General features: G+C 56.9%; 51 protein-coding genes, 1 tRNA gene, 1 pseudogene and 1 riboswitch. Of the genes and pseudogenes, 29 read left to right on the top strand and 24 right to left on the bottom strand.

The features are described from left to right. Positions 1-111: 111 nt before the first annotated feature. The gene (locus tag G6L28_RS08105) at positions 112-798 is read right to left on the bottom strand and encodes an HAD family hydrolase (RefSeq protein WP_174063280.1); all 687 of its coding nucleotides are present in this window, start codon (positions 796-798) and stop codon (positions 112-114) included. Positions 799-1,057: 259 nt separating this feature from the next. Here G6L28_RS08105 and rpiA point away from each other — a divergent pair, with 259 nt between their 5' ends. The 4 genes from rpiA to G6L28_RS08085 all read left to right on the top strand — a co-directional run bounded on the left by rpiA (position 1,058) and on the right by G6L28_RS08085 (position 5,479). Then, positions 1,058-1,756 (top strand): ribose-5-phosphate isomerase RpiA, encoded by a 699-nt coding sequence (gene rpiA, locus G6L28_RS08100; RefSeq protein ID WP_174063279.1) that lies wholly within the window; start codon positions 1,058-1,060, stop codon positions 1,754-1,756. A 17-nt stretch (positions 1,757-1,773) separates the two neighbouring features. After that, positions 1,774-2,355, top strand: a complete 582-nt coding sequence (locus G6L28_RS08095) for a DUF2059 domain-containing protein (protein ID WP_174063278.1) — start codon at positions 1,774-1,776, stop codon at positions 2,353-2,355. A 126-nt stretch (positions 2,356-2,481) separates the two neighbouring features. Next, on the top strand, positions 2,482-3,870 hold the full coding sequence (gene gor, locus G6L28_RS08090) for a glutathione-disulfide reductase (RefSeq protein ID WP_174063277.1): 1,389 nt from the start codon (positions 2,482-2,484) through the stop codon (positions 3,868-3,870). A gap of 232 nt (positions 3,871-4,102) precedes the next feature. Continuing rightward, a complete protein-coding gene (locus G6L28_RS08085; RefSeq protein ID WP_174063276.1) occupies positions 4,103-5,479 on the top strand; it encodes a class II 3-deoxy-7-phosphoheptulonate synthase in 1,377 nt (458 codons plus the stop codon). A 222-nt stretch (positions 5,480-5,701) separates the two neighbouring features. Here the strand turns inward: G6L28_RS08085 and G6L28_RS08080 are convergent, their stop codons facing one another. From G6L28_RS08080 to G6L28_RS08055, 6 genes are all read right to left on the bottom strand, one after another. Continuing rightward, on the bottom strand, positions 5,702-7,435 hold the full coding sequence (locus G6L28_RS08080; RefSeq protein WP_174063275.1) for a pilus assembly protein TadG-related protein: 1,734 nt from the start codon (positions 7,433-7,435) through the stop codon (positions 5,702-5,704). Position 7,436: 1 nt separating this feature from the next. Further along, positions 7,437-7,859, bottom strand: coding sequence for a TadE/TadG family type IV pilus assembly protein (locus G6L28_RS08075; protein ID WP_174063274.1), 423 nt, complete (start codon positions 7,857-7,859; stop codon positions 7,437-7,439). Positions 7,860-8,086: 227 nt separating this feature from the next. Next, positions 8,087-8,923, bottom strand: a complete 837-nt coding sequence (radC, locus tag G6L28_RS08070) for a RadC family protein (RefSeq protein ID WP_174063273.1) — start codon at positions 8,921-8,923, stop codon at positions 8,087-8,089. 18 nt (positions 8,924-8,941) lie between these two features. After that, the gene (gene map, locus G6L28_RS08065) at positions 8,942-9,772 is read right to left on the bottom strand and encodes a type I methionyl aminopeptidase (protein WP_174063272.1); all 831 of its coding nucleotides are present in this window, start codon (positions 9,770-9,772) and stop codon (positions 8,942-8,944) included. 28 nt (positions 9,773-9,800) lie between these two features. Next, positions 9,801-10,520: a DNA/RNA nuclease SfsA gene (sfsA, locus tag G6L28_RS08060; RefSeq protein ID WP_174063271.1), complete on the bottom strand. Its 720-nt coding sequence runs from the start codon at positions 10,518-10,520 to the stop codon at positions 9,801-9,803. Positions 10,521-10,547: 27 nt separating this feature from the next. Next, positions 10,548-12,398: a PHA/PHB synthase family protein gene (locus tag G6L28_RS08055; RefSeq protein WP_174063270.1), complete on the bottom strand. Its 1,851-nt coding sequence runs from the start codon at positions 12,396-12,398 to the stop codon at positions 10,548-10,550. A 128-nt stretch (positions 12,399-12,526) separates the two neighbouring features. On the opposite strand from G6L28_RS08055, the gene G6L28_RS08050 reads away from it, so the two are divergent. After that, positions 12,527-12,925 carry a hypothetical protein gene (locus G6L28_RS08050; RefSeq protein WP_174063269.1) on the top strand — a complete coding sequence of 133 codons (399 nt, stop codon included), beginning with the start codon at positions 12,527-12,529 and terminating at the stop codon, positions 12,923-12,925. A 522-nt stretch (positions 12,926-13,447) separates the two neighbouring features. Here G6L28_RS08050 and fnrN read toward each other — a convergent pair. After that, the gene (gene fnrN, locus G6L28_RS08045; protein ID WP_174063268.1) at positions 13,448-14,173 is read right to left on the bottom strand and encodes a transcriptional regulator FnrN; all 726 of its coding nucleotides are present in this window, start codon (positions 14,171-14,173) and stop codon (positions 13,448-13,450) included. 200 nt (positions 14,174-14,373) lie between these two features. Here fnrN and hemN point away from each other — a divergent pair, with 200 nt between their 5' ends. The 9 genes from hemN to G6L28_RS08000 all read left to right on the top strand — a co-directional run bounded on the left by hemN (position 14,374) and on the right by G6L28_RS08000 (position 23,891). Continuing rightward, a complete protein-coding gene (gene hemN, locus G6L28_RS08040; RefSeq protein ID WP_174063267.1) occupies positions 14,374-15,723 on the top strand; it encodes an oxygen-independent coproporphyrinogen III oxidase in 1,350 nt (449 codons plus the stop codon). A 134-nt stretch (positions 15,724-15,857) separates the two neighbouring features. Further along, entirely contained in the window at positions 15,858-16,136 is a 279-nt protein-coding gene (locus G6L28_RS08035; RefSeq protein ID WP_027675812.1) for an acyl carrier protein, read from the top strand. A 143-nt stretch (positions 16,137-16,279) separates the two neighbouring features. After that, on the top strand, positions 16,280-16,759 hold the full coding sequence (locus tag G6L28_RS08030) for a 3-hydroxyacyl-ACP dehydratase FabZ family protein (RefSeq protein WP_174063266.1): 480 nt from the start codon (positions 16,280-16,282) through the stop codon (positions 16,757-16,759). Between the two features lie 334 nt (positions 16,760-17,093). Continuing rightward, positions 17,094-18,290, top strand: a complete 1,197-nt coding sequence (locus G6L28_RS08025) for a beta-ketoacyl-ACP synthase (protein WP_174063265.1) — start codon at positions 17,094-17,096, stop codon at positions 18,288-18,290. 12 nt (positions 18,291-18,302) lie between these two features. Beyond that, positions 18,303-19,589, top strand: coding sequence for a beta-ketoacyl-ACP synthase (locus G6L28_RS08020; protein WP_174063264.1), 1,287 nt, complete (start codon positions 18,303-18,305; stop codon positions 19,587-19,589). 53 nt (positions 19,590-19,642) lie between these two features. Continuing rightward, complete coding sequence (locus G6L28_RS08015) at positions 19,643-20,671, top strand: zinc-binding dehydrogenase (protein ID WP_174063263.1); 1,029 nt, start codon at positions 19,643-19,645, stop codon at positions 20,669-20,671. A 3-nt stretch (positions 20,672-20,674) separates the two neighbouring features. Continuing rightward, complete coding sequence (locus G6L28_RS08010; RefSeq protein WP_174063262.1) at positions 20,675-21,616, top strand: lipid A biosynthesis lauroyl acyltransferase; 942 nt, start codon at positions 20,675-20,677, stop codon at positions 21,614-21,616. A gap of 246 nt (positions 21,617-21,862) precedes the next feature. Then, the gene (locus tag G6L28_RS08005; protein ID WP_174063261.1) at positions 21,863-22,543 is read left to right on the top strand and encodes a PAS domain-containing protein; all 681 of its coding nucleotides are present in this window, start codon (positions 21,863-21,865) and stop codon (positions 22,541-22,543) included. A 619-nt stretch (positions 22,544-23,162) separates the two neighbouring features. Beyond that, complete coding sequence (locus tag G6L28_RS08000; protein WP_174063260.1) at positions 23,163-23,891, top strand: PAS domain-containing protein; 729 nt, start codon at positions 23,163-23,165, stop codon at positions 23,889-23,891. Positions 23,892-23,952: 61 nt separating this feature from the next. Here the strand turns inward: G6L28_RS08000 and G6L28_RS07995 are convergent, their stop codons facing one another. Continuing rightward, positions 23,953-24,756, bottom strand: coding sequence for a TSUP family transporter (locus tag G6L28_RS07995; protein ID WP_174063259.1), 804 nt, complete (start codon positions 24,754-24,756; stop codon positions 23,953-23,955). A gap of 215 nt (positions 24,757-24,971) precedes the next feature. Here G6L28_RS07995 and G6L28_RS07990 point away from each other — a divergent pair, with 215 nt between their 5' ends. The 3 genes from G6L28_RS07990 to G6L28_RS07980 all read left to right on the top strand — a co-directional run bounded on the left by G6L28_RS07990 (position 24,972) and on the right by G6L28_RS07980 (position 28,821). Beyond that, a complete protein-coding gene (locus tag G6L28_RS07990) occupies positions 24,972-25,931 on the top strand; it encodes a nucleoside hydrolase (protein WP_174063258.1) in 960 nt (319 codons plus the stop codon). A gap of 292 nt (positions 25,932-26,223) precedes the next feature. Beyond that, positions 26,224-27,444, top strand: a complete 1,221-nt coding sequence (locus tag G6L28_RS07985) for an LL-diaminopimelate aminotransferase (protein WP_174063257.1) — start codon at positions 26,224-26,226, stop codon at positions 27,442-27,444. Between the two features lie 66 nt (positions 27,445-27,510). Beyond that, on the top strand, positions 27,511-28,821 hold the full coding sequence (locus tag G6L28_RS07980) for a homoserine dehydrogenase (RefSeq protein WP_174063256.1): 1,311 nt from the start codon (positions 27,511-27,513) through the stop codon (positions 28,819-28,821). Between the two features lie 71 nt (positions 28,822-28,892). On the opposite strand, the gene G6L28_RS07975 is transcribed toward G6L28_RS07980, so the two are convergent. Beyond that, positions 28,893-29,132, bottom strand: coding sequence for a hypothetical protein (locus G6L28_RS07975; RefSeq protein ID WP_234902501.1), 240 nt, complete (start codon positions 29,130-29,132; stop codon positions 28,893-28,895). Positions 29,133-29,374: 242 nt separating this feature from the next. On the opposite strand from G6L28_RS07975, the gene G6L28_RS07970 reads away from it, so the two are divergent. After that, a complete protein-coding gene (locus G6L28_RS07970) occupies positions 29,375-30,634 on the top strand; it encodes a glycerate kinase type-2 family protein (RefSeq protein ID WP_174063255.1) in 1,260 nt (419 codons plus the stop codon). A 112-nt stretch (positions 30,635-30,746) separates the two neighbouring features. Beyond that, positions 30,747-31,187, top strand: a complete 441-nt coding sequence (locus G6L28_RS07965) for a VTT domain-containing protein (protein WP_174063254.1) — start codon at positions 30,747-30,749, stop codon at positions 31,185-31,187. 656 nt (positions 31,188-31,843) lie between these two features. On the opposite strand, the gene G6L28_RS07960 is transcribed toward G6L28_RS07965, so the two are convergent. Continuing rightward, positions 31,844-32,032 carry a hypothetical protein gene (locus G6L28_RS07960; RefSeq protein ID WP_174063253.1) on the bottom strand — a complete coding sequence of 63 codons (189 nt, stop codon included), beginning with the start codon at positions 32,030-32,032 and terminating at the stop codon, positions 31,844-31,846. A 451-nt stretch (positions 32,033-32,483) separates the two neighbouring features. On the opposite strand from G6L28_RS07960, the gene G6L28_RS23050 reads away from it, so the two are divergent. Next, positions 32,484-32,612, top strand: a complete 129-nt coding sequence (locus G6L28_RS23050; protein WP_272955838.1) for a hypothetical protein — start codon at positions 32,484-32,486, stop codon at positions 32,610-32,612. A 125-nt stretch (positions 32,613-32,737) separates the two neighbouring features. After that, entirely contained in the window at positions 32,738-32,938 is a 201-nt protein-coding gene (locus G6L28_RS07955; protein ID WP_174063252.1) for a hypothetical protein, read from the top strand. 31 nt (positions 32,939-32,969) lie between these two features. On the opposite strand, the gene G6L28_RS07950 is transcribed toward G6L28_RS07955, so the two are convergent. The 6 genes from G6L28_RS07950 to G6L28_RS07925 form a co-directional block, all read right to left on the bottom strand. Then, positions 32,970-33,257: a helix-turn-helix domain-containing protein gene (locus G6L28_RS07950; protein WP_174063251.1), complete on the bottom strand. Its 288-nt coding sequence runs from the start codon at positions 33,255-33,257 to the stop codon at positions 32,970-32,972. A 34-nt stretch (positions 33,258-33,291) separates the two neighbouring features. Beyond that, on the bottom strand, positions 33,292-33,570 hold the full coding sequence (locus G6L28_RS07945; protein ID WP_174063250.1) for a BrnT family toxin: 279 nt from the start codon (positions 33,568-33,570) through the stop codon (positions 33,292-33,294). Positions 33,571-33,726: 156 nt separating this feature from the next. Continuing rightward, on the bottom strand, positions 33,727-33,915 hold the full coding sequence (locus G6L28_RS07940; protein ID WP_174063249.1) for a hypothetical protein: 189 nt from the start codon (positions 33,913-33,915) through the stop codon (positions 33,727-33,729). Positions 33,916-34,179: 264 nt separating this feature from the next. Then, positions 34,180-37,989 (bottom strand): vitamin B12-dependent ribonucleotide reductase, encoded by a 3,810-nt coding sequence (locus G6L28_RS07935; RefSeq protein WP_174063248.1) that lies wholly within the window; start codon positions 37,987-37,989, stop codon positions 34,180-34,182. 778 nt (positions 37,990-38,767) lie between these two features. Further along, a complete protein-coding gene (gene gpt / locus G6L28_RS07930) occupies positions 38,768-39,265 on the bottom strand; it encodes a xanthine phosphoribosyltransferase (protein WP_174063247.1) in 498 nt (165 codons plus the stop codon). Between the two features lie 154 nt (positions 39,266-39,419). Further along, positions 39,420-40,310 carry a GGDEF domain-containing protein gene (locus G6L28_RS07925; RefSeq protein ID WP_174063246.1) on the bottom strand — a complete coding sequence of 297 codons (891 nt, stop codon included), beginning with the start codon at positions 40,308-40,310 and terminating at the stop codon, positions 39,420-39,422. A gap of 444 nt (positions 40,311-40,754) precedes the next feature. Between G6L28_RS07925 and G6L28_RS07920 the strand changes: the two genes are divergently transcribed. Together G6L28_RS07920 and G6L28_RS23120 are read left to right on the top strand one after the other, a co-directional pair. Beyond that, positions 40,755-40,829, top strand: a tRNA-Glu gene (locus G6L28_RS07920). A gap of 139 nt (positions 40,830-40,968) precedes the next feature. Beyond that, positions 40,969-41,409 (top strand): annotated as a pseudogene (locus G6L28_RS23120) (VOC family protein). Here the strand turns inward: G6L28_RS23120 and G6L28_RS07910 are convergent. After that, positions 41,326-41,508 (bottom strand): hypothetical protein, encoded by a 183-nt coding sequence (locus G6L28_RS07910; protein WP_174063234.1) that lies wholly within the window; start codon positions 41,506-41,508, stop codon positions 41,326-41,328. The pseudogene G6L28_RS23120 and the gene G6L28_RS07910 sit on opposite strands and share 84 nt — an antisense overlap. Between G6L28_RS07910 and G6L28_RS07905 the strand changes: the two genes are divergently transcribed. Then, entirely contained in the window at positions 41,507-42,037 is a 531-nt protein-coding gene (locus G6L28_RS07905) for a lipocalin family protein (protein WP_174063245.1), read from the top strand. The two genes, G6L28_RS07910 and G6L28_RS07905, sit on opposite strands and share 2 nt — an antisense overlap. Before the next feature lie 935 nt (positions 42,038-42,972). After that, a complete protein-coding gene (locus tag G6L28_RS07900) occupies positions 42,973-43,626 on the top strand; it encodes a hypothetical protein (protein WP_174063244.1) in 654 nt (217 codons plus the stop codon). A gap of 80 nt (positions 43,627-43,706) precedes the next feature. Here G6L28_RS07900 and sthA read toward each other — a convergent pair whose 3' ends face one another. The 3 genes from sthA to G6L28_RS07885 form a co-directional block, all read right to left on the bottom strand. Beyond that, on the bottom strand, positions 43,707-45,152 hold the full coding sequence (gene sthA, locus G6L28_RS07895) for a Si-specific NAD(P)(+) transhydrogenase (RefSeq protein ID WP_174063243.1): 1,446 nt from the start codon (positions 45,150-45,152) through the stop codon (positions 43,707-43,709). A 233-nt stretch (positions 45,153-45,385) separates the two neighbouring features. Beyond that, a complete protein-coding gene (locus G6L28_RS07890) occupies positions 45,386-45,919 on the bottom strand; it encodes a DUF1003 domain-containing protein (RefSeq protein WP_174063242.1) in 534 nt (177 codons plus the stop codon). A gap of 77 nt (positions 45,920-45,996) precedes the next feature. After that, positions 45,997-47,931, bottom strand: coding sequence for an LTA synthase family protein (locus G6L28_RS07885; RefSeq protein ID WP_174063241.1), 1,935 nt, complete (start codon positions 47,929-47,931; stop codon positions 45,997-45,999). A gap of 387 nt (positions 47,932-48,318) precedes the next feature. Here G6L28_RS07885 and G6L28_RS07880 point away from each other — a divergent pair, with 387 nt between their 5' ends. Continuing rightward, entirely contained in the window at positions 48,319-49,998 is a 1,680-nt protein-coding gene (locus G6L28_RS07880) for an NAD+ synthase (protein WP_174063240.1), read from the top strand. Positions 49,999-50,037: 39 nt separating this feature from the next. Here G6L28_RS07880 and G6L28_RS07875 read toward each other — a convergent pair whose 3' ends face one another. Further along, on the bottom strand, positions 50,038-50,418 hold the full coding sequence (locus G6L28_RS07875; RefSeq protein WP_174063239.1) for a VOC family protein: 381 nt from the start codon (positions 50,416-50,418) through the stop codon (positions 50,038-50,040). A 182-nt stretch (positions 50,419-50,600) separates the two neighbouring features. Between G6L28_RS07875 and G6L28_RS07870 the strand changes: the two genes are divergently transcribed. Both G6L28_RS07870 and bluB read left to right on the top strand, forming a co-directional pair. Beyond that, on the top strand, positions 50,601-51,431 hold the full coding sequence (locus tag G6L28_RS07870) for a TolB family protein (protein WP_174063238.1): 831 nt from the start codon (positions 50,601-50,603) through the stop codon (positions 51,429-51,431). Between the two features lie 27 nt (positions 51,432-51,458). Then, positions 51,459-51,637, top strand: a riboswitch (cobalamin riboswitch). Between the two features lie 74 nt (positions 51,638-51,711). Continuing rightward, complete coding sequence (gene bluB, locus G6L28_RS07865; RefSeq protein WP_174063237.1) at positions 51,712-52,398, top strand: 5,6-dimethylbenzimidazole synthase; 687 nt, start codon at positions 51,712-51,714, stop codon at positions 52,396-52,398. Positions 52,399-52,688: 290 nt separating this feature from the next. Here the strand turns inward: bluB and G6L28_RS07860 are convergent, their stop codons facing one another. Further along, positions 52,689-53,804, bottom strand: coding sequence for a DUF2865 domain-containing protein (locus G6L28_RS07860; protein ID WP_234902499.1), 1,116 nt, complete (start codon positions 53,802-53,804; stop codon positions 52,689-52,691). A 169-nt stretch (positions 53,805-53,973) separates the two neighbouring features. After that, on the bottom strand, positions 53,974-56,289 hold the full coding sequence (locus G6L28_RS07855) for an NADP-dependent malic enzyme (protein WP_174063236.1): 2,316 nt from the start codon (positions 56,287-56,289) through the stop codon (positions 53,974-53,976). A gap of 228 nt (positions 56,290-56,517) precedes the next feature. Between G6L28_RS07855 and G6L28_RS07850 the strand changes: the two genes are divergently transcribed. After that, positions 56,518-57,348 carry a UDP-2,3-diacylglucosamine diphosphatase gene (locus tag G6L28_RS07850; RefSeq protein WP_174063288.1) on the top strand — a complete coding sequence of 277 codons (831 nt, stop codon included), beginning with the start codon at positions 56,518-56,520 and terminating at the stop codon, positions 57,346-57,348. Positions 57,349-57,671 lie beyond the last annotated feature (323 nt).

Below are 57,671 nucleotides of genomic sequence, written 5' to 3'. Positions count from 1 at the left end.
AACGAGTCATCTCCCCACCTGTGGGGGAGATGCCCGGCAGGGCAGAGGGGGTATTTACCCCACGCACTGCCGTCGCTTTATCACCAGAAAGCTGAAAAAACGGCTTACTTCTCAAGCCGCCGCCCGCTTGGACAGCAACGGCTCCAACAGCGCAACATCCAGCTCGTCATAGCCATGGATCACCACATCCGGCTCAAGTTCGGCCATCGGCACATCCGTATAGCCGAAGGTGACGCCGATGGAGGGGACGTTGGCGTTCTTTGCGGCCAGAATATCGTTGACGCTATCGCCAACCATGATACTGCGCGCCGGATCGCCGCCCGCTTTTTCGATAGTGCTTAGAATATGGCGGCCATCCGGCTTGCGCCATTCGAAGGTGTCGCCGCAGGTGATGGCTGCGAAACGGTCTTTCAAACCAAGCTTTTCCAAAAGCGGAATTGCCAGAACCGTCGTCTTGTTGGTGCAGACGGCAAGCGTGAAACCTGCCGCGGACAGTCTTTCCAGAGTATCGACTATGCCGGGGTAGGGTGTGCTTTCGCCGGGCATGTGTTCGATGTAATGGGCGATAAAGCGTTCATAAAGCGGCTCGATTTCCGCGTCAGGCAGTTCCCGTTCACGCAGCGCGAAGGCTCGCTTGATCATGATGCGTGCGCCCTGCCCGACAAGGTGGGTCAGATCGGCAAACGTCACGGGTTCGAGACCGGCGGCCTCTATGGTGAAGTTCAGGCTTTCGATAAGGTCAGGGGCCGTATCGACCAACGTTCCGTCAAGATCGAATATCACTAGGGGGGAAGTCAAATGGAAGCCTCGTATCTATGATGTGTTTGTTCGAGCCTAAGCAAAGGGTAGGGCATTTGCAACGAAACCCTTGAATGGCCCATTTCGAACCAGCAAAAACGCTTCCGTTTGGATGGTGAGCCGTGTAAACACTCGGCAGGCGCATGGGTTGGGAGACCTCTAGCAATTTCTCCGGGCCTTTGATGGCGCATGACAATTTTGGGGTTCGCTCTTGTCTATCGAAGCGAAACTCTCATGAATCGACTGGAGTTGCAGGCGTATGGATGCCCGCGAAATGAAGATCAAGGCTGCCGAAGCAGCGCTCTCCTATGTTGAAGACGGAATGCGTCTTGGCATAGGCACTGGTTCTACGGCGGAGGAATTCGTTCGCCTTCTTGCAGAAAAAGTTGCGAATGGTTTGAACGTGCAGGGCGTTCCGACATCCGAGCGCACGGCGCGGCTCTGCGTGGAGCTGGGCGTTCCGCTGAAGTCTCTGGATGAGTTGCCAGAACTGGACCTGACCATAGACGGTGCCGATGAAGTCGATTATTCGCTTCAGTTGGTAAAGGGCGGCGGTGGGGCGTTGCTACGTGAGAAGATCGTTGCTGCCGCATCGGGCCGCATGATCGTGATTGCGGACCAGAGCAAAGTCGTGGAGACGCTCGGCGCGTTTCCCCTGCCAATCGAAATCAATATTTTCGGTCAGGTCGCAACGCGCATCGCCATTGAAAAGCTGGCTTCAAAGCTCGGTCTTTCCGGTGAGATGAAGCTACGCTCGCATGATGGCGATGCCTTCAGGACAGACGGTGGACACCTCATTCTGGACGCATCTTTTGGCCGTATTCCTGATGCAGAAGCGCTGGCATGTGAGCTGAACACGATACCGGGCGTCGTAGAGCACGGACTTTTCATCAATTTGGCATCGCTTGCCATTATTGCCGGGCCGGAAGGCGCCCGTGTAATGCAGGCGAAAATATAACAGGAGCGAGAGATTTCATGATCAAACTGGCCGGACTAGGCAAAGCTGCCGCCGCTTCGATCCTTATTTCCGGTTTCGTGTTCGGCACCGCCGCACGTGCGCAGGAAATTTCGGAAGAGCATATCGCTGCAGCAAGACAGGCAATTGCCTCGCTTGGCGTAACGGATCGTTTCGACAACATCCTGCCGGGTCTTGCCGAGCGCCTGAAGGGTGAATTGATCCAGGCATCGCCGAATGTCGAAGACGCGATTACCGCGACTGTCGACGCCAAGGCTCTGGAACTGGCACCGCGCCGCGCCGATCTGGAGCGTGAAGCTGCGCTGACCTACGCGCGCGCGTTTTCCGTGGAAGAGTTGAAGGCCATTTCCGCATTTTACGGCAGCGAAGCCGGCAAGAAGCTGTTGAAGGACGGTCCTATCGCAACGCGTGAGCTGATGAAGGCCGCCGATATCTGGGCTGCTGGCATCAATCGTGACCTGAATACGTCTTCGATGACCGAACTTCAAAAGGTTGCCGGCGCGGACTTGCAGCCGCTGCCAGCCAACGAAGCGAATATCGGTGGCGCACCTGGCGCTGCGGCGCCTGCGCCAAAGCCCTGATTTCTCGCGATCGTTCAGTTTTTTTCAAAGCCCGGACCCACCTCCGGGCTTTTCTTTTTCCAGTGGTAGAACCTATATGAGGGCCAGTCCGGCGCGTATGACGCTGCCGTGAGACAGGGGTTTATGATGACATCTTATGACTATGATCTTTTCGTTATCGGTGGCGGTTCCGGCGGCGTGCGCAGCGCGCGTGTGGCGGCATCACTCGGCAAGCGCGTCGGCATTGCCGAAGAATACCGGTACGGCGGAACCTGCGTCATAAGAGGCTGCGTGCCGAAAAAGCTGTTCGTCTACGCTTCACAATATCCAGAGCACTTCGAAGATGCCGCAGGCTTCGGCTGGAGCGTGGGTGAGAGCAAATTCGACTGGAAGAAGCTGATCGCTGCCAAGGACAAGGAAATCGAGCGTCTCGAAGGCCTGTATCGCAAGGGTCTGGAGAACGCCAAAGCCGAAATTTTCGATAGCCGCGCAGAGCTTGTCGATGCACATACCGTAAAGCTGGTGAAGACCGGCCAGACCGTGACAGCGGAACGCATCGTCATTGCCGTTGGTGGCACGCCAAATCCTCACGTTGCACTGCCGGGCTATGAATTGACGATCTCGTCCAACGAAGCCTTTCATCTGGAAGAACTGCCGAAGTCTATCCTGATTGCAGGCGGCGGTTACATCGCTGTCGAATTCGCCAACATCTTCCATGGCCTTGGCGTCGAGACCACGCTGATCTATCGAGGCAAGAACATCCTCAACGGCTTCGATGGCGACATGCGCCAAGGGCTGCATGAAGCGATGGAAGCCAAGGGCATCCGTATCATTCTTGAAGATGTTATCGAGGAAGTCAGCAAGGATGGGGCAGGCGGCTTCATGGCCCGCACCAGCAAGGGCCAGTCGGTCCATGTCGGCCTCGTCATGCTGGCGCTGGGTCGTGACCCGAATACGCAAGGTCTCGGCCTTGACAAGGCTGGCGTCGAAACCAATGCGCGGGGTGCGATCGTCGTTGATGAATATTCCCGCACCAACGTGCCGCACATTTATGCGCTGGGCGATGTCACCGACAGGGTACAGCTTACTCCGGTGGCGATCCACGAAGCCATGTGCTTCATCGAAACCGAGTTCAAGAACAATCCGACGAAGCCGGATCATCATCTGATTGCGACCGCCGTATTCTCACAGCCGGAAATCGGCACGGTTGGTCTGTCCGAAGAGCAGGCCTCCGCAAAGTTCGAGGAAATTGAGGTCTACCGCGCGCAGTTCCGCCCGATGAAGGCGACCCTTTCTGGCCGTGGCGAGAAGACCATCATGAAACTCATCGTCAATGCGGCGGACCGCAAGGTCGTCGGCGCGCATATTCTCGGTCACGAGGCTGGTGAAATGGCTCAGCTGCTCGGCATCACACTAAAGGCCGGATGCACAAAGGATGACTTCGACGCCACCATGGCGGTGCACCCAACCGCTGCGGAAGAGCTGGTGACGATGTATTCTCCAAGCTACCGGGTCAGGAACGGCGAGCGCCTCTAGTCTCTGACCTTCTGACATAGGCTATTCTTGTCACCGCCTCGTAGCGCACGGGGCGGCGACGTTTTTAAATCGGTTAGATTCGCTTTTCTTTCCTAAAACCCTACAAAATAGGCCGAAACGGCGGCTGTCCTTGAACATCGACTTTGCAAAGCCTGTCCTTGAGGGTATAAGCCGCGCAAATTTCGAGATCGCCGCCATCTAGTTTAGTTGGCGAGAAAACCAGGTGAGTAAAATGGCACAGAATTGGACGCCCAGCAGCTGGAGACACAAGCCAATCCAGCAGGTTCCCCAGTACCCGGATGCGACAGCACTGGCTGCCACGGAAGCTCAGCTCGCAAGCTATCCACCGCTGGTTTTTGCCGGTGAAGCGCGCCGTTTGAAGAAGCAGCTGGCAAGCGTTGCCGAAGGCGAAGCGTTCCTGCTTCAGGGCGGCGATTGCGCCGAAAGCTTCCTGGAACACGGCGCGGACAATATCCGCGACTTCTTCCGCGCCTTCCTGCAGATGGCCGTGGTTCTGACCTATGGCGCACAGCTTCCTGTCGTCAAGGTCGGCCGCATCGCCGGTCAGTTCGCCAAGCCGCGCTCTTCGAATATCGAGGCGCAGAACGGCGTGGAGCTGCCGTCCTACCGTGGTGACATCATCAACGGCATCGAGTTCAACGAAGCCTCGCGTATCCCCAACCCGGAGCGCCAGCTGGACGCATATCGCCAGTCCGCTGCAACGCTGAACCTGCTGCGCGCTTTCGCCATGGGTGGTTATGCCAACCTTGAGAACGTGCACCAGTGGATGCTCGGCTTCATCAAGGACTCCCCCCAGGCAGATCGTTACCGCAAGCTCGCAAGCCGTATTTCTGAAACCATGGACTTCATGAAGGCCATCGGCATCACTGCGGAAAACAATCCGAGCCTGCGCGAGACCGATTTCTTCACCAGCCATGAAGCCCTGCTGCTCGGCTATGAAGAAGCGTTGACCCGCGTCGACTCGACCTCCGGCGACTGGTACGCCACCTCCGGCCATATGCTGTGGATCGGCGACCGTACCCGCCAGCTGGACCATGCGCACGTCGAGTATTTCCGCGGTATCAAGAACCCGATCGGTCTGAAGTGCGGCCCATCCTTGCAGCCGGACAACCTGATCGAGCTGATCGATGCGCTGAACCCGACCAACGAAGCTGGTCGCCTGACGCTGATCTGCCGTTTCGGCCACGACAGGGTTGCAGACAGCCTGCCAAAGCTTATTCGGGCTGTGGAAAAAGAAGGCCGCAAGGTCGTCTGGTCCTGTGATCCGATGCATGGCAACACAATCACGCTCAACCACTACAAGACGCGTCCGTTCGAGCGTATTCTGTCGGAAGTCGAAAGCTTCTTCCAGATCCACCGCGCCGAAGGCACCCATCCGGGCGGCATCCATATCGAAATGACTGGCAAGGACGTAACGGAATGCACCGGCGGCGCACGCGCCGTTACAGCCGACTCGCTGTCCGACCGTTACCACACCCATTGCGACCCACGCCTCAATGCGGATCAGGCTCTGGAACTGGCGTTCCTGTTGTCCGAGCGCATGAAGAGCGGCCGCGATGAGAAGCGTCTGGCTGTCGTGAACGGCTGAGTTTGGTAAAAGACAATAAGTGAGCCGCCGGAGCGATCCGGCGGCTTTTTTGTTTGAGAGGGAGACGAACTCTTTGGCTCTGTCGAGGCGCAACCTCTCCTCCGTCGTCCTCGGGCTCGACCCGAGGATCTGCGACGTCGCATCCGCAGAACCGTGATTAGATCCTAGGGACAAGCCTTAGGATGACGGAAATCTCCAGGTTTCCCCGATCGTCCAATCACATCACTGCACCAGCGCCGGATGCATGCACCGCACGTCAGTTACCCTGACATCGGCCTCGCCGATCTTCACACCCAGCAGCATCAGCGTGTTATAGAGCACGCTGTCGATCGGAACCGTCGCAACGCTCAGCGTTTCTGCAAGGGCCGCCTGAAGAGGCCCGGGGGAGCCGAGGCTGAGCAGGGGCAGATTGATACTCAGGTCCAGATTGGTCAGAAGCGATTTGACCAGCGAGGTCGTGACATCCTTGGTCGATACGTTCTTGACTAGACCCTGATTGATATCGGTCTGCTGGAAGGTCAGTTTGGTCTTGGTCAGATTGGCCGTGTCGATATGGGCCATGCCGGTGATCGTCACGAGGCTCAGCACGTTGACGAGGGTGGCTTTGGTGACTCGTGGGTCTTTGCCGAAATTGTTGAACGCACTGGTATCAACGTCGCCCAGGGCGATCTCGACGATGCCCGGAACCACCTCCACATCGACCGTGCCCATATTCCCGGCTGAACAGCGAATATCGGCAAGCTTGGCTTCCGCGTTAGCAACTTCTACATAAAGCGGAATATGGACGCCTGTGTTCAACAACGCCTTCAATCCATCCACCCTTACATCGACGGAAAGACGTGTCTGCGCGGTTCGGACGATGGTGCCGGGTGCGCCGGCGGCAAGTGGCGGCGTGCCGACAGGCGGCTCACCGATGGCGAGCGTGATTTTGGTGGAGGTAAGTCCCGGAACGGTGACGCCCGCATCGACGGCGATCTGTTTGCCGCCATTGGCGGCCGTCGCGGCGGCAGAGATGAGGTCGAAAACGCCCGCCTGAACTTTTAGATTCTCAGCCGCCCCGATGGGTTTATCCAGTATCGCATCGAGAGCAATGAGTTTGTTCAGCTTAAGTTTGACGTTGGTTTTGTTGACAGCATTTTCCAGCGTCTTCAGCGCGGCCGTCACGGTCGGCTTCAGCCCGGTCGTCTTGCCAAGCGCGTTGAGAAACTGGCCGTAGGTAATGTCCGTTTGAAGCACATCGCGGTAGGTGCCTGCGGTCAATTTAAGGTCAAGCGCCAGTGCGTCGATAATATGCAGGGCGTTCACATCGGCTGCGACGAGAGCATCATAGTCCATCAGGCTGAGATTGATCTTCGTTCCTAACAGACCGCCGAGCAGGTTGTTGAGCAAGCCGTTATTGATGCTTGCCACGCGCGACCCAACCGAAAACGAGGCCAGCCGCTGTGACGCAGCTGTGCCTACCGCAGACAGGGTCGGGGCTGTCGTGAATGTTCCTGCAAAGAAAATGCGGCCTTTCTCCACGATATTCACCTTCACCGCATTCGTCTGCGCACCGTTTTTAACGAAGCGCTGCCCTACCGGCACGTTGAGGTCCGGCTCGTAGTGGCCTTTGGTGATTTCGGCATAGCCATCGACTGTGGAAAAGACCGTTTCGGTATTGAAGGGTTTGACGCCTTTTTCCGTCAAGAGACCGGATGCGGTTTTGACGCCGAGATTTTTGCCATTCATCTGGAAATACTGCAGCACGGCGTTTTCGACGTTGGTTGCGGATGCGGCGGATAAAGCTGCAAGATCGGCGGTTTGCTGCAACTGCCGCTTTTGCAGGGTCAGGTAGCCATAGTCGACGCCGAGCGCGAGAATACCTGCGATCAGCGGCGCGGTGACCCCCGCCATGATGGCAATGTTGCCGGATCTGTCGCTATGGATCGTTTTCATGAGTGCATGAAACTTGCGCATGTCAGACCCCTCCGATCCGAATTGTCGAGAAGCGCTTGATGGTCTTTTCCGGAAGCGCATAGGTGTAGAGGCTCCAGATCGGCAGGTTGCGCGCATCATATTCCACCGTCACGGTGAACTGGTTGGCATTGCCCGGATCGCTGCCCACGCTCACATTCATGCGTTTCTTGTCCAGAAACGCATAGTCCAGTGCACTCTTGCTGACGAAGTTCCGCGCCAGTGTTTCGCGCTCGCTGGTGCTGAGGCCAGCAACGGCGGTGCGCGCAGCGTCTGCCGCCACCTGTTGCACGGCATAGGCAGCGGTAAGATAGATGCCGTAAGCAATCATCGTCAGTAGAACCATTATGAAGACAGGCGCAATGATTGCGAACTCGACGGCCGATGAGCCCGAGCGATTGCGGAGTATGTTGGCCAGTCGTGCCATGCTTTTCCCCCGAAATACGGATATTATTATTTTCGAAAAAACTAATTTAGAGATATTGATTTTTAATTAACGACATCACTTACGGTTGTGCCGACAACCGAACGATAAGCTTCGAAAACTTCGGGTAGATGTTTTGAAATGAAACGGTATGGCACTTGAGCGCTTCATTTCAAATGGAAGGGTTCCAACTCTTCCGGTCGGCAGGCCAGCGACATGCCGACACTGCTTTATATCAGCCGCAGTCCCTTGAAGCTGACATGCCCGTCCTTGCCGATGATGATGTGGTCATGCACGGCGATGCCCAGCGGCTTTGCCGTATCGATGATGGTCTTCGTCATCTCTATATCGGCGCGAGATGGGGTAGGGTCGCCGCTCGGATGATTGTGCACGAGGATGATGGCAGTTGAGGAAAGCTCCAATGCACGCCGCACCACTTCACGCGGATAAACCGGCGTATGGTCCACGGTGCCATGGCCCTGCACCTCATCGGCAATCAATACGTTGCGCTTGTCGAGAAACAGAATCCGGAACTGCTCGCGGGTTTCGTGCGCCATGGCGGCGTGGCAGTAATCGATGACGGATGACCAGGAGCCAAGCACCTGCTTGTTGCGAATTTCGCTTTTGAGCATGCGTTGTGAAACGGATGCGATCAACTTCAGGTCCAGCGCCACGGCTTCGCCCACGCCTTTCACTTCTTGGAGAAGCCCGACCGGTGCGCCCAAAACCCCGCCAAGTGTGCCGAAGCGGGCGATCAGCGCCTTGGCAATCGGCTTTGTGTCGCGTCTAGGAATAAGCCGGAAAAGCAACAGTTCCAGCAATTCATAGTCGGCCAATGCCACATCGCCGTTCTCTCGATATTTGGCGCGCAACCGTTCGCGATGGCCGTGATAATGCGCCATGTCTTCAACCGGAGACGCCACTTCCTCCGCCTTGGTTTTTCTCGACGCGGGACGCGGTTCAGCGAAGTAACCGCGCTCGTCCATCGGTTCGAACAGATCGTTGCCGCCGTTCTCTTCCTGAAACGACGTTGCTTTTTCGGTCGGAGAAGAGGGGCGTTTTGCCATGTGGCGATGACTTTCGAATTAAAGCGGCGGCAGGCCGGGGCGGTCGAAGCCACCCGGGGAAAGCGTGAAGATCTCGCAACCGGTGGCGGTCACGCCAACCGCATGTTCGTATTGCGCAGAAAGCGAACGGTCCCGTGTTACCGCCGTCCAGCCATCGGAAAGCACCTTCACGTGCGGCTTGCCGAGATTGATCATCGGCTCGATGGTGAAGATCATGCCTTCGCGGATTTCCGGCCCGTCGCTTTCCTTGCCGTAGTGGAGGATGTTCGGCGTGTCGTGGAAAAGGCGTCCCACGCCATGGCCGCAGAAATCCGTCACCACGGAGCAGCGTTCGGCCTCCGCATAGGTCTGAATGGCCGCGCCGATTGCGCCGGTCCGAGCGCCGGGTCTGACGGCGGCGATGCCACGCATCAGGCATTCATAGGTCACTTCCAGAAGCCGTTCCGCTGCCCGCTTGATCTGGCCGACGGGATACATGCGGCTCGAATCGCCATACCAGCCATCGAGAATATAGGTCACGTCGATATTGACGACATCTCCCTCGCGCAGTGGCTTGTCATCGGGAATACCGTGGCAGACCACATGATTGATGGAGGTGCAGACGGATTTCGTGTAACCGCGATAATTCAAGGTGGCGGGCAGGGCACCGTGATCCGCGCCGAATTCGAATACGAAGCGGTCGATGGCATTGGTGGTAACACCGGGCTTTACGATGCTCGCCAGTTCGTCCAAACAGCGCGCCGTCAGCTGGCTTGCCTTGCGCATGCCCTCGAAGTCTTCAGAATTATACAGGCGGATGACGCCCGTATTCTTCATGGGAGCCGATGCCGCATCGATATAAGTAACCATTGAACCGCTTTCTATTTTGCATCTGCGTTCATAAAGCAGCAGAGTGGCCGCCGTCTATTGCAACAATGGTTCTGGCCACAATTTCCAGTGAAGATACATGGCACCGGATGGCGTAGGCTTCAACACCACGCGCCATCGCCCGCTGAAATGCCGCTGCATAGACCGGATCGAGATCGCCGCAGATTCGCATCCTCCCGCAATCGTTCCGTTGTATCAGATAAAGCATCACCGCACGGTGACCGGCCTGCGCCGCATTGCCCAGCTCTTCCAGATGCTTTGCGCCGCGCAGGGTGGCCGTATCGGGAAATTCCGCCAGACCCTGCTCGCGCATGAAATGCACGTTCTTCACTTCGACATAGGCGTCCGGCCTACCGGGAGCGGATAGCAGGAAATCGATGCGGGAGTTGATGCCGTAACGCTGTTCACGCTTGATTGTCGTGTAGCCGCGAAGCGAAGGGATTCGCTCGTTGCGGATTGCCTCTTCTGTCAATCGGTTCGGCATTCCAGTATTGATACCAACGACCGTGCTATCCGCCTCCACCAGTTCCAGCATGTGGCGATATTTGCGGGTAGGGCTGTTATGCTCGGATATCCAAATGCGCGACCCAGGCGTCGTCAGCCCTCTCATGGAGCCGGTGTTGGGGCACGAGCCGGTGATGGCCGTGCCGTCTTCCAGAATGGCATCGAAGAGGAAGCGCTTGTACCGGGCAACCAGAGTGGCGGGAATGAGTGGAGAATCAAAGATCATGTCCACAGTGTCGTCGTGCGCTCACGCTTATTCAAGAACATAGGTGCCGGGCGCGTCGCAAAGCGGCGGCAGGGCTCCATCGCCGGGTATACGGGCGGCAACCTTGCGCTGCCTGCTCTGTTTTTCGAGCCAGCCTTGCCAATGCGGCCACCAGGAACCTTTGTGCGCTGTCGCTGCCTGCTGCCAGGCATCGAAATCACCGTTCGGTGATGTGCCTGTCCAGAATTGATACTTCTCGGCGTCGGGCGGATTGACGACGCCGGCTATGTGGCCGGACGCGCCCAGTACAAACTCCACCGGTCCACCAAAAAGCGAAGCACCGGTAAATACAGACTTTGCCGGTGCGATATGGTCCTCCCGCGTTGCCATGTCGTAGACGGGGATTTTGATATCCGCGAGATTGATCACCTTGCCATCCACCTTCATCCGGCCTTCGGCCAGATTGTTCTCCAGATAACAATTGCGCAGATAGAAAGAGTGGTTGGCTGCCGCGACGCGGGTGGAATCGGAATTCCAGTAGAGGAGATCGAAAGGCGGCGGTTGCGCGCCGCGCAGATAATTATCGACCACATAGGGCCAGATCAGGTCGGATGCCCTCAGCATATTGAAGACGCTGGCCATGATCGCGCCGTCCAGATAACCCACCGCTTTCATATGTGCATCGAGTGCCGCCAGTTGCGCCTCGTCGATGAAGATTTTCAGGTCGCCCGCGTGGGTGAAATCCGTTTGTGCTGCAAGGAAAGTTGCGGTGCTGATGCGCTTGTTCTTTTCCTGTACGTGAAGAGCCAGCGTCGATGCCAAAAGCGTGCCGCCAATGCAGTACCCTATGGCATTGACTTTGCTCTCGCCCGTTGCCTGCTCGATGGCGTCAAGCGCGAAGTCTATGCCCTCATGCGTGTAGCTCTCCCAACCTTTCTTCGCGTGGCGCGCATCCGGGTTGATCCAGGACACCATGAAGACGCTGTGACCTTGATCGACGCACCATTTGACGAAGGATTTTCGGGCGTTGAGGTCCAGAATGTAGAACTTGTTGATCCAGGGAGGGATGATCAGCAGGGGGCGCTTGAACACTTTCTCGGTGGAAGGGGCATACTGAATGATCTCGCATAGATCGCTGCGTGAAATCACCTTGCCGGGTGTGATCGCCACATTCTGCCCAATGACGAATTTGCTGTAATCCGTCTGCCGCAGTTTGAGGTTGCCCTTGCCCGCCGCCATGTCTTCGGCAAGCTGCGCCATACCCTTGACCAGATTGGCGCCGCTGGTGGCCACCGTCTCACGAAACACCTGCGGGTTGGTGAATGTGAAATTGGCAGGGGAGATGGCCTCTATCACTTGCCGTACATAGAAGCGTGCCTTCTCCCGGGTGCGCTCGTCCAGGCCATCAGCCTGCACGACCATGGTTTCCGCCCAGCTTGCAGTGGCAGAATGCAGTTTTTGCAAAAGATCGAAGAACGGATTGGCCTGCCAGTCGGCATCTGCAAAGCGCCTGTCCTGTTTCTTTTCCGATGGCTTCGGCGCTTCGCCCATCTGCTGGCTTGCGAACTGCGTCAGGGATTTCTGCCATATATCAAAATAGCTCGAAAGCAGATGCGTCTGCGCCTCGATGGAACGCTGCGGCTCGGCCATCCAGTATTCCGCGACATCCGACAACGTTTGAAACAGATCGCTCATCGGACTTGTGTTGGTCGGCGGAATTTCTCCGCTTTCACGCGGCGCAAGCCATTCCGATGCTGCTTTGCCGAGGTTTTCTACGGCGCGGGCAATGTTCATGGCGAAGGCTTGAGGATCGCGTAGAATATAGGCATCGGCGGATTTAGGGTCGAAGCCGGAAGGTTTTTCCTGGCTCCCATTCTCCCCGCCCTGTTTGCCTGCCATGCATTCGTCTCCGGCGCATTTTTGTGTTTGCACATTCTGCATGAAAACGAATACAAGTTCCAGCAGGATGGACGCCAGTATGACAGCGTCCGAAACACGCACGATTCTTGACAGGCGGGACAACGGAAATGGGCAAGACTTTGGGAAGCTTGAAGAAGGCGGCTGGACTGTCGGTTTGCGCTGGGCTTCCGCTTATGCTTGCGGCGTGCACCACGCCCAAGCCACTGGTCGATCCCGTTCACATGGAGCGCCCGAAGGCGCAGGTGGTCGGACCTCAACGCGTCAGCACCGCGCCGTCGCAAAAGCAGTCCACCGGAACCTTTCCCACGTTCGCCAAGCCAATCACCGCTGCCATGCCTCAAATGACGGACGACGAAGCGACGACGATGGAGCAGAACCTCTCCCATCTGGCCGTAGCACGCCGCAAGGGCAGCATTTCGGAGGCTGAATACAAGCGCCGCGTGGCAGAACTCCGCGCGCTGTCGGAAGCACAACAGCCGGTGGCAACGCCTGCTGCTTCTCAGTGAATTGTGGTGCCGCAGTGAGGCTGGGTTTATCTCTCCCCCTTGTGGGAGAGAAAGCGATTTCAACATCTTAAGCTCCACTTAAGTGTTAGAAATCCGCAAGTGAGGGGTCTGCTTGCCGCAAGCGTTGCCCAACCCCTCACCTAGAAAATCTACGACTTAGCTGAAGCTAAGATCGTGATTTTCTGTCCTCTCCCACACGGGGAGAGGTAACCCAGCCGCGTCCGCTTCAGCTACCCCAATCCTTAACAAAACCCTTTCCACACCCATCGCCTTCTACGCTTTCATTCAACCGCTGGCTTACCGCGTTCCTTAAGTCGATAGAGGCACTTCATCCGCTATAACTTTTCCCATGTGAGGCCACTCGATGGCAGGCGCTGGGGAGCGTGAAAAGATGAAATGCTTTTTTGTAATGATGTTGATTGCCGGTGCGATTTTCACGCCCGCAGAGGCCAAGGCGCCATTTATGTTTGCGAGCCACGTCGGGCATTCGCGCTAATACAACGCGTGGACATTAGGGCGGTGTCAGTCGTTTCCGGCGGCGCTGCTCAGGGCATCCAGATCAGGCACGGTTATGTGCCGGTTGTTCTCGATCTGGATGATGTTTTCCTTCTTCAACTTCGTCATCTGGCGGCTGACGGTTTCGATGGTGAGCCCTAAGAAATCGGCAATATCGGCGCGTGACAGCGGCAGGTCGAAACTGGACTTGTCATCCTTTTCCGGATCGATGTGAGTGGCTATCAGGTAGAGGAAGCTTGCGACCTTCTCCTGCGCGGTCTTGCGTCCGAGTGTCAGCATCCAGTCGCGGGCTTCATCCAGTTCCTTGAGCGACTGGCTGTGAAGCTTGCGCTCCATACCCGGCACATCGCCGACCATGCGGTCCACGGCGCGGCGGGGAAAAAGGCAGATTTCCACATCCGTTGCGGCTTCCGCAGACATGCTGCTTTCCGCGTTGAATGGGCGACCGAGAAAATCCGGGGCGAATTGCAGGCCGACGATCTGCTGCCTGCCATCGCTCATCATCTTGGAAAGCTTCACGACGCCGCTGAGAATATTGGCGTAATACGGAACTAGTTCACCCTGTCCCAGCAATTCGTTGCCCGGCTCCAGTCTCTTGCGGCTGGAGTGTCGGCTGAGTTCGATCAGTTGCCAGGGCGTCAGCACGCCGCACAAACCGCCATGTCGCGCCTCGCATGAGCGGCATACGACCGGCATTTCCGAATTATGGATGTTCCTTTGCAGCGTATCCATGGGCGTATGTCCGATCCTCAAGCGTCGGGCAGATGTTGTCCCCCCGGACCCCCATCTCTACCCTCGAGAGCCGTATTCCGCCGACTCCCGTAAGGGGATGTTTATGTCCTCACTTGATCGAAGTCAAAGTTGCAAACTGTCGCACCATGTATCCCATAGTCGCAGATTTGATACATGTTAAAAAAAGAAAGGGAAGCGCGATGGACGAGCAACTGATCCGAAAATTCGCCGGGCCGGTTCCGCGTTACACCAGCTACCCGACTGCCCCGCATTTCCACAATGGTGTCGATTCGCAGACCTATGCGTCATGGCTGAGGGGGCTCGGCGCGGAAAACAGCTTGTCTCTTTATGTGCATATTCCCTATTGCGACCGGCTCTGCTGGTTCTGCGCCTGCCACACCAAGCACACGCTGCGCTATGAGCCGATCGCCACCTATCTGAAATCGCTCCACCGGGAAATCGAGTCTGTCGGCAGGCATGTGTCGTCTGAAACGAAAGTCACCGCCGTCCATTTCGGCGGCGGCTCGCCCACGATGGTTGAGCCCGAAGACATGATTGCGCTGATGCACTGTCTGCGCTCCGCATTTTGCTTTGCGGAGAATGCGGAAATCAGCGTCGAGATGGACCCCAATGATCTGGACGAAGGGCGCTACGATGCGCTGGCCGCCATCGGCATGACCCGCGCGAGTCTTGGTGTGCAGGATTTCGATGCGAAAGTACAGAAAACCATCAATCGCATCCAGAGCTTCGAGCAGACCAGATCGGTTGTGGATGCTGTGCGGGCGAGGGGCGTTCGTTCGGTCAACTGCGACATTCTATATGGCCTGCCATATCAGACGGTCGATACGCTCAGAGACACGGTGCGACAGATCATTTCGCTCGATCCGGACCGCATTGCGCTGTTCGGTTACGCCCATGTACCGTGGATGAAAAAGCATCAGAGCATGATCTCCGAAAAGGCCCTACCAAACGTTTACGAGCGCTACCGCCAGATGACCGTTGCTGGAGAAATGCTGAGGCAAGCGGGGTATCATACCATCGGTATCGACCACTTCGCCAAGCCGGGCGACACCTTGGCGCGCGCCTTGAATGACGGTGAGCTGCGCCGCAATTTTCAGGGTTACACGGATGACAGCGCAGATGCGCTGATCGGTCTCGGCGCATCGGCCATCGGCAAATTACCTCAGGGCTATGTGCAAAACATGGTTGCGACCGGCGAGTATGAGCGGGCGGCCGATACCGGCGGGCTATGCGTCGTCAAGGGTATAGAGCTGTCTGTTGAGGACCGCGTTCGCGCTTTCGTCATCGAACGCATCATGTGCGACTTCTCGCTCGATTTCTTCGCTCTGGAGCAGCTTTTCGGTGTCGATTCCGAGGAGGCGATCATGGAGGCTGTAGACTTTGCCCGAAGCGAGCGAGACGGGTTGGTGAAGCTGAGTGGTGACAGATTTTCTTTGACCGAGGCCGGAAAACCTTTTGCAAGAAGCATCGCCGCAATTTTCGATACTTATCTCACGAGCGGTCGGGGACGTCATTCTGTGGCGGTTTGATGTGTAGGGCATGGGCAACACTTTGCCCTCAAATTTCAACTGACCCTCACGAAACCATTGGCTTTTCTGCCCAACTTGCCTATGTGGTGCGTCAGAAGAGACCTTTATAATCAAGAACACGAAGGATTACGGGCGTGACAGCTACATTCGACAAGGTTGCAGACATCATTGCTGACACCAGCGAAATCGACCGCGAAACCATTACGCCGGAAAGCCATACGATCGACGATCTCGGCATCGACAGCCTGGACTTTCTCGATATCGTCTTTGCGATCGACAAGGAATTCGGCATCAAGATCCCGCTCGAGCAGTGGACGCAGGAAGTCAACGAAGGCAAGGTTTCGACCGAGGAATACTTCGTTCTGAAGAACCTCTGCGCCAAAATTGACGAGCTGAAGGCCGCCAAGGGCTGAGTTTTTTGATGGCCTGCCTTTGATGGCAGACCGCTTGCTACATACACGTCGTCATCCTCGGGTCAGGCCCGAGGATGACGCAGTGACTGGACGGTGTCTGCATTAAAGCACCTCCACGGCCTACCACCCCACGGACCAAAAACATGCTCCTCGAATACTTCCAGATGGTGGACCGCATCGAATCAATCGATAGATCGGCCCGTATACTCAAGGCCCGCTCGGTCGTGCCGGACAAGAGCCCGGTCTTCGAAGGTCATTTTCCTGGCATGCCGCTGGTCCCCGGCGTGTTGTTGATCGAAACCATGGCGCAGACATCCGGTATGCTCGTTCTGGCCATGACCGATTTCGCCGCCATGCCGTTTTTGATGACGGTCGACGGTGCGAAGATGCGCACCTTTGTCGAACCCAATGCCGTTCTCGATATCGAGGCCTATCTGGAACATGACGGCTCAGGTTTTGCCGTGACCAAGGCCAAGATCACGTCTGAGGGCAAGAAGGTATGCGACGCGCAATTGAAGCTCCGCACCATGCCTTTCTCTGAAATTCCGCTCGGCCCTGTCGTCAAGAAGCGCGCCGAGGAAATAGGATTGATGGCGGCGATTGCTGCTGACGTTTCTATCTAAACTCCCTCATTCCTGTGCTTGTCACAGGAATCCAGTCGACGCGCGTCTGCGCGGCGGGAAGAGTCTTTCAGCACAGGACTGGGCTGACTGGATTCCTGTCACAAGGACAGGAATGAGGAGATGTCGAAGGTCGTGAAACCATTTGTGCCCATCGTCGGCACTATTTTCCAACTCTAAAACGCTGAAAAGTCACGCATTGAGACGTGTCTTGTGGCCTTCGCCATTGCAAAGCGTCATCCCGCCCTTTATTTCGCATGGCAACTGCGGCGTTATTGCCGTTTTTGATGGCTGGCCCGGCGATGCTCTCTCCCGGAAAAGCGACGAAGGATGACGGATGATGAAGTCTGACAATGATGTGGTGATTACCGGGGTCGGTATCGTGACCTGTCATGGTGTCGGTAAAGACGCCCATATTGCGCTGCTCTCCAGCACCACGACGCCGCAGGCGATTGTGGAGACGGAGAAGTTTGCGCCTTATCCCATCCATCCTCTGCCGGAAATCGATTGGTCCGCCCAGATTGGCCGTAAGGATCAGCGCCAGATGGAAAACTGGCAGCGTCTGGGCGTTTTCGCCGCGGGCCTGGCACTTGACGATGCTGGGCTGAAGGAAGATCCGGAAGCCTGCGGCACGATGGATATGATCGTCGCAGCCGGTGGCGGCGAGCGCGATATCAATGTCGATACGCTGATCGTGGATGAGGGTCTGAAGCGCAACGACCGCGAGGTCATGCTCAACGAGAAGCTGACGACCGAACTGCGCCCGACGCTGTTCCTTGCCCAGCTTTCGAACCTGATGGCCGGGAACATTTCCATCGTCCACAAGGTCACCGGCTCCTCGCGCACCTTCATGGGTGAAGAGGGAGCGGGCATTTCCGCCGTCGAGACCGCATTTTATCGCATCCGTTCCGGCGAATCGAGCCACGCGCTGGTCGGCGGTGCTTTCGCAGCCGAACGCCCGGATATGACGCTGCTGTTCGAAGCCATCGGCGCACATGCGCAGGGTGCCTGGCAGCCTTTATGGTCGCGTGAAGATGGCAAGGGCGGTGGCATGATAACCGGTTCCGTCGGCGCCTTCCTGGTTCTGGAATCGCGCAAGCGCGCAGAGGCACGCGGTGCGCATATCTATGCCCGCATCGATGCCCTTGAGGGAGATCGCGGCAGCCGCGAAGAGGGTAAGCTCGAGACGCGTCTTGAGCGCCTCCTGGCTCCCGCCAGTGATGCAGCCGAGACCGTCGTGTTCTCCGGTGCCAGCGGTTATGACGGACTGACGGTTCGTGAGAAGGGTATTCTCGAAAAGGCACTGCCCAATGCCGTCATTCGCGGCTTCGGCGGTGTCACCGGCCACGCACTTGAGGCGCAGTTCCCGCTGGGCCTGGCGCTGGCAGCACTTGCGCTGCAAAGTGGCGCGAAAGTTCCGGCTTTCGATAGCGCCGAGGAAAAACCGATGACCGTTGCAGCAGGGCAGGCAGTCGTCACCACGGTTGGCCATGTGCGCGGCGAAGGTGTCGCCGTTCTTTCCAAAGACGTTTGAGGAGTAGAGACCATGGCATCCAGCAATTTCAGGGATCACCTTGGCCGTCCAATCGTTGCCGTTACCGGCATGGGTATCATCACGTCCTTGGGGCAGGGGGTTGAAGATAACTGGGCGGCTCTGACGTCCGGCAAATCCGGCATCCGCAAGATCACCCGTTTCCCGACGGATAATCTCTCGACCAGAATTTCCGGCATGGTCGATTTCATCGACATTCCGGTTCCGAACTCGGTCGAGCGCTCTTACGCATTCGCTCGCGAAACCACCATTGAGGCATTGGCGCAAGCAGGTCTTTCCGGTGATTTCGGTGGCCCGCTGTTTCTCGCAGCCCCACCCATCGAGCCGGAGTGGAGCGCCCGTTTCGAGCTTGGCGACCGCTCTCCGCCTGCACAGAAGCCAGGCGATGCCTATGATCGCTTCATGGCCGCACTTCGCGAGCGCCCCGATCCGGCCTTTCAGGAAGCTGCACTCTTTGGTGCGATTTCCGAACGTCTTTCGGATAAGTTCGGCACACGCGGCCTGCCGGTCACTCTGTCTACTGCTTGCGCATCGGGTGCCACGGCTATCCAGCTTGGCGTCGAGGCCATTCGGCAGGGCCGCACGGATCGCGCCTTGACGGTTGCGACGGATGGCTCGGTCAGCGCGGAAGCGCTCATCCGCTTCTCGCTTCTGTCGGCACTTTCCACGCAAAACGACCCGCCAGAAAAGGCATCGAAGCCGTTCAGCAAGGATCGCGATGGTTTCGTAATTGCCGAAGGCTCTGCCACGCTGGTGCTGGAATCGCTTGAATCCGCCGTCGCTCGTGGTGCGAAGGTTCTCGGCATCATCAAGGGCGCTGGCGAAAAGGCTGACAGCTTTCACCGCACGCGCTCGTCGCCGGATGGCGGCCCTGCGATTGCGTCCATTCGTGCGGCGCTCGCGGATGCGGGTGTGGCCGAAGGCGGCATCAACTACATCAATGCGCACGGCACCTCGACGCCGGAAAACGACAAGATGGAATATGGCTCCATGCTCGCCGTCTTTGGAGAGGGTTTGAAGTCGATCCCGGTTTCGTCCAACAAGTCGATGATCGGGCATACGCTGACGGCCGCCGGTGCGGTTGAAGCCGTGTTCTCGCTCCAGACCATGCTGACCGGAACCGTGCCGCCGACCATCAACTATACCAATCCAGACCCGACAATCGTTCTTGATGTCGTGCCGAATGTGAAGCGTGACGCTGAGGTAAGTGCCGTGCTTTCCAATTCCTTCGGCTTTGGCGGCCAGAACGCAAGCCTTGTCATGACGCGGGAACCGGCTTAATCGGTTCCCCAACTGCAAAACGATATAACGCCTTCGGGCGAAGGACTTTTACTATGCGCGCTCTTCAACTCGTCGATGACCGTAAGCTTGAGAAAGTGGAACTGCCTGAGCCGGAAGCACCGGCACCGGGCGAAGTCACGCTTCGCGTCAAGGCTGTTGCGCTGAACCATATCGATGTCTGGGGCTGGCGCGGCATGGCATTTGCCAAGCGCAAGATGCCACTCACCATCGGCGCGGAAGCGTCCGGTGTGGTGGAAGCCATCGGGCCGGGTGTGTCCAATGTTCTGCCCGGCCAGCTCGTGTCCATCTATGGCGCACGCATCTGCGGTCGCTGCCATCACTGTGTTGCCGGTCGCGATAACCTTTGCGAAAATGTCGGCGGTGTGCACGGCTTCCATCTGGATGGCTTTGCGCAGGAAAAGATCAACATCCCGGCCCGTCAGCTCGTTCTTGCTCCGCCGAATGTGGATGCGGTGGCCGCAGCACTCGCGCCCGTGACCTTCGGCACGGTCGAGCATATGCTGTTCGATAATGCCAAGCTCCAGCCGGGCGAAACAATCCTCGTTCACGCAGGTGGCTCCGGCATCGGCACTGCGGCTATTCAGCTTGCCAAGAAAATGGGCTGCACGGTCATTACCACCGTCGGTTCGGATGACAAGATCGAGCGCGCCAAGGCACTCGGTGCCGATCACGTCATCAACTACCGGGTTGATCGCTTCGAAGGCGTCGTGCGCAAGCTGACGAAGAAGAAGGGCGTCGACGTCGTGTTCGAACATGTCGGCAAGGACACGTGGGCAGGCTCGATGTTCTCGCTCAAGCGCGGCGGCCGCCTCGTCACCTGCGGCTCCACTTCGGGCGTTTCCACCGAAATCAACCTGATGATGCTGTTCCAGCAACAGCTGAAGCTGCTCGGCTCCTTCGGTTGCCGCATGGAAAACATGGCGAATGCCATGCAGAAAATGGCGCGCGGCCTTGTACATCCTGTCATCGATACCGAAGTAACCTTCGAAGATATCGACAAGGCGCTCGAACGCATGGAGACCCGTCAGGTCTTCGGCAAGATCGTCCTCCGGATGGATTGATAAGTGAAACTTTTTATAACACGCGTTGTCCTGGCGCTTGAACACTTTCGCCAGTGGTTGAACGCGACCATCGCGTTCGGCGTCCTCAATCTGCTGAAGCTTTTCCCTGCCGATCCGGCTATCCGGTTCGGAGATAAGATGGCGCGCCAGATCGGCCCGAAAACGCCACGGCACAAGCTGATGCTGTTCAACCTGGCGCGCGCTTACCCGGAAAAGACGGAAGAAGAGCGTCATGAGATCGCGCTCGATAGCTGGGGCAACATGGGTCGGCTGGCAGCCGAGTATGTGTTTCTGGACCGTCTCTTCGATTTCGATCCTGCTCAAACCAAGCCTGGCCGCGTCGAAGTCGTGGGCATCGATAACTTCCTGGAGCTTCGCGACAATCCGCGTCCCTTCATCGTTTTCACCGCCCACACCGGCAATTTCGAGCTGCTGCCCGTTGCAAGCTCCGCCTTCGGGCTGGATGTGACCGTGCTGTTCCGTCCGCCGAACAATCCTTACGTTGCGGAAAAAATCTTCAAGTTCCGCAAGGAGCGCATGGGTAATCTCGTGCCGTCTCACGCGGGCTCGTCTTTCGCGCTCGCGCGTCAGCTGGAGCGGGGAGGCGGCGTTGGTGTTCTGGTGGATCAGAAGTTCCGCAAGGGCCTGCCGACACAGTTCTTCGGGCACGATGTGAAAACCAACCCTCTGCTGGCCAAGCTGGTCCGGCAGTTCGGCTGCGATGTTTATCCAGCTCGCTGCATCCGGCTACCGGATAATCGCTATCGGCTGGAGCTCGAACCCAAGGTCGAGATTCCCCGCAACGAGAAGGGTAGCGTGGATATTCAGAAAACCGCACAGCTTTTGAATGACAAGGTTGAAAGCTGGGTGCGCGAATATCCCGGCCAATGGTTGTGGTACCATGACCGATGGCACGTTAAAGACAAGGTAAAGAACGAGGAATAATACCTCCAGGAATTATTAGGAATTGACCGTGAGGGCGCTCTTAATATTTTCAGCAATGCTTATTTTGCTTCATGATTTCTGGCATTTGTAAAACGACACCGGAATATGGTAATTTAAGTTTGTGCCTGGGTGGCATAATCATTACTCGTTACATCATTTTTTACGGGCATGTCGTATAGCATGCTCTGCGCCATCGACCAGAGAGGATCGCCAAGCGCAGGTGCCGGTCGTTCGGGGAGTGTCGAGTTGAAAACATTGATAGGGTTGTTCTGGCAGCGTTATGCGGAGCTCAAGCGTGCGGTTGATCGCAATGAGGCCGACAAGATCGCTATTCTGGATCGTGAACTCGATAATCTCCTCGAAAACATCACCGTCAAGAAGAACGCGTCTGCGGCGGAAATTTTGGAACAGTTTCGCTTCGCGATAGACCTTCTCAACGAGGAAGCGGAGGATATCGGCTGCGTTCAGCGCAATTCCGACATGCTGCGCAAGCTTGTGGATCGCTACATTGGCGCAGGTCTGTCCTATAACGGCGATGGCGAAGGGGGTGTCAGCCCCTACGTTGTTCTCGATGAAGACCGTCTGGACGATTCGGATGACCGCGTCGTCGTGGTCGCGCCGGGATATCGCATCAATTACACGAATTCCGCCAATGCTTCTTCACTCGGCACGAACGCCAACGAGATCGTTGGAAAGCACATCGCCGAATTCGTCGGTATTCACCATTTCCAACACGCATTCCGTCAGAAGCTGGACGCATGCTTCAAGGGCGAGGCGGGCAAATATACCTATGCCGAAGACGTTGACGGCCAGACAATCGTCAAATCGTTCGACATGTCGCCCTGCTATTCGCCCTCGTACAAGCTGGTTGGCGCCATCATCGTGGTGAAGGAACTCGCGGATCGACGAAGCCGCGCAGTGGCCTGATCCGCAGATCCGGCTGATCAATCATAATCCTACGTATGAAAAGCGGCGCCCAACCATGGAGCGCAGCTTCTAACGTCTTGTCGGCAGATCCGTATGAAATACGCGAATGACCGCCTCGCGTATTCGCTAAGACCCTCATCTCCTGTCTCGTCCTTCAATCTACGCGTGCCGTCATTCTGGATTAAATATCTGTCTGACAGGACTACAGATTCCCCAAGATGAAGCGTTGAAATTATCGTGAGGCGGTGAGGTCGCGACCGCGCGCCGAAGTATTGTTGTGGATATTTGTTTCAGCAGGGTCTTCGAATTTGTTGGATTATTTTGACAAATATCAAATTTGTGTTCGATAATTTCGCCGGCAGTTAAATAGCGATGTTTTTCATGATGATACTATCAAATCTAGTGTATTGACCTTTGGCATCAGGTCCTTATTCATATGGTCATATGTTTATGAATCCGCTGACGGTTGGATCACGGCAGTCGCGCTGTTAAGCGTTGACGCCTTAACGATGACGTTGCTTTTCGCTCTGTCCAAGTTTCACCATCCGGTGTTTCTGGCGCGTTTAGGTAACGGGTCGTGAAGTGCTTGTGATCGCCATGGCGACGGATGGTGAGTTAAATGGAGGCTTTTTTGCTTGGTCTCTTTGAAACTTTTGCTCTAAAGCGAATGCAACTCAAGCATGCGGTTATCGCTGGGGATGACGATCTTGTGTGCCTGCTCGATAAGGAGCTGGAGCCCATTATCGATGACATCGTCGCCTATCGCGCTACCACGCGTGAAGATGTCCACAAACAGCTACAATTTATCAACAGTCTCATACGGGATGAAGCGGACGACAAAGGCAACGTGCTTCGGCGTACCGCTGCGGTGTCGGCTTTGATCGACAGATATTTGATGGGTGATGGAAAACAACAGGAGCGGCCCATCGCAGAACCCCGGATTGGTCGGCCAGCCGTCAATCAGAGCCCGGAACAACCGCTTCTCAACGAGGCCATTCTGGATGGCTTGCCGGATCGGGTCGGCGTGATAACGACCGATTATCGCTATCTGTACACCAATAATGCCAATGCGAAGTATCTGGGGCGAACGGCGTTTTCGATGGTGGGAAGCCACGTTTCCGAATTCATAGGTGACGAAGGTTTCCAGCTGCAGGCAAAGCCGGCATTCGACAAATGCTTTGCCGGGGAAAAGGTGGACTACGTTCACCATGGTCGTTTCGCGTCGAGAGTTTTCGAAACCCGTTGCAGGCTTACGCCGCTTCGTAGTGGCAATGACCACATCATTGGCGCGGTCATGGTTTTGCAGCCGGTTGAAAACGCTTCCGTACTTGCGCATCACGGATCGTAAACCGGTAGCCCTGACCAAAAGTTTTCTTGGCGACGATATGGCAATATGAGGCGGGCTTGGATCAGGCGCCGGTCACGCGTGCGATAAGCCAGCCCAATGAGTAGGGAGCGCCTGTGTCCAGCAACAGCTTCGTAGCCATGGCCAGACAGGACAGGACGAGCAGCGGGCGGATGATTTTCGCCCCATTTTTCATGGCAAGGCGGGAGCCTGCCTGAGCGCCCAGAAACTGCCCGAGCCCCATCACCAGACCCAGTTTCCAAAGGATCGCTCCGGTGAAGGTGAACACCAGGAAACCGCCGAAATTGGAGCCGAAATTCAAGAGTTTCGTGTGGGCCGTGGCCTTCAACATACCGAAGCCAGCGAGACTGACGAAGGCCAGCATGTAGAACGAGCCAGCGCCGGGTCCGAAAATTCCATCATAAAACCCGATCAGTGGAACGACCGTCAGGCCGAAAAGCAACGGGGTAATGCGGCGATGGCTGTCGATGTCGCTGATGTTTGGTTTGAAAGCGAAATAGACCGCAATGGCGACCAGCAGAAACGGCATGATTGCCCGCAATATGTCCGATGGCACAAAGGATGCCGCAAGCGCGCCCAATATGCCGCCAAGAAAGGCCATGAAAGCCATCGGAAACTGCTGCTTTAGATCGACATGGCCGCGTCGGGCATAGGCAATGGTCGCGGATGCAGAGCCGAACTGCGCCTGTAATTTGTTCGTTCCCAGGGCCTCGAGAGGGGGAATTCCGAGGATCAGCATGGCGGGAATGACGATCAACCCTCCGCCGCCCGCGATGGAATCCACAAAACCGGCGAAAATGGCGACAAAGAACAGGATGATGAGCAGCTGAAAGGCAACGTCTTGCACGGGGAGTATCCGCAGGATGTGGAGGGATTTAAGTGCCTTGCTTCTGTCATTGAATGACAATTGCCGCAACCATTTTCACCGGTGTTTTAAGCCTCTGTCGCGGAAAGCCTGTAGATGCCAGTGCAGCGATTACATTTCGCAACGAAACATTCTAATGTCCGCTGCCTGCTTCGCGCATCGAAAAAATGCGCCTGAATTTGAATGAGGGATATTGCATGCAAAAGGTAATTTTCGACACGGACCCCGGTATCGATGACGCAATGGCGTTGCTGTTTCTGCACCGTCATCCGGATATCGATCTCATCGGTGTCACCACCGTTTTCGGCAATGCGCCCATCGATATTACCACACGCAATGCGCTTTACCTGAAGCAGCAATGGGCTTTCGAAGCGCCCGTTGCCAAGGGCGCTGGCGTGACCTTCGATCCTTCGCGTCCCGAAGGCCATTTCCCCACCTTCATTCACGGTGAAGATGGCCTTGGCAATATCGGCGTTCCCGAGGCAGTCGACCTGCCGCTTGATCCGCGTCCAGCGCATCACTTCATCATCGATACCGTCAAGGACAATCCGGGCGAGGTGACGCTGATCGCAGTCGGGCGGATGACGAATCTCGCGCTTGCGCTGAAGGCCGATCCAGATTTCGCCGCGCTGGTGAAAGAAGTCATCATCATGGGCGGTGCCTTCGATATCAACGGCAATGTCAATCCCGCCGCGGAAGCCAATATCCATGGAGATCCGGAAGCCGCCGATCTGGTCTTCACCGCCCCATGGCGCGTCACCGTCATCGGTCTCGATGTCACGACCAAGACGGTTATGACGTCTGGTTTCCTTGCCGATATGGTGAAGGAAAACGGTGCCGCCGTGCAGCTTCTGTCTGACCTGTCGCAGTTCTACATCGAGTTCTACAACACCCGCACCGGCGATGGCATGGTGGTGCATGATGCCTGCGCTTGCGTCTACCTCACCAACCCGGAACTGTTTGAAACACGTAGCGGCGCGATTCGCGTCGTCTGCGGCGGTCTTGCCGATGGTCAGACGATCCAGAAACCGGATGGCACCACGTTCCCGCCGGGCAATTGGGATGGTCATCCCAGCCAGAATGTCTGCGTGAAAATCGAGCCGGATCGTGTGCTTTCCGTCATTCGCGCCGCAATTGTGCGCGGTGAGCGCGGCTGATTGATTGCACGGGCCGTTCTCTTTAAGGCTTTGCCTTGCAATTTGCGAGAATCTGGCGTTATGCAAGCAAGATTGTATCGGCTGAGCGTCGCCCACCGGCAATAATCATCGAAGTGACCGGCGTGATGCCGGTCCCCGATTGGCCGCGTGTACGGAAAAGCAATTCGTGTTTTCCGGCGCATACGTTACAATGAATGACACAGATCCGATTTGTTCGTGTCGGCTGTGTTTCCAACCGAAAAACGAACGTTATGTGGACCGGCCAATCCGGTCCATTTCCATGAGGAAAGAGATGGAAGAGTTTCACAAGGTCAAGCGTCTGCCGCAGTATGTTTTCGAACAGGTCAACCGTTTGAAAGCCAGCGCGCGAGCGGGTGGCGCGGATATTATCGACCTTGGCATGGGCAACCCTGATCTGCCGACACCGAAGGCGATCGTCGACAAGCTTTGCGAAGTCGTTCAGGACCCGCGCACGCACCGCTATTCTTCCTCCAAGGGCATTCCCGGCCTTCGCCGTGCGCAGGCTGCTTATTACGCCCGCCGCTTCGGCGTGAAGCTGAACCCGGATACGCAGGTTGTGGCCACCCTCGGCTCCAAGGAAGGCTTCGCCAACATGGCGCAGGCCATCACAGCGCCGGGCGATGTCATCCTATGCCCGAACCCGACTTACCCGATCCATGCCTTCGGCTTCCTGATGGCAGGCGGCGTCATCCGCTCGATGAATGTGGAGCCTGACGACACCTTCTTCGGCCCGCTGGAGCGTGCGGTTCGCCACTCCATCCCGAAGCCGTTGGCGCTGATCATCAACTACCCGTCCAACCCGACGGCGCATGTTGCATCGCTGGATTTCTACAAGGACGTCATCGCATTCGCGAAGAAGCATGATCTGATCGTGCTTTCCGACCTTGCCTATTCGGAAATCTATTTCGATGAGAAGAGCCCGCCACCTTCCGTTCTGGAAGTACCGGGTGCCATGGATGTGGCTGTCGAGTTCACCTCGATGTCCAAGACATTCTCCATGCCCGGCTGGCGCATGGGCTTTGCTGTCGGCAACGAGCGTCTGATCGCGGCACTCACGCGCGTGAAATCCTACCTCGATTACGGTGCATTCACGCCGATCCAGGTTGCGGCGACCCACGCGCTGAACGGTGATGGCTCCGACATTGCCGAAGTCCGCAATGTCTATCGCCGCCGTCGCGATGTCATGGTCGATACGTTCGGCAAGGCCGGTTTCGAGGTGCCACCACCAGCGGCTACAATGTTCGCATGGGCAAAAATCCCGGAAAAATTCCGCCATCTCGGTTCGCTTGAGTTTTCCAAGCTTCTCATCGAGAAAGCCGATATCGCGGTTGCTCCGGGTGTCGGCTTCGGCGAAATGGGCGACGATTACGTTCGCCTTGCGCTTGTCGAGAACGAGCACAGAATTCGTCAGGCTGCGCGTAATCTCAAGCGCTTTCTGTCGACTGCGGACGATACGTTGCACAACGTCGTTTCGCTCAACGCCCATCGTTAAGGGCAACCCGCCAAGGTGGCCGGTTCTCGGCCACCTCATTTATTTAATTAGATCAGGAATATACCCATGGCAGATTCATTGAGAATCGGCATAGCGGGACTCGGCACTGTCGGCTCTTCGCTTGTGCGCATCCTCCAGCAGAGAAGCAACGAACTTGCGATTACCTGCGGACGCGCAATTGAGATTATTGCCGTCAGCGCACGCGATCGCTCGCGTGATCGCGGCATCGATCTCAAGGGTATTACTTGGTTCGACACGCCGGAAGAACTGGCGAAAAACGCCGAGATCGACGTGTTCGTGGAGCTCGTCGGCGGCGCTTCCGGTGCCGCTGAAAATGCCGTGCGTGCAGCACTTTCCCGCGGTCTCCATGTGGTGACGGCCAATAAGGCGCTGCTGGCCAAGCATGGCGTGGAGCTGGCAAAGCTTGCAGAAGAGAAGGGCGCTCTGCTCAACTTCGAAGCGGCGGTCGCGGGCGGCATCCCGATCATCAAGGCGCTGCGTGAATCGCTGACCGGCAACCATGTGTCGCGCATCTACGGCATCATGAACGGCACCTGCAATTACATCCTGACCAAGATGGAGAAGGAAGGTCTGTCCTTCGAGGCCTGCCTTAAGGAAGCACAGCGGCTGGGCTATGCGGAAGCCGATCCGGCTTTCGATATCGAAGGCAATGACACGGCACACAAGCTGGCGATCCTCACCACGCTCGCCTTCGGCTCGAAGATCGCGGCTGACGATATTTATCTGGAAGGCATCACCAATATCTCCATCGAGGATATTCAGGCTGCTGCCGATCTCGGTTATCGCATCAAGCTTCTCGGCGTTGCGCAGCTCACCGAATCCGGCATCGAACAGCGCGTTCACCCGACCATGGTGCCGCTCGATTCCGTCATCGCGCAGGTGGATGGCGTGACCAATGCTGTCGCTGTGGAATCCGATATTCTCGGCGAGCTGCTGATGGTCGGCCCCGGTGCTGGCGGCAATGCCACGGCCTCCGCCGTTCTAGGCGACGTCGCAGACATCGCCAAAAGCCGTCCCGGTGCGCAGCAGGTGCCCGTTCTTGGCCGCCCTGCAAAATCGCTGACCGAGTACCGCCGCGCCAAGATGAAGAGCCACGAAGGCGGCTACTTCATTCGCCTGACGGTGAAGGATCAGGCGGGTGTTTTCGCCTCCATCGCAACCCGTATGGCCGAAAACAACATCTCGCTCGAATCCATCGTCCAGCGTCCTCGCATCCACGCAGAAGGCGCCCCGCAGACGATTATCCTCGTTACCCATGCCACGATGGAAGACGCGATCCGTAAGGCTGTGAAGGCCATCAAGAACGAGAAGTACCTCGTCAGCGAACCGCAGGTCATCCGTATCGAACGCGCTTGAGCGCCGTTTCTGACCATCGATAGTAAACAAAAGCCACCGACCAGTCTTAGCTGCTCGGTGGCTTTTTTCATTTAACCTACGCCATTGCCCCGCGTCTCGATGCCCGGATTGGGCTCCGGCGCTCCCGGATGCGAGGTCACGAGATATGTTACGGCGACAAAGCACGATGCCGCGACCAGCGTTCCGATGACCAGTATGGTCAGCCCCCATGGGCTGGATTTTCTGCGTGACCAGACGAAGCGCCTGTTGCGCAAGCGCTGCTTGTTCTCATGGTGATGATATTCCGGGCCGAGTTGGTCGGTGTTCGACATGATTTCAATCTCCTTGGCGCAAGGCAAACCACTTCTTCTCAAACCCAACGCACCAGCCGGGGCGGGGTTTCATCGATCCTTTTCACTTGTCTGAAATCCGGCGCGAGACCGCTTCGTAGTTTCGCTGAAAATGCTTTACGCCTTGCCCGCCACGGGCTGGCAGGACATGCTGTGGTCGTGCCGATTCCCTCGCTCTTGAGTAGCTTCGGGATTGTGAGGAAAGGCTAAGGGAGAGCTTGAGTTTGATTGCCAATCCACGCGCATTTCTGGAGCAGTTGTTTTTCGCGGCAGTGCGCGCGGCAGATCCTTATGAGGCTATCCTGCGCCACCTGCCGGAAAGGCCGAAGGGTCGGGCGGTCGTGATTGGTGCTGGCAAGGCCGCCAGCCAGATGGCGGCGGCGTTCGAGCGCGCCTGGCCTCATCCTTGCGAGGGCATCGTCGTTGCCCGCCATGGTCCAGTCGAGCGATGCGAGCGTATCGAGGTCCTGCAATCTGCGCATCCTGTGCCGGATGAGGCGGGGCTTGCCGCTGCCAAGGCTCTGATGAGGCAGCTCACCGGATTGACCGAGGATGATCTGGTGATCGCGCTGATTTCCGGCGGCGGTTCTGCACTGCTGCCCGCGCCGCCGGAAGGTTTCATGCTTGCCGACGAGATTGTGCTGAATGAGGCTCTGCTTGCTTCCGGCGCGCCGATTTCCGGCATGAACGTGGTGCGCAAGCACTTTTCCCGCATCAAGGGCGGAAGGCTTGCTGCACTTTCTTACCCCGCGAAGGTCGTCAGTCTGGTCGTTTCCGATGTGCCGGGCGATAACCCTGCCTTTGTTGCCTCCGGTCCCACCGTGGCGGATGACAGCGATGCGCAAGAGGCGCTGCGGGTAATCCGTGATTATCGCATTACGCTGCCGGAACGCATGGTCGAGAGCATCCGCCAAGCGGCTGCGCCGAAGCCAAGTGATGCCGTTTTCGCCCGCAACGAAATTCACGTCATTGCTTCGGCGCGGGTTTCGCTGATGGCGGCTGCCGAACTGGCGCGGCAAAGAGGCGTCGAGGTGTTGATCCTGTCCGATAGCATCGAGGGTGAGGCCAAGGACATCGGGCGTATGCACGCAGCGCTTGCCCGGGAATTTGCGGGCAGGGTGGATCGATCCCGGCCACTGGTGCTGCTTTCCGGTGGCGAAACAACCGTCACGATAGGTCAGGGGAGATATGGCAAAGGGGGCCGAAACTCTGAGCTATTACTTGCAGCCGCGCTTGATCTGCAAGGCGTTGGCAATGTTCTGGCACTTGCAGCGGATACGGATGGCATCGATGGTTCCGAAAACAATGCCGGTGCCTTTTGCGATGGAATGACGGTCGCCCGTATTCGCGGGAAGGGCGGTGACGCCCGTGCGTTTCTCGCTAGCCATGATGCATGGTCCGCTTTCGATCTGGCGGGCGACCTTTTCGTGCCGGGGCCGACCGGCACCAATGTCAATGATTTTCGCGCCTTTCTCATCGAATGAGATATCCGCAACGCAAACATCGTCCGGTGTCTGGCTCGGCACGTGATGTCTGGCGCGGGTCACTCCGACATTCTGCTGACGCTTCATTGGGGTGCCTGCCGGGGTTGAAGGCGTGACCGGTGAAATCGGCGCATATCTCGGCCTCTTCGCCTCCGCCTTTCTGGCTGCGACACTCATTCCCGCGCAGTCAGAATCCGTGCTGGTCTATCTCATATTGGCAAAAGAACACTCCGTTGCACTGCTCGTTTTCGTGGCAAGCCTCGGTAACATTCTCGGTTCCATCATCAACTGGTATCTCGGCAGAAGCATCGAGCAGTATCGCGGACGCCGGTGGTTTCCCGTTTCGCAAGCAAAGCTGGAGCGCGCCCAGCGCTGGTACGCCCGCTATGGCCGCTGGTCGTTGCTGGCAAGCTGGCTGCCGATCATCGGCGATCCGCTGACGATGGTAGCAGGCGTGATGCGGGAACCGCTGGCGTCGTTTCTCCTGATCGTTTCCATTGCCAAGGTCGGGCGTTATGCGGCGCTTGCTTTTGTGACGCTCGGATGGGTTTGATGGGCGGGGTGGTGTCAACGGCGTGACCCCTCACCAAGACAATCTAGGACTTCGCTTTGCGAAGTCTGAGATTATCTATCCTCTCCCACAGGGGGAGAGGAAAACCCGTCGCACCGCTTTACCCTTTTATTTAACATCGAGAAAGGGCAAAGCAGTGCCGCTCTCGGCTAGAGGGGTTTACCTCGCTCGTAATGTCAAAAATCCCGGCCAGCTTCCAAGCAAGCTTCGCCGTTCACGCGGCAGCATCTGCCCGTGGCTTGATCTTCTCATGTTCTCCATCGCCCCTTGAGGCAATGGCATTTCGGACGGGGCGTTGAAAGCTGCCTCGTTTGGTAGTTTGGTAGGTGGCACCTCTCAGCGCCCCGTTCAGCTTTTTTGGTCAGACAGCAATCCGCTTGCCATGGCTGGCAGAAACCGGATGGCAAGGGTGATAGGCCTTGCCGGAAAACCGGTCGGACATATCCAAGGTCCAACCCTTCCCATCCGGGTGCGATCCTCCATTGCTGGATCATCGCCCTGCCAGTTCGGCCGTATCTGCCTTCGGGGATGAGGGCGCTCATTCTGACGAAACGCCCGCAGCCTCGATCCGTTTTCCGCAGGACGTTCACCGGCCAGCCCCGGCCAGATGTCCGTCCTGCGATCCGTCGTCCACCTTTTCAGATGGGCGGGGCAGATGCAGCGTGTTCCTGTGTACCGCCTGATTTTCGCCTCTCATCCTCACGGTCGCGTTCGGCCTTGAGGATCATCGGCTGTCGGTACACCCGGCGGTGAAGAACCTGACGGATGGATCGAAAGCCTGCAGCCGTTGTTCGCACTGCCGCCTTCGATCCGGCCAGGTCGGGCATCGGGAGAACTGCGTCAGCCGGTCCGAAACCGACGCCCTGTTCGCCCGCCCGTTGCCGCCGGGGGGATTTGCTGCCTGACCCCGGTGATGAAAAGTCTGCGTATACACTTCACCACCAGCGCCGGTCCCGCCTCGCCGCAACGCCTTGCGGTGTATCCGTGACGGGACGCGAGCATTCTAGGCATGGGTCAGGGCAGGCTGGGAAAATTTCCGGAGAATTATTTTGCATTTTCTTCTCATGGCCAAAGTTTCCGGCATCTTCTATGGAGGGCCGGTTTATTCGGACAGGCTGGAGCGCGACATTCAAAAAGCGTTCCGAGGCAGATCCGGGTGCCAACTGACGTGGTAAAACAGGCGCAGTCGTGCGCGGCTTGGCAGGGTCGATCAGAAATGTCTTGCCTTTACCGCTTACTTGGCCGCTAAATCACATGCCGAAACAAGGAGATATTCCGATGGCCAAAGGTCAGATGCGCAGCAACAAGGAAGTCAGAAAGCCGAAGAAAGACAAAGCGGCCCCCGCCGCTGCGCCAACGCTCGGATCGCAGGTGAAGTCCAGCGAAAGCAACACGAAGAAAAAGTAAGCTCGGCCATCGCCACTCCATTTCGACGGTTTGATGCCGGAATGGAGTGCGGGTCATAAATGTCTGTTTGCCATATGACACGGCCGTCGCAAGCGCGGCCATGGAGATTTCACATTATTAAAATCATGGTACTCCTGCACGCCGCTGTCGGCCTCGACTGGCAAACCCCGCCCAAAGGTACGGGGTTAAAGACGCTTTATGAGGCCGAAGAACAGGGTTTCATCCAAATCCGCGGTGAGTTTCAGAAGCGCCAGTTTCGGCTGACGAGCCTGGGGCATGAGTATGTGGAGCGGGACAAGCGGCGGCTGCAAGCACGGCGGATGTAGGGTTGGTGCGGCTCAGGCTCTCGACCGCCGTTCACGCAGCGCCCTTGTGCAAGGCTGCTGCGGTGCCAGCCGGATCGGCGGAGATCACTTTCAAATAAGCTTTAGCGGGCTGATCCGGTTCGCTACGGTTTTGCTCCCAATCTCGCAATGTGCCGAGCGGTATCTGGTAGCGGGTCGAAAATTCTTCCTGAGTCAAGCGAAGTGCGCGGCGAATGACTTTGACTTGCGGCATACGTGGAGCAGAACGCAATTGCTCCTTCGTCATCGGCTGGTTGTCGGGATCGGCAAGAGCGTTTGCTTCCGATTCTTCGTCGGTCATAGTGTCTACGCGTTTCCAATCGGACTTGTGCAACTTATCCATTGACATCGCTATATTCCCGTCGTTCCAACCGTGTTGCTTTTCGTGCGGAGATCAAGCGGATGATATCGCCGCGCTCCGTGTAGATAACCGTAAGATATCGGTTTTGACCAACGCCGATAATCCGCCGTCGCACTTCGCCATAATTAATTGACCTATCTTCGATATCGATCGCAAACGGGTCATCGAACACAGTACAAGCGTCGGCAAAGCTGATGCCGTGTTTCGAAAAATTGGTGATTGCTTTCTGCTCATCCCACTCAAAATCTAGCATAGTTAGCTACGGGTATCCAGTATAAACATTGGAATGATTCATAGCGCAATTTGATAAGCGGCAGATATAAAACATAAGCGCAGAAATATTTTAGCGTTCAAGATAGCAATAAAGTGCAGCCGGCCTCGTTTATTGAGCGGCTGCACTTGTTATTGGTTAGGAATTATCAGTATCGCGACCATCACGCTCCATTGCCACGCCTTTGAATTTTCCTTCTGACTGCTTCACTTCCATAAAGTGGCCTGTGCGCTCATCACGTTTTTGGTAGTGACCATCAGGCCGTTCGAACTGCGTTCGCCCTGTGACAGAACCACGTCTAAAGTTATCACCAGTATTTCGAGCCATGTTTCGTCTCCATTGGCTTAATAATGCCGATGCTACCTCGACTCTGATCCTCACATATCCCATTATGACCATGCTAGCGGCTAAGGGATGCGAGTCTCTTTGCCCCGCATGAGCTTCGGCTTTTTCGCGGTATACAAGCCGGGACATTCGTGTCCCGGCTTTTGTATTTCTAAATCACAAACTTGAGTCTCGTTTTGTTCCAAGAAATAATCCAGCCCGAAGAAATCTTCGGGCCAGAAATTATTGGGTTATCCACAGCAATTATCAGCTGCAACCACTCGTCGCACCACAAGTATCGCACTTCTCGCACGTACCATTTCTCACCATCGTGAAGTTCTGGCATTCGGAGCACATGTTGCCCGTGTAGCCCTGCGCGATGGAGCGGAGGCGGCGTTCGGCTTCCTTCTTTTTGGCTTCCGTCTTCGCAGAGGCGGCGTCGGCGGCTGCCTTGTCGGAGAAGAGGGCCGTTGCGGCCTGTTCGGCTTCGGTGGCGATGGCGTCTTCTGCGATTTCTTCGGCCAGTTCCTTGGCGCGCTCTTCGTAGTCACGCTTGAAGGCGACGACTTCCGATGGGGAGGCGGCTATGGCTGGTTCCAGCTTGCGGACGGTGTTGCCGGAAATGGCGGTCACGTTGCCAGAGGCGCGGGCAGGGGCGGCGGTTGCCGAGCCTTTGGGTTCCGAGGAGGACGCGCTGCGTTCGCTGTTGGAAACCAGAGTTGGCTTGTAGCCGCGGGTCCAGCCGGTGGAGAGCAGGTTGGTTTTGCCTTCCTGAATGCCCTTGCCGAGTGCCGTGTTGGAGAAATCCGACGTATCGACATGCGCTAGATCGTGACGGCCGAGGTAGGAGACGGCGAGTTCGCGGAACACGTAGTCGAGGATCGAGGTAGCGTTCTTGATCGCGTCATTGCCGATGACCATGCCCGCTGGCTCGAACTTAGTGAAGGTGAAGGCCTCCACATATTCTTCCAGCGGCACGCCATATTGCAGGCCGAGCGAGATGGCGATGGCGAAGTTGTTCATCATTGCACGGAAAGCAGCGCCTTCCTTGTGCATATCGATGAAGATTTCACCGAGGCGGCCATCACCGAATTCGCCGGTGCGCAGATACACCTTGTGTCCACCGACGGCGGCCTTCTGGGTGTAACCCTGACGGCGGTTCGGCAGCTTTTCACGCTCGCGGCTGACGCGCTCGACCACACGCTCGATGATTTTTTCGGTCAGCGTGACAGCCTGAGCGGCCTGCGGCTGAGCGATGAGATCTTCCAGTGCGTCCTCGTCATCCTCGTCTTCGACCAACGATGCGTTGAGCGGCTGGGACAGCTTGGAACCATCGCGGTAGAGAGCGTTGGCCTTGAGAGCCAGCTTCCAGGACAGCATGTAGGCTGCGCCGCAATCTTCCACCGTCGCATCGTTCGGCATGTTGATGGTCTTGGAAATCGCACCCGAGATGAAAGGCTGGGCAGCAGCCATCATGCGGATGTGGCTCTCGACCGAGAGGTAACGCTTGCCGATCTTGCCGCATGGGTTCGCGCAATCGAAAACGGGCAGATGCTCTTCCTTCAGGAATGGTGCGCCTTCCAGCGTCATCGCGCCGCAGACGTGAACGTTTGCTGCTTCGATGTCCTTCTTGGCAAAGCCGAGATGCTCAAGCAGGTTGAAGCTCATGTCGGAGAGCTGCTCGTCGGAAACCTTTAGCGTGTCCTTCAGGAAGTCCGCGCCGAGCGTCCACTGGTTGAAGACGAACTTGATGTCGAAGGCGGACTTCAGCGCGCCGTTGACGGCTTCGATCTTCTCATCCGTGAAGCCCTTGGCCTTCAGCGAACCGGGGTTGATGCCGGGTGCCTGATTGAGATTGCCGTGGCCGACTGCGTAGGCTTCGATCTCGGCGATCTGGCTTTCGGAGTAACCGAGCGAACGGAGCGATTCCGGTACTGCGCGGTTGATGATCTTGAAGTAGCCGCCGCCTGCGAGCTTCTTGAACTTCACCAGAGCGAAGTCAGGCTCGATGCCGGTGGTGTCGCAATCCATGACGAGGCCGATCGTGCCTGTTGGCGCGATAACGGTTGTCTGGGCATTGCGGTAGCCGTTCAGTTCGCCAAGTTCCAGAGCCTTGTCCCATGTAGCAACGGCGTGGGTGATGAGGTCCTGATCCGGGCAATCGGCATGGATGAGCGGAACCGGATTTACCGACAGGCCTTCGTAACCATAGGCCAGACCTTGCGCGGCACGACGGTGGTTGCGGATGACGCGCAGCATGTTGTCACGGTTCGGTGCAAAGCCCGGGAATGGGCCAAGCTCGCCAGCGATCTCAGCCGATGTTGCGTAGGAAACGCCGGTCATGATGGCGGTGAGGGCACCGGCGATGGCGCGGCCTTCGTCGCTGTCATAAGGAATGCCCGAAGACATCAGCAGGCCGCCGATGTTGGCGTAGCCGAGGCCGAGCGTGCGGTATTCGTAGGAGCGTTCGGCAATTTCCTTCGATGGGAACTGCGCCATCATGACGGAGACTTCGAGAACGACGGTCCACAGGCGAACGGCGTGTTCGTAGTCCGCGATATCGATGTTCTTGGTCTTGGCGTCCTTGAACTGAAGCAGGTTCAGCGAGGCAAGGTTGCAGGCCGTGTCGTCAAGGAACATATATTCCGAGCACGGGTTGGATGCGCGGATTGGACCTGCGGCTGGCGATGTATGCCAGTCGTTCATGGTGGTGTTGAAGTGCAGGCCCGGATCGGCAGATGCCCATGCTGCGTGGGAGATCTTTTCCCATAGCGCGCGTGCCTTCAGCGTCTTCATGACCTTGCCGTCCTTACGGGCGGTCAGGTTCCAGTCACCGTCGTTTTCGACTGCGCGCAGGAAGTCATCCTTCAGTGACACGGAGTTGTTGGAGTTCTGGCCAGATACCGTGAGGTAGGCTTCCGAATCCCAATCGGTGTCGTAGGTCTTGAATTCGATGTCCTTATAGCCCTGCTGGGCGAACTGGATGACGCGCTTGACGTAGTTTTCCGGCACCATGTCCTTCTTGGCAGCGCGGATTTCGCGCTTGAGGGCAGGGTTCTTGGCAGGGTCGAAGCAATCGCCGTTATCGCCTTCGCAATTGACGCAGGCCTTCATGATGGCCTTCAAATGCTTGGCGACGATCTTGGAGCCGGTCACGAGAGCGGCAACCTTCTGCTCTTCGTTCACCTTCCAGTCGATATAGGCTTCGATATCCGGGTGATCCGCATCGACGACGACCATCTTGGCCGCACGACGGGTCGTGCCGCCGGACTTGATGGCGCCCGCTGCGCGGTCACCGATCTTGAGGAAGCTCATAAGGCCGGAAGAACGACCGCCGCCCGACAGCTTTTCGCCTTCGCCGCGCAGGTAGGAGAAGTTGGAGCCAGTGCCGGAGCCGTATTTGAACAGGCGTGCTTCACGCACCCAAAGGTCCATGATGCCGCCTTCATTAACCAGATCGTCTTCGACGGACTGGATGAAGCAGGCATGCGGCTGTGGGTGTTCGTAAGAGGACTTGGACTTGGTCAGCTTGCCGGTGAAGGGGTCGACATAGAAGTGGCCCTGGCCGGGGCCATCGATGCCATAGGCCCAGTGCAGGCCGGTGTTGAACCACTGAGGGGAATTCGGCGCAACGCGCTGGGTTGCCAGCATATAGGCGAGCTCATCCTTGAAGGCGAGGGCGTCTTCTTCGGACGAGAAATATTTGCCCTTCCAGCCCCAGTAAGCCCATGTGCCGGCCAGACGGTCGAACACCTGACGCGCATCGACTTCAGAACCGTAACGCTCGTCTTCCGGGATATCCTTCATCGCCTTTTCATCGGCAACGGAACGCCAGAGGAAGGAAGGAACGTCGTTTTCTTCGACCTTCTTGAGGATCTTCGGAACGCCAGCCTTGCGGAAATATTTCTGCGCCAGAACGTCGGTCGCAACCTGGCTGAACTGCGCCGGGACATCGATATCCGCGAGGCGGAACACGATGGAGCCGTCGGGATTCTTGATTTCGCTGACGGCCTTGCGGAAGTCGATTTCCGCATAAGCAGACTGGCCTGGCTTCGTAAAGCGGCGTTCGATGCGCATCGTTTTGTCCTCGTCCTTTGGCGCCCTTGAACTGGGCGCAGAAATACGTTCCAGCCTAGCGCCTCGTTACGCTTGAGCCGGTCGTTTGCCGATATGGGTGAAACAATCATCCGTGGATGTTGTTCCTGTATCTCGTGGTGATTTCGGCTGCAAGCATACTATATATAGTATTAACAGTTTCTTGCCGCCAGTCCCAGCATTATGTTTTGACGACCGCTCAAGCCCACAGACATGCCGATGCGCTCCATCCCCTCATGGCCGGAACGCAGACAAACGCGTGAACTGAAACAGGTGAAGAACCGCAGGAGAAACTGCCAGCTCCGTTGCCGCCGCAACATGAATGCTACTTTTAGAAAACGTGCTGATTCCGTCAAGCGTTAGTTTGCAACCGTTTATTAACCACAAGATATGGTGTGGAGTGGTTGTGGAAAACGGGGAAAGAAAAACCCCCTATAAAATTCAGGCACTTGAGTGGGGCAGGGCAGGTTTTCTAACCTTGCGTGACGCTTGCCTAACCTAACGGAGGGCACGAAAAACGTTATTTCTTGAAGATTTTTCTTGTTGCGTACAGGCAACAGAAAGCGCGGCTTTCCACAAGAGATATGCGAATGGGAGAAACAGCGAGGGGGAGGGCCACAAAATCTAGTGGATGGTAGTGGGTTCAGCAGATGTGCGTGGGCCGCGCGGACCCGTACATCCGCTACTCTGCGCAAGTGCCGGAAACGAAAGAGCCGCCCGAAGGCGGCCCTGATCTCAATATATCGTATGTGGAAATGCGTTATCCGCGCGCGCCCTTGGCGATTGGCTCCTGGAAGGAGAAGCCCATGTCCCAGGGGAAGTAGATCCAGGTATCCTGGCTGACTTCTGTGACGAAGGTATTGATCGTCGGGACGCCGGAGGGCTTTGCGTAGACGCAGGCGAAATGGGCCTTTGGCAGCATTTCACGAACTTCCAGCGCCGTCTTGCCGGTATCGGTCAGGTCATCGACCACGAGAATGCCTTCGCCCTGTTTTTCCAGAAGGTCCGGGGAAATGCCCTTGAGCAGAACGGTTTCGCCCTGGTTGACATAATCATGGCGCGTGGCGATGCAGACCGTGTCGATGAGGCGGATATCGAGTTCGCGGGAAATGATTGCTGCTGGAACGAGGCCGCCGCGGGTGATGCAGACGATGGCCTTGAACTCCTGGTTCAGGCCGGCAAGACGCCATGCAAGAGCGCGGGCATCGCGGTGAAACTGGTCCCAGGAAACGGGAAAGGCTTTATCGGGAAGGGACATGAGGCGTCGACCATCTGGTAAAAATTGCTGATGGCTTTGGCTAATAGCGGCAGATAAGCCAAAAAATCAAGCCGGTGCAGCAATCTTTAGGTTTCGAACATGCCCGTCGTGGACTGACGTTCACGTGCGCCGCAGGCCGCTTCGCCGCAATAGGTCAAATCTGGTCCCTGTCCTTTTCCACGAACATGCCGATAACCGTATTACGGCCCGCGTCCTTTGCCTTGTAAAGAGCGACATCCGCGCGCGCCAGCAGCCTTTGAAGCTTTTCGTTGGTACGTGCCTCGATAACGCCGAAGCTGCATGTGACGCGCCCTTGCGGTAACGGATCGACATAGCTTGCCTGAAAGGCGGTCCGCAGGCGCTCGGCGATACCAAGTGCGGCTTCTCCGGTGGTGCGCGGCAGGATGATGCAGAATTCCTCTCCGCCGATCCGGGCAGCGACATCGTAAGGCCGGATATGATCCTTTACGATTTCGCCGACCACCATCAAGACCTTGTCGCCGATATCGTGACCATGCTCATCATTGATGTTCTTGAAGTTATCGAGATCGAACAGAATGACGGACAGCATTTCCTGCGTGCGCGTCGCCTGCGACTGGATGGTGGGAAACTGTTCGGTGAGCGAGCGACGGTTGCCGAGCCCGGTCAGAAAATCCGTGGTCGCCTGACGCTTGAGCTGCTTCGTCAGTTCTTCAACCTGAAATATCATCGATTTGGCTGCATCTGCGACGACGCCGATCTCGTCCTTGCCGCCAGCAGGAAGTCTCATGACGGACTTCTCCTGCGGATATTTCTTAAGCGCCGACGCCAGATGATTGAGAGGGCGGATAAACCGCCAGATCGCCAGCAGGCAGATGCCGGTACCGACAACCGTGGCCAAAAGGACCAGAACCACGACGGAAACAAGGCTGGGCTCGAACCCTATGGCAAGGAAAAGAACCAGCGCAATCAAAGGAACGTGGACGCTGACAAAGCAGACGAGAAAAATCTTGGCAATCAGGGACGTCTGGAACCGTTGGATGATCGGCAGCTGTTCAGTTTCCATTCCCGTCCCTTCACACTCTTGGATCTCGCCCGCTCTTATCGTGTCCTGCCTGGCAAGCCAACGCATAGTCTGGTCGAAGTGCGGCTCCTATATGTCGTGCAGCCAACTGGCACCACTGTGTGTTTCGATTGGTGCTTTTTTATGAAAACGAAAAATGCACACCAGGTCCTGCAGCATGGGCAGAAAACGTGTCTGGCCGGAGGACTTTATGCCTTGGGGCCTGCTATTTTCCGATTGCCGATTCCGGCGGGGCAACGGCTTTTCGAGAAGAAAAAGACTGTTCAAACCCATCTCGCTCGTCAAAATAAGACACTGTTTTCAATGCAGAATCCTTGTTTTCCAAGGGATTTGGGATGCGCTGTCATTTTTTTGTAAAAAGATGCAATTTCCCGCTTGCCGGATCAGAAATGTCTGACTATAAGGGCGCCACACCACAAGCGTTACGCGCCCTTCGTCTATCGGTTAGGACGTCAGATTTTCATTCTGAAAAGAGGGGTTCGACTCCCCTAGGGCGTACCACTTGGGTTCAAATTTCCCCGACACAGAATTGAACGGTTGCCGCTCTCGGCTTGATCGCACTTTGCGTTTCCCGCGCTTTTGCGTTTGACGTTGCGCCCGATTTCGAGGTTGATGTTGCTTCAACCTGGGAGGGTCGTTGATGACGTCAAATGTGCCATTTTCGCTGGTGGGTATCGATCATGTCGTTCTGCTTGTGGATGAGATGCCGAAAGCACTTCGTTTCTACCACGAGGTGCTTGGGTGCCGTTCGGGCTATACCTATCCCGCGCTTGGCATGGAGCAGGTTTGGTGTGGCGCATCGCTGATCGTGCTTTAGGACATTACGCATCCGGGCGGGCAGAAGGCCGCGCCCCCGGTTGCGGGCGGGCGCAACGTAGACCACATCTGCATCGCCACCGGGCCTTTCGAGCATGAGGCACTGCGCTCCCATCTGGAGCAGCACGGGGTGGAGATCCATCGTGAGGCTCTGCATGGCGGCTCGCGGGGCATGGGCCACTCATTTTACATACGCGATCCATTCGGCAATGTGCTCGAAATCAAAGGCCCTGCCGAGTATCCCGACGGTCGGGTGGTTTCCTGAGCCGATGACCACATCACATTCGAGTGTTTTCATTGGGTGATGCAACTGGCAGCGCGTGATTGCGTTTTTTGCAGCATATCTTGCTGAGGAGGCTGCCATGCTGAGTTTCACACGATTGGCCACTGCCGGGCTTGCCTTTTGCGCCCTAAGCGCCTGCCTCGTTACGGAAGTGAAGGCCGAACCGTCCGTGGCAAAGATCGACTCATCTCACTATCGTGGCAAATGGCTGGAAATCGGCAGAACGCCGATGCGGCTGACGGATGGATGCGTGGCTGGCTTTACGATTTATAAGCCGGGCAATGCTCCGGGCGAGGTGGCCGTGCAGGACGGTTGCCGGGAAGGCTCACCGCAGGGCGAGCTTAAAACGATCGAGGGACTTGGCACTCTGGTGGATAAAGAGACCACGCATGCCAAGCTGCGGGTCCGCTATCCTCTGTTCATCACGTTTAATTATTGGGTCCTGTACAAATCGCCCGATCGTAACTGGTTTATCAGCGGCACGCCCGACCTGGAACACCTGTGGATTTATTCTCGGAGTGTTCCGTCGAAAGCCAGGCTGGCGGCGATGGTGCGGAAGGCGAGCGAGCTTGGATATGATACGAAGAAGCTTGAGTTTCCTGAGTTTTGAGTTGCGGGCCGTGTGAAGAGAGAGCCGGCCTTTTGCTCGTAACTCGTTTCGAGGATTTGCAACGTTGCATCCGCAGAAGCGTGATTAGATCCTAGGGACAAGCCCACTGCTGTCCGGTTTACGTTGACGAGCGTTCCTGCACCGTTACCCAGATAGGGTGCCTCGACGGCTCCGCCCCCACTGCCGTCATCCTCGGGCTTGACCCGAGGATCCACAACCGTTTGAATTCATTGAGAGGTGAATGGATCCTCGGCTCAAGGCCGAGGATGACGGCGGTGGGTTTGGCTATGGTGCCAATCACCTATCCCATGCCGGTCTTCCGCTAATGTCCAAAATCACGAGAACGGACAGAATATGCATGGAATCAATACCCTGCATCATTCCTGAATATTTAAACCGGACAGCAGTGGGACAAGCCCTAGGATGACGGTGGAAGGGTAATGTCCTCGCTCCATGGATACTCTGTCCACATGCATTTTTTTTAAATGTACGGCCGCTGCTCAAGCCCGATATGATGAAAACCAGCGGGCTTCCCCGATCACAAAGCGGTGCGTGACGACTTTTTCCGGCGTCAACTCTTGTTCATCTCCCGTTCATCTGGCATTTTTTGGTGAGTGATTTGCCCCCTCGTGTTTTCAGGGGGGCATGAGCGTTGCGAGCAAGCGCAACCTGGCTTCGGCCTTCAGTTTCATCTCTTTTGCGGGCGTCATCGGCGGTGGCCACGGTGCCCGTATGATCTGAATTAAGCGAACTGCGACGACAGCCTTACGATTGGCTGTGGTGCGGTATTGCGACGGGCATGTCGAGGTGCGGTGCGCCTGATGCCGAACCATCCCGGGTGACGTCTGGAACAGGATGCCGCTCGAAAAAGCCAGAACGAGGCTTGCCGTTATCCTCCCAAGGACGGCAGACCTTTCAAAGCTTGAGGAAGAGACATGAATATCAAGATCGTGGGAGCTCTCGTCGTGGGAGCTATCGCACTTGCGCAGCCTGTGACCGTGAAAGGGCAGGAGCGGGGACTGATCTGGGCTCCAGCCAAGAATTCCGACCGGTCTTATTCTGCCCGCATCGGCGCGAAGCTGCCCACCGAGACGCCGATCAGGGCGGGATTCGAGATGGGCATGAATGCCTCGGAGACCGGCGCGGTGGTCGATACCCCAGTCAAATTCTGGGGCAACGTAACGCTGCTTTCGGCCAATTTGCCGGGGGTGAAGATTGCGGGTGACATAGGCGTGCTGATGAATGCGATTAGCGGTTCAGGCGCGTGGACGATGACGACCTCGCAAAAACGGATCGCAACACCGGATTTCGATCTGGAAGCCAACCGGAATATGACGATGCGTTATGATGGCACGGCGCAGCAGTGGAGCGGGCTGGACGTTTCCCAGTCGCTTCGGCTCACCCGCTCGGCGACCGGAACGGCGTTCATCCTGACCGGAGCGAGCCGCGATACATTCGATGAATTCAGTTCCAGTGTGGCGGTGGAGCAGAAGTTCGGCGATCATTTGACGGTGACGGGACGGCTGAACCAGGGATACGAAGACCGCTTTCGTCCCTCGGTCAATGCGCGTTACAGTATTCGCTGGTAGTGGCTGGCAACGTCCGTGGAAGGCCGTTGCCGTGCTTGGCGCGTTTCCCGCTTGGCAAGGAAACGCTCTAAAACCAGAGATCAGGCGCTTGCGATTTTTGGTGCAGGGTCTTGCAGCGTTTCTTCGTTTTTCTTGATGTCGCCCATGCGGTTCCATGCGTCGAGGCCTGCGATCTTGTAGGCTTCGGCGAGCGTCGGATAATTGAAGGTGTTCTCTACGAAATACTCGACGGTGCCTTTGAGGTTCAGCACGGCCTGGCCGATGTGGACAAGTTCCGTTGCGCCTTCACCAACGATGTGAACGCCAAGCAGGCGGCGTGTTTTCAGAGAGAAAATGAGCTTGAGCAGGCCGCTATCGAGGCCCATGATGTGGCCGCGTGAGGTTTCACGGAAACGGGCGATGCCGCACTCGTAAGGGATGCCGCGTTCCTTCATTTCCTCTTCTGTCAGGCCGCAGGTGGAAATTTCCGGAACGGCATAAATACCGTATGGGAAATATTTCTGCGGCTCCATGCCGATGGCGCCGACGGCGACACGGGCTGCGATTCGGCCCTGTTCCATCGAGGTCGAAGCAAGGCTTGGGAAGCCGATCACATCACCGGCTGCAAATATGCCCGGCACCTTCGTTTCGAATGTTTCCGGATTGACGGAGAGACGGCCACGACTGTCTGCTTCGAGACCGGCGGCGGCAAGGTTCAGCGTATCGGTCGCGCCCATGCGGCCAGCGGCGAACATGACCATTTCCGTGATGATCGTGCGGCCGTTATCGAGCGTGACCGAGACCTTGCCTTCCGGCGTATGCTCCACCTTTTCCGCTTTTTGACCCAGCAGTAGCTTCATGTTGCGATCGCGCAGCTGGTAGGTGAAGTCCTCGACGATTTCCCTGTCGATGAAGTCCAGCATCGTCGCTTTCGGATCTATGAGCGTGACGGCTGTATCGAGTGCGCTGAAGATCGTCGCATATTCGATACCGATAACGCCTGCACCGATGACGACCATCGAGCGCGGCAGTTTTTCGATTTCCAGCAACTCGTCGCTGTCGATCACCGTCTTGCCATCGAAAGGCATGTAATCCGGGCGGAAGGGGCGTGTGCCGACTGCGAGCAGGATGCTCTTGCCCATGACATGCACGACTTCGCCATCTTCCTTGGTGATTTGCAGCGTATCGGCGGTAACGAAGCTGGCCTTGCCGCGAATGTGCTGAACGCGGTTGCGGGCAAACTGGTGCTCCAGCACTTCGACTTCATGATTGAGCGTGATGAGAAGACGGCGGCGCAGGTCTTCCGCGCTGATCTCTTCCTTGACGCGGTAGGAGCGTCCGTAAAAACCGCGCTCGCGCCAGCCGGAGAGATTGAGCGCGGTTTCGCGCATGGTCTTCGAAGGAATGGTGCCGGTGTGGACAGAGACACCGCCGACGCGGCTGCCTTTTTCGATAACCAGAACGGTCTTGTCCAGCTTTGCGGCCTGAATGGCGGCGCGTCTGCCCGCAGGGCCGCTGCCGACAACAATGAGATCGTACTGGTTCATGGAAAAATGCCCTCTGAACTGGAATTGCCATATTGCATGCCGAGCGACCTGCGTCCGGTGTTGTTGCGACGAAAAGCACGATGCTTTCGCGACACGACAATGATTCTCGTGTTCGCACCCGGTCAGAGTGCAATGCAACAAACGCCTGCGTCAATCTGTAGCGAAGAAATCTGACGGATTCGTAACCAGCACAGAAAAAGCCGCAAAAAGAATATGCGGCTGATGCAAGAAGATTAGGGAAGCTCTCGCGAAGACTGACTTGCGCCGTGCAATCTGGCGATTTCCTGGCGCAGGGCGGCAAGTTCGGCCAATACCTTCACGTCGATCTTTTCGTGCAGGGATAGCACTTCCAGCTCTGCCTTCAGGTTCACCTCGTAATCCTTTTCCGCATCGAAGCGATCCCGCGCTGCCTGCCGGTTCTGCGACATCATGATGATGGGCGCTTGAATGGCGGCGAGCATGGAGAGGATGAGATTGAGGAAGACGAAGGGGTAGAAAGCACGGGTCGTCAGGACCACGGTATTGACGATGGCCCATACCACCAGAAAAACCATGAAGCCGATAATAAAGCCCCATGAGCCGCCAATTCTTGCGATGTTATCCGCCAGCCGCTCGCCGACGCTTGCGTGTTTCGAGAAAGCGGCATTGGTGTCTGTGGAGATGAGCTGCTTCTGGTGCGCGACCTCCAGAATGCGTTTTTCGATCTCTCCGATAGTCCGCGAGGAGCGCTTGAAGTGCGACACGATGTAATCAGGAACTGCCGACATGAATCTCCTCCGAAAGGCTACGGAGGAGATAAGCGCAAGGGCGACGAGAGTTCAATGGAATTCCTTGGCTGCCCGGTTCAGGCGGACGGTTCTTCGCTGTTCACCCACGTAAAACCGGGGAAGAAACGGTCCTTGCCGAACTGGTTGCCAAACATCATGTCGAATTGCAGCAGCCGGTATTCGTTTAGCGAAGAGGAAACGTCCGCTGGTGCGGTTGCCCAGTCTGGGACCGCCTGACCATTCTTTTTCACCAGCATATGCCTGTCGATGACCGAGTAGGATTTCTGCACGTTGCCGAGAACGCCGGTGTAGAACGGATCGTCGAAACCTGCGGTCTTCAGAACATGATAGGGCAGAAGGGCAGGGCTGATCGTGCCGAGCTTTTTCTGAACACCGGTTCTGGACGACCAGACGACGAGCGGTGTTTCATGCTCCTTTTTCATTGTTTCCAGCGGGGCGCGGCGCGAGGCGACCATGTCGGGCATGTATCCGCTTTCCACGAAGGCCTGTCCCAAGGGTGGCAGATGATCTCCAAAGAGGACGATAACGGTTTCGCGCTCGCGGGACTTCGCCCACTTCATCAGTTTCGCGAGACTGGCATCGGCTTCGGAAACGCCCTGTGTGTAGGTCGAAAGTGCCTGTGTGGCACCCTCTGACAGGTTGCCGTTGACCGAAATGGCGTTTTGCGCGTACCGGTTTGGCTCATAGGGCCCGTGTCCCTGCAGGGTGACCGCAAACAGGAAGAGCGGGTTTTCCGCTGCATCCACCGTCTGCATGATTTCTTTGGTCAGCGCTTCGTCCGACGCGAAAGTGCCGCGCTTTTCCATGGGCGGCAGCGTTTCTTCCGAGCGGAATTCCTCGAAACCGAAGTGCTTGTAGACCTCGCGGCGGTTCCAGAACCATTCCTGAAACGGATGCATGGCAATCGCCGAATAGCCTTCGCCACGGAAGAAGGTGGCAAGCGACGGCATGTGGCGGCGAATATATTGTTGATAGGGGATGCTGCCGTAGGGCAGAAAGGCATTGGTGAAACCGGTCAGCGCCTCGAATTCCACATTCGCCGTCATGCCGCCGAACTCCGGCGAAAAGACGTTGCCGGACTGCCGTGCGCGGATCGTCGGCATGGGGTCTTTCGAAAAGTCGATATCTTTCAGCCGGGTCGGATCGAACAGCGACTCGCTCATGATCATGATGACATCCGGTCGCGCGCTGCGGTTGACGGCAAAGGCCGAGCCGTCCGAGGCGATATCCGAAATCGTGTTTTCGCCGTAGTTTACGGGTGCTGCCACATTTGCCATCGGAATGTTGAAGGCGAAGGCCATGACGAAGCCGTTATGACGATAGTTCTCCTTCTGGTCCCACATCATGGGAATGATGTTCAGGCGATCCCGAACCCAGGAATAGTGCGAATATTCCATCAAAGAACCAAGCCCGGCCAGCAGTGGAATGGCGAGCGACAGGCGCCACAGCCGCGACTTCAATCCCATGACCGGCGCAAGTTTACGGCAAAGTAGCCAGAAGAAAACAAAGCCGGCGATGGCGAGCGCCAGACCGCCGAAGACGAGAACACCGGTCACCGGTTGCGCCTTCAGCATGGGCGGCAGCAGTTGCAGGATCTGGCGTCCGAACAGAAGATCGGACGGGTAAAGCGGATCCGACAGATAAAGCTGCTTCTGACTGGAAATGAAGGCCGGAACGACCAGCAGCGGAACTGCAACCAGCAACGACTGATAATATCGACCGAACAGCGCATCGAGTGCCATGAGCGCGAGAACGACTGCGGCGATCGTGGTCATCCCCGGACGCGCTGAGGAGGTGAGGAACTCGCCTACGTCATGCAGCGTGCCGCGCGCGATCCACTCCATGCAGACGATCAGCAAAATCGCGGCCAGAGCCAAGTTTAAGAATGGGTAGAGATCATTTGCAAGGCGGGCGGGGGAGCGTTGCCACGGTTTTGAAAGGACGAGTTTTGCCCTTTCGGCAACCGTTGTTTTAGGCACCGAATTCGTCAATGTATTACTCCGGCAGTCTTAGGGCCTGTTTAAAAACTCGGACGGGTCGATCCGGTGATGCTTTTAGCGTTCTGCTGCGTCGAAAATCTTGCCGATATCGAAGGATATCGCCTACGATCTTCTCCTTGCAGCACACAAAAATCATTCTCCGGCTCTCAGCCGCCAAGTTTCCAAACAGACTCTGAAGCAGGCGGTGAATCGCCTGTCATGAAAGTGTCACTTCACTGTCACATAAGCGCAATGAACGCGACATGAACTATGCGTAATTCACAAGGCTATGAGATAACCATCGCGTGAATTGCATGAATGAGCGCGGAAACCTGCTCGTGTAAAACAGTTTGACTGGCCGCGTTGCGCATCGGGCGAGGGCGCGATAATGAAGTAGGCATGAGCGAAGCACACTCCATTCCACACACTTTGCGGATTGCCGTAGGGCAGTTCAACCCCACCGTGGGCGACGTTGCAGGCAACCTTGCCAAGGCACGAGACGCCAGAGCCGACGCGGCAAAGCAGGGTGCCGATCTGCTGCTGCTGACGGAGCTTTTCATCTCCGGCTATCCGCCGGAAGATCTGGTTTTGAAACCCGCTTTTCTTAAATCCTGCCTTAAGGCGGTGGAAGAACTGGCGGCGGAAACGGCGGATGGCGGACCGGGGGTCATCATTGGCTTGCCAAGGCAGGGCGAAACCGGACGGCACAATTCCGTTGCGCTGCTGGACGGCGGCAAGATCGTTGCGCTGCGCGACAAGGTGGATTTGCCGAATTACGGTGAGTTCGACGAAAAGCGGGTGTTCAGCGAAGGTTCGATCTCCGGCCCCTATAATTTCAGGGGTGTTCGCATCGGTATTCCGATCTGCGAGGAAATCTGGAACGACATCGGCGTGTGCGAGACGCTGGCGGAAGCGGGCGCGGAAATCCTTCTGGTGCCGAACGGTTCGCCTTATTATCGCGGCAAGGTGGATGTGCGCCATCAGGTGGCTTTGCGTCAGGTCATCGAAAGCGGTCTGCCGCTGATATTCGCCAACCAGCTTGGCGGGCAGGATGAACTCGTCTTCGATGGCGCAAGCTTCGGTTTCAATGCGGACAAGTCGCTCGCCTTCCAGATGAGCCAGTTCGAAGCCACGCTCACGGTGACGGACTGGAAGCGAACTGAAAAAGGCTGGCACTGCGAGCACGGACCATTCTCGCATATTCCCGAAGGTGAGGAGGCCGATTACCGCGCCTGCGTGCTGGGTTTCCGCGATTACGTAAACAAGAACGGCTTCAAGAGCGTCGTTCTTGGCCTTTCCGGCGGCATCGATTCGGCCATCTGCGCGGCAATTGCGGTCGATGCGCTGGGAGAGGAGCGGGTGCGCTGCATCATGCTGCCTTACCGCTATACCTCCGAAGAATCGCTGAAGGATGCAGCGGATTGCGCCAAGGCGCTGGGTTGCCGCTACGATATCGTGCCGATTGCCGAACCGGTTGACGGTTTCACGACGGCGCTGTCCGACCTTTTCGAAGGAACGGAGGAGGGCATCACCGAGGAAAACCTCCAGAGCCGTGCGCGTGGCACGATCCTGATGGCGGTGTCCAACAAGTTCGGTTCCATGGTGGTGACGACGGGCAACAAGTCGGAAATGTCAGTCGGCTACGCCACCCTTTATGGCGACATGAATGGCGGCTTCAATCCCATCAAGGATCTCTACAAGATGCAGGTCTATGCCATTTCGAAATGGCGAAATGGCCATGTACCACCGGACGTGCTTGGGCCTTCCGGCGAGGTCATTCCAGAAAACATCATCTCCAAGGCACCCTCGGCGGAACTGCGTCCAAACCAGACGGACCAGGATTCGCTGCCGCCCTATCCGGTGCTGGACGACATTCTCGAATGCCTTGTCGAGCAGGAAATGTCGGTCGAGGAGATCGTTGCACGCGGCCATGATGTGGCGACCGTCCACCGCATCGAGCATCTACTTTATCTCGCCGAATACAAGCGCCGCCAGTCTGCGCCGGGCGTGAAGATCACCAAGAAGAACTTTGGTCGGGACCGGCGATATCCGATTACCAACCGGTTCCGGGATCGGTGATAAGACGAGCGGCGCGGGATAAGCGCGCCGTTCAGCTTTTCAGGCTATGATCTGCCCTACATCGATCCTGTTTCCATCAGGGTCTTTAAAAACGAAGGCCCTCAATCCATAGTCCTTGTTTTGTAGACTCTTGATGATGCGTAGGCCGTGTTTACTACACAAATCATGCAGCTCATCGATATTGCTAACAAGCATATGCGCCACATTGAATGATGCGGCCTCGTGAGCGGGTTGCAAGGTTAAATGCAGTTCCGCATCGTCCCGCTTCAAAATGATGAAGCCGACGGGGTTGCCGTTTTCAAAGGTTTTTCGAAATCCCAGCACGCCCACATAGAAGTCGTGTGCTATCTGGATGTTTTTGACTGGAATCATGGGAGCCACTCGTCCAAAGCGAATGGCCTGATCGGCGATGGTCGTCATCGTGAGACCTCAATAGTGGGAAGAGTTTGCGCTGGCGATACGGGCGGTGCGGTAACGCTGCCATCTTCCTATTCACGTTTGCAGGGCGGTGCCTACGACAATATGATCATAGTTGGCGTTTTGAGTGAAGCAAAGAAATATTCGCTTTGTCAGGTGCTTAATGATTGCAGCCGGGAGGAACGATGCGCAGTTCAGTGGAGATATTCAACATTCGTACCCGCGAAAACCGGGTGGTGTGGCAGACGGAAAAGCTGTTCGAGGCGCCGAACTGGTCACCGGATGGGACATATCTGCTCCTAAACACCGAGGGGTTGCTTTATCGACTGCCTGTGGTTGGAAACGGTGAGATCGAGAAGGTCGATACGGGCTTTGCGACTCAGTGTAACAACGATCACGGCATTTCGCCGGATGGGTCGCTTTATGCGATTTCGGACAAGGTCGAGTTCGGCAAAAGCGCGATTTATCTTCTGCCATCTTCGGGTGGCGCACCGAGGTTGATGACGAAGAACCTGCCGTCTTACTGGCATGGCTGGGCGCCGGATGGGAAGAGCTTCGCCTATTGCGGTATTCGCAACGATGTTTTCGACATCTATTCCATGGATATAGAAAGCGGCACGGAAACACGGCTGACGCATGGCGAGGGGCGCAATGACGGGCCGGATTACTCGCCGGATGGAGCGTGGATTTACTTCAACTCCAGCCGTACCGGCCAGATGCAGATCTGGCGGGTAAGGCCGGATGGCTCCGACGTAGAGCGTATTACCGACAGCGCCTATGGCGACTGGTTTCCTCATCCGTCTCCCAAAGGAGATAAGGTGGTCTTCATCTCTTATGACGGCGACGTTTTCGATCACCCTCGCGACCTGAATGTGCGTGCGCGCTTGATGGACCCGGATGGCGGCAATGTCGAAACCCTGTTCGATCTCTTTGGCGGGCAGGGTACGATGAACTCTCCCAACTGGTCGCCGGATGGTGATGAATTTGCCTATGTGCGCTATTTTCCCGCAGCCTGAGCAGGTTGCTTTCGCCAGCCACATTGGCCATAACGCCTAACGTCAGGTGCCTGCCTTTGGCGGGAGAATCGGGAATGCGGTGCAAGCCCGCAACGTGCCCAACGCTGTGAGGCGGATGCCTGTTGCCATAAGCCACTGATTATCGGGAAGGCGGCAGCGGGCAGATGAAGCCAAGTCAGAAGACCGGCCTGACGCGATAGACCCGCCCGCGCGGACGGCGGAGGGTTGGAAGCGCGGTGTGTTTTGAGACGCTGCCGCTTTGCATTGTTGGGGATAGACGATGCGACCTGATGATTACGACCATGCGCTGCTGCCCGCCGAAAGGTTTTCGGACGACGAAAGGGCTGCAGTTTACCGTGCTATCGAGACACGTCGTGATGTGCGCGACCAGTTCTTGCCTGATCCGCTACCGGATGAACTGGTGGAGCGGCTGTTAAAAGCTGCCCATGCCGCGCCGTCCGTTGGTTTCATGCAGCCCTGGAATTTCACGCTGGTCAGTGACGCCGAAACCAGGCAGGCGGTATGGCAGGCTTTTTCCCGCGCCAACGAGGAAGCGGTTGCGATGTTTGCCGATGACAAACAGGCGCTTTATCGCAATTTGAAACTTGAGGGTATTCGCAAGGCACCGCTATCGGTATGCGTCACCTGCGATCCGACAAGGGGCGGCGATGTGGTGCTGGGCCGCACGCACAATCCCCGCATGGACGTCTACTCAACCGTTTGCGCGGTGCAGAACCTGTGGCTCGCGGCGCGCGCGGAAGGCATCGGCGTTGGCTGGGTCAGCATTTTTCATGACGAGGATATTCGGGCTATTCTCGGCATTCCTGCGCATATCGAGATTGTCGCATGGCTTTGCCTGGGGTGGGTGGAGCAGCTTTATGCGGAGCCGGAGCTTGCGGTGAAGGGCTGGCGTCAGCGATTGCCATTGGAGGAGTTGGTGTTCAGGGGGCGTTGGGGGGAGAGGTAGGTTTGGCTTTCACCGTTTTGCTTTGAAGACTGAGGTAAGGCAGCAAACCCCTCACTTGCAATTTCTAACACTTAGCCTTTGGCTAAGGTGTTGAAATTGCTTTCTCTCCCACAGGGGGAGAGATAGATATGCTGCGCCGTCTACCTCCATCTCGACCTTTGTAAAGTGTCGAAGCGGTGCGGCGGGTTACCTCTACCCTTGTGGGAGAGGAAGAAAAATCATGGTCTTAGCTTCAGCTAAGCCATAGATTTTTCAGGTGAGGGGTAGCGCTCCCTCTCGGCCAGGCAACCTCACTCCTGCTGCGGCTGAGCACCTTTCAAAGCCGGGTTCTTCAGATCAATCCTACTCGTCTCTTCCGGCAAAAACTGTGGGCCGACGACGCGGACCTTGCTGTTTTTGGGGTCGTAATCGCGCTCTGGAATCGCTTGTGCCGTCGCCTCTACTGTTGGCTCATCAGGCTTTGGAGCCGCCTCTATTTTCGGTGACGGAAGCACGGTGATGCTGGAATATTGTTGCGAAGGTTGTGACTGCGGGGCTTTCGCTTCCTGCTCCCCCAATTTTTTCATCTCATCGTGATAAGCCGCCATATTGCAGCTGCACGAAGGCGTGCGATTGGTCGGTGAGCCGTTTTTGTAAGCGAAGGCGGTTGGCATGGAGGTGTAAGGCTGACCGGTCTTGGCTGAAACCATGTCCGAGCTTTCCTGCCCCTGAAGCGAGTGGTAGAAAAGCTCCGTTTCCGTGCCGGGGCACATGCGTTCGCATTGCGCTGCCTGAGCCCGGAAATCCAGCGGAGTAGCGTTGGAGGAAATCGGGAAGAACGCGCCATCGCAGGTGCGCACGCACAGCGTTCTCAAGCCTCCCTGCATCGGAATATCGGATGGCGGGGCGTAGTCCTGTCGATCCGGCTCGTTGAACGGATCGGAATAGCCTCGCATTTCGCGGGTCTGATAGGGATCGTTGGAGGCGAAATCCGGTGTGGGCTCATCGAAGCACCCTTCGGCGTCCAGAGCGGCCATGATCCGCTGCCGCTCACCACCGGAACGCTCCTCGCGCTGCATCGACAGCATGCGATCTCGGTCCTCGGCGATCATGTCCCGCTCTGCTTCCGCCTGCATCAGCGCATCACCGATTTCCGCGCAAAGCCCTGCATTGGGGTTGCCGTAGCGAATGACGCTGCCGGAAGAGCAGCCATAGCTTCGCATTTCGTTCTTGATACGCCGGATCACGATGTTCTGCTGCGTCAGAGCGTTTGCATACTGACGAACCTCGGCGGTGTTGCCGATGCGTGTAGGCTGGTTAAGCTGGGCACGCAGGGATTCGCACACGGCATTCGCCTGCGCGGACAAGGGGGCAGCCAGCGTGAGGGCTATGATGGTGCCGATCATTCGGCCGCGGCGCGGGTTCAATGGTCCGTCCGTTTCCTGCCCGATATCATGCGGGCTCTATCCTGTTGAGCGTTGTTCGCAGATGCTGATGCACAAACGCGGATGGCGATTTTAAGTTCAGGATAGCATAGGGCCGTGCCGCAATGCGGCAACAGCCAGTTCAAAATTGCGTTAATCCCGCCTTACAGGATCACACCGATGGGTGTGATGCCTGCACGACGGCAAGCGCCGCCATGTTCACCACACCGCGAGAGGTGACGGTAGGCGACAGGATGTGTGCGGGCATGGCCGTGCCAAGCAACAGCGGGCCGACATGCAGACCTTCCGTCATGGTGCGGACAACGCCGAGCGAAATGTTCGCCGCGTCGAGGTTGGGGAAGACCAAAAGGTTTGCCTCGCCGGAAAGCGAACTGTTCGGCATCGCGCGCTTGCGCAATGTTTCCGACAGCGCCGAGCCACCCTGCATTTCACCATCGATTTCCAGTTCCGGTGCAGCTTCACGCACAAGCTTCAATGCACGACGCATCTTGCGTGCGCTTTCTGAATCGCGGGAACCGAAATTGGAGTGACTGGCGAGTGCGATCTTCGGCGTGATCCCGAAGCGCTTGATTTCCTTTGCCGCGAGGATCGCCATTTCGGCAATTTCTTCCGATGTCGGATCGTAGTTGACGAAGGTATCCGTCATGAACAACGCGCCCTGCTGGGTAATCAACAGGCTGAGACCAGCAAAAGACTGCGCGTCTTCGCGCTTGCCGATGATCTGGTTCACATCGCGCAGGTGGCGGTCGAAACGGCCTTCCAGACCGCAGATCAGGGCGTCCGCTTCGCCGCGTTTGACGGAGAGCGCGCCGATGACGGTCGTATTGGTGCGAACGATGGTTCGCGCGGCTTCCGGGTTGATGCCCGCGCGGCCAACCAGCGCGAAGTAATCATCGACATATTCACGGTAACGTGGATCGTCTTCCGGGTTGACCACGGCGAAATCCGTGTGCGGGCGGATGCGCAGGCCGAAGCGTTTCAGGCGGGTTTCGATGATCTGCGGGCGACCGATGAGGATCGGAACGCCGGTGCCTTCTTCGAGCAGAACCTGTGCGGCGCGCAGCACGCGCTCGTCTTCGCCTTCCGCAAAGATGATGCGCTTCTTCTCTGCCGCCTTCGCGGTATTGAAGATGGGCTTCATGATGAAACCGGAGCGCCAGACGAAGCGGTTCAGCTGATCGAGATATGCGTCGAAATCCGTGATCGGGCGTGCAGCCACGCCGCTTGCCGCAGCGGCGCGGGCGACGGCTGGTGCTATGCGCAGGATGAGGCGTGGATCAAAGGGCGAGGGAATGAGGTAATTCGGGCCGAAAACCGGCGTATCGCCGCTATAGGCTCTCGCTGCGACTTCGGACACTTCCTCACGGGCCAGTTCCGCAATCGCCTGCACTGCGGCCATCTTCATTTCTTCGTTGATGCTGGTTGCGCCGCAATCCAGCGCGCCACGGAAGATGTAAGGGAAGCAGAGGACGTTGTTCACCTGGTTCGGGAAATCCGAACGGCCGGTGCAGATCATCGCATCCGGGCGGGCGGTGCGGGCCAGTTCCGGCATGATTTCCGGTGTGGGGTTGGCGAGTGCCAGAATGAGCGGCTTTTCGGCCATCTGCGCCAGAAGTTCCGGCTTTAAAACGCCAGCAGCGGACAGGCCGAGAAAGACGTCGGCGCCTTCGATGGACTCTGCCAGCACGCGCTTGTCCGTCTTCTGCGCGTAGATTTCCTTCCACTCATCCATCAGCGTATTGCGGCCATCATAGACCAGGCCTTCGATGTCGTGGACCCAGATGTTCTCGCGCTTTGCGCCCATTTCAACGAGCAGGTTGAGGCAGGCGAGAGCGGCGGCACCTGCGCCGGACGTAACGATCTTGACGCTGGAGAGCGATTTTCCGGCGAGCTCAAGAGCGTTGGTGACCGCAGCCGCGACGATGATGGCCGTTCCATGCTGGTCATCATGGAACACCGGGATGTTCATCTTCTCGCGCAACTGGCGTTCGACTTCGAAACATTCAGGCGCCTTGATGTCTTCAAGGTTGATGCCTCCGAATGTAGGTTCAAGCGCGGAGATGGTGGACACCATGTCGTTGATGCCGGGCGCGTCGATCTCGATGTCGAAAACATCAATGCCGGCGAATTTCTTGAAGAGAACGGCTTTGCCTTCCATGACCGGCTTGGAAGCAAGCGGGCCGATATTGCCGAGACCCAGAACGGCGGTACCGTTGGAAATTACGGCGACGAGGTTGGCGCGCGCCGTGTATTCGGCAGCGGTTTCCGGGTTCTCGTGAATGGCGAGACAGGGTGCGGCAACACCAGGCGAATAGGCAAGTGCGAGATCGCGCTGGTTGCCAAGGGGCTTGGACGCCTGGATTTCGAGCTTACCGGGGCGCGGATAGCGGTGATAGAAAAGCGCCTGTTCTTCCAGATCCGCATTGGCGTTTTTGCTTTGTGGGTTGCCCTTGTCCTCAGAACTCATCTTTTCACCGCTTTATTTCAAGTTTCTTGGAGGCCTCTGCATACAACAAACAGTCCCAGCGTACAGCCGTTTATTTCGGCCTCAGCACGCAATTCCAGCACTTTACATATTCCGAAAAGTTGATGTTTCGTGACCGGAATGCCCCGTTGTCATCTTGCTGAAACACGAGTCTGGTTTTGCAAGGGGCGAAAGTTTCTAGGCGACTTTGCTATGACGAGGGGACTAACCATGGCCGGGCAGATCGAAACCAGACATTTCAGAACCCTGTTTATCTCCGATGTGCATCTTGGCTCCAAAGCGGCCAAAACGGATTTCCTGCTGGATTTTTTGAAGCACCACGAAGCCGATACCATCATTCTGGTCGGTGACATTATCGATGGCTGGAGACTGCGCCGTAGTTGGTACTGGCCTCAAGGGTGCAACGATGTCGTGCAGAAATTGCTGCGCAAGGCGCGCAAGGGCGCTCGCATCGTCTATATTCCGGGAAACCACGACGAGTTCCTTCGTGAATTTCCCGGCACCCATTTCGGCGGCATCGAAGTGGCCGAGCGGATGATCCATGAGGCTGCTGACGGCAAGAAATACCTCGTCCTCCACGGCGACGAATTCGATGTCGTCGTTCGTAATGCACGACTACTCGCCTATCTCGGCGACTGGGCCTATGATGCTGCTATTGCAATAAACGTGATACTGGCTGCCGTGCGCCGCCGTATCGGCCTGCCTTACTGGTCATTTTCAGCCTGGGCGAAATTGCAGGTAAAGCACGCGGTCAACTTCATTGGCGAGTTTCAGCGCGTGGTGGCCGACGAGGCCCGCCGCAACAAGGTGGACGGTGTCATCTGCGGCCATATCCATCATGCGGTGATGGAGGATATCGATGGCATCCGCTACATCAACACCGGCGACTGGGTGGAAAGCTGCACCGCCATCGTGGAGAACATGGACGGCAGTTTCGAGCTGATCACGTGGATGCAGACCAGCGATGAGGCCGAGCAGCCGACCATTCGCCAACTGGAGCCGGTGGCGTTTCCAAAGTTGATCGGCTCCAAGGCGGCTTGAGGTACATAGAAAGAACTGCAAAGAGGGCCGGACCCCTCACTGGCAATTTCTAACACTTAGCTACGCTAAGATGTTGAAATTGCTTTCTCTCCCACAAGGGGAGAGATAGGGTGAGTGCCGCGCCGCTTGCGTTGGTACCTCTCCCCTTGTGGGACCGTTGCATAACCACGTGAGCCACACAGCCACCTGACATGCATGCGCCTTACCCCGCCGCCCTTTCTCTTGAGGGGCGGTTCTTGGTTCATGTCGGCTGGTTGATGGGTGATGTGGCTGACTGCGGACACAGTTCTCCCCTCGGCTCACGTGCTCAGCGTCACCCAGCG

This window comes from Agrobacterium larrymoorei (assembly GCF_013322225.1).
GTDB lineage: Bacteria > Pseudomonadota > Alphaproteobacteria > Rhizobiales > Rhizobiaceae > Agrobacterium > Agrobacterium larrymoorei_A.
This window is presented reverse-complemented; position numbering and strand designations above follow the sequence as displayed.

Coding starts and splice junctions, on each gene's coding strand:
- G6L28_RS07985 (WP_174063257.1), top strand. CDS start 26,224: ATGGAAGAGTTTCACAAGGTCAAGCGTCTGCCGCAGTATGTTTTCGAA.
- sthA (WP_174063243.1), bottom strand. CDS start 45,152: ATGAACCAGTACGATCTCATTGTTGTCGGCAGCGGCCCTGCGGGCAGA.
- G6L28_RS07875 (WP_174063239.1), bottom strand. CDS start 50,418: ATGACGACCATCGCCGATCAGGCCATTCGCTTTGGACGAGTGGCTCCC.
- G6L28_RS08085 (WP_174063276.1), top strand. CDS start 4,103: ATGGCACAGAATTGGACGCCCAGCAGCTGGAGACACAAGCCAATCCAG.
- G6L28_RS08025 (WP_174063265.1), top strand. CDS start 17,094: ATGATGAAGTCTGACAATGATGTGGTGATTACCGGGGTCGGTATCGTG.
- G6L28_RS07850 (WP_174063288.1), top strand. CDS start 56,518: ATGGCCGGGCAGATCGAAACCAGACATTTCAGAACCCTGTTTATCTCC.
- G6L28_RS07905 (WP_174063245.1), top strand. CDS start 41,507: ATGCTGAGTTTCACACGATTGGCCACTGCCGGGCTTGCCTTTTGCGCC.
- gor (WP_174063277.1), top strand. CDS start 2,482: ATGACATCTTATGACTATGATCTTTTCGTTATCGGTGGCGGTTCCGGC.
- G6L28_RS07950 (WP_174063251.1), bottom strand. CDS start 33,257: ATGACCGACGAAGAATCGGAAGCAAACGCTCTTGCCGATCCCGACAAC.
- G6L28_RS08095 (WP_174063278.1), top strand. CDS start 1,774: ATGATCAAACTGGCCGGACTAGGCAAAGCTGCCGCCGCTTCGATCCTT.
- G6L28_RS08030 (WP_174063266.1), top strand. CDS start 16,280: ATGCTCCTCGAATACTTCCAGATGGTGGACCGCATCGAATCAATCGAT.
- rpiA (WP_174063279.1), top strand. CDS start 1,058: ATGGATGCCCGCGAAATGAAGATCAAGGCTGCCGAAGCAGCGCTCTCC.
- fnrN (WP_174063268.1), bottom strand. CDS start 14,173: ATGGATACGCTGCAAAGGAACATCCATAATTCGGAAATGCCGGTCGTA.
- G6L28_RS08080 (WP_174063275.1), bottom strand. CDS start 7,435: ATGCGCAAGTTTCATGCACTCATGAAAACGATCCATAGCGACAGATCC.
- G6L28_RS07925 (WP_174063246.1), bottom strand. CDS start 40,310: ATGGAAACTGAACAGCTGCCGATCATCCAACGGTTCCAGACGTCCCTG.
- sfsA (WP_174063271.1), bottom strand. CDS start 10,520: ATGATCTTTGATTCTCCACTCATTCCCGCCACTCTGGTTGCCCGGTAC.
- G6L28_RS07975 (WP_234902501.1), bottom strand. CDS start 29,132: ATGTCGAACACCGACCAACTCGGCCCGGAATATCATCACCATGAGAAC.
- G6L28_RS07955 (WP_174063252.1), top strand. CDS start 32,738: ATGGTACTCCTGCACGCCGCTGTCGGCCTCGACTGGCAAACCCCGCCC.
- G6L28_RS23050 (WP_272955838.1), top strand. CDS start 32,484: ATGGCCAAAGGTCAGATGCGCAGCAACAAGGAAGTCAGAAAGCCGAAG.
- G6L28_RS07910 (WP_174063234.1), bottom strand. CDS start 41,508: ATGGCAGCCTCCTCAGCAAGATATGCTGCAAAAAACGCAATCACGCGC.
- G6L28_RS07870 (WP_174063238.1), top strand. CDS start 50,601: ATGCGCAGTTCAGTGGAGATATTCAACATTCGTACCCGCGAAAACCGG.
- G6L28_RS07990 (WP_174063258.1), top strand. CDS start 24,972: ATGCAAAAGGTAATTTTCGACACGGACCCCGGTATCGATGACGCAATG.
- G6L28_RS07890 (WP_174063242.1), bottom strand. CDS start 45,919: ATGTCGGCAGTTCCTGATTACATCGTGTCGCACTTCAAGCGCTCCTCG.
- gpt (WP_174063247.1), bottom strand. CDS start 39,265: ATGTCCCTTCCCGATAAAGCCTTTCCCGTTTCCTGGGACCAGTTTCAC.
- G6L28_RS07980 (WP_174063256.1), top strand. CDS start 27,511: ATGGCAGATTCATTGAGAATCGGCATAGCGGGACTCGGCACTGTCGGC.
- G6L28_RS08020 (WP_174063264.1), top strand. CDS start 18,303: ATGGCATCCAGCAATTTCAGGGATCACCTTGGCCGTCCAATCGTTGCC.
- G6L28_RS07945 (WP_174063250.1), bottom strand. CDS start 33,570: ATGCTAGATTTTGAGTGGGATGAGCAGAAAGCAATCACCAATTTTTCG.
- hemN (WP_174063267.1), top strand. CDS start 14,374: ATGGACGAGCAACTGATCCGAAAATTCGCCGGGCCGGTTCCGCGTTAC.
- G6L28_RS07900 (WP_174063244.1), top strand. CDS start 42,973: ATGAATATCAAGATCGTGGGAGCTCTCGTCGTGGGAGCTATCGCACTT.
- G6L28_RS08015 (WP_174063263.1), top strand. CDS start 19,643: ATGCGCGCTCTTCAACTCGTCGATGACCGTAAGCTTGAGAAAGTGGAA.
- radC (WP_174063273.1), bottom strand. CDS start 8,923: ATGGCAAAACGCCCCTCTTCTCCGACCGAAAAAGCAACGTCGTTTCAG.
- G6L28_RS07940 (WP_174063249.1), bottom strand. CDS start 33,915: ATGGCTCGAAATACTGGTGATAACTTTAGACGTGGTTCTGTCACAGGG.
- map (WP_174063272.1), bottom strand. CDS start 9,772: ATGGTTACTTATATCGATGCGGCATCGGCTCCCATGAAGAATACGGGC.
- G6L28_RS08075 (WP_174063274.1), bottom strand. CDS start 7,859: ATGGCACGACTGGCCAACATACTCCGCAATCGCTCGGGCTCATCGGCC.
- G6L28_RS08055 (WP_174063270.1), bottom strand. CDS start 12,398: ATGGCAGGCAAACAGGGCGGGGAGAATGGGAGCCAGGAAAAACCTTCC.
- G6L28_RS08000 (WP_174063260.1), top strand. CDS start 23,163: ATGGAGGCTTTTTTGCTTGGTCTCTTTGAAACTTTTGCTCTAAAGCGA.
- G6L28_RS07935 (WP_174063248.1), bottom strand. CDS start 37,989: ATGCGCATCGAACGCCGCTTTACGAAGCCAGGCCAGTCTGCTTATGCG.
- G6L28_RS07960 (WP_174063253.1), bottom strand. CDS start 32,032: ATGCCCGACCTGGCCGGATCGAAGGCGGCAGTGCGAACAACGGCTGCA.
- G6L28_RS07880 (WP_174063240.1), top strand. CDS start 48,319: ATGAGCGAAGCACACTCCATTCCACACACTTTGCGGATTGCCGTAGGG.
- G6L28_RS08050 (WP_174063269.1), top strand. CDS start 12,527: ATGGGCAAGACTTTGGGAAGCTTGAAGAAGGCGGCTGGACTGTCGGTT.
- bluB (WP_174063237.1), top strand. CDS start 51,712: ATGCGACCTGATGATTACGACCATGCGCTGCTGCCCGCCGAAAGGTTT.
- G6L28_RS07855 (WP_174063236.1), bottom strand. CDS start 56,289: ATGAGTTCTGAGGACAAGGGCAACCCACAAAGCAAAAACGCCAATGCG.